Source organism: Streptomyces sp. ALB3, from assembly GCF_044385685.1.
Lineage (GTDB): Bacteria > Actinomycetota > Actinomycetes > Streptomycetales > Streptomycetaceae > Streptomyces.
Map to the genome: position 1 here is coordinate 1 of NZ_JBISCE010000035.1, position 55,206 is coordinate 55,206.

Here is a 55,206-nt window from a genome sequence, read left to right on the forward strand (position 1 = left end):
GGCGTGGTCACTACGTTAGCTGATTTCCTCGGCGACTCATAATCGAGTCGATGGGCGAATTCCGGCATGCCGAAATTGCACCCGCCAGGGGTGAATCGTAGGTAGTGGTTGGCCCTCTCACGATGCTTCGGCCCGGTCCGGTGGACCGCGCCAAGAACAACTGCATCCGTTCAAGCGGCTCGGACTACATTAGGGAAACGCCAGGGGCGAGTCAAGTTACGTGGTGGCGAGGCGCCTGGGCCCTCTACGGGCCGACCGGGGCCCGCCCGGCCCCGAAGCACCTGGGCGCCGACGGGCACGGTCACCGCGGTCCTTCCGTGCGCGAAGCGGCTGCGTACCTGGTCGGGCACCGGCGCCGCGCGGTGCAGGACGGCAGGGGCGTCGGGCGCCTGCCACCCTCATCGGTACCTCCCCCGCGCGGTCGGCCGCGAAGAAGGCCATCGCCAGACGCGTCGGCCATTGACCGGTTCTCTGCGGTTCGAGGCCGAGAACCGACGTTTGCGCGCCATGTCCATCCCGAGGCCGATCTCCTCGGCCCGGAGCGTGACACCGCTCGTCCAGTCACCCGCCCGGCGTGGCGGGCGGCTTGGCTCTCGGGCTCAGCCGGTACGCCGAGACCGTCGGGTCGCCGGTGAGGAAGAAGCGGTGCTGCCAGTCGTGGGCCTTGCTCACTCCCACCCGAGGGCCCACCCGGATGAGCGCCGCGGGTACCGGCTCGCCCTCGGTCAGCACGACGGAGGCGCCCGTCAGGAGCTGCATGCCGTTGTGCGCCGCCGTGATCCCGAGTGCCTGGCAGAAGTTGCCCGGACCGCGCGCGAGGCGCGGGCCCTCGACCTTCTCTCCTCGCCGCTCGCGCGCCAGTTCCTGCCCTTCGATGACCCTGCCTGCCCGGATGAGGACGGCCGAGGCGGCACCGTCCGTCCCGGTGACGACGTTGGCGCACCAGTGCAGACCGTGGGACCGGTACACGTACAGGTGTCCTGCCGGTCCGAACATGACGGCGTTGCGGGGTGTCCGTCCCCGGTAGGCGTGGGAAGCCGGGTCGGCCGTACCGGAGTACGCCTCGGTCTCCGTGATCGCGATGCTCACGGTTCCCTCCGGAGTCGTGCAGGTGAGGATGCTTCCGAGCAGCTTGGGGGCGACCTCTTCGGCAGGATGGGCGAGGAAGTCGACGTTCACGCCGACCGCCTCGGCATGCCCTGGGCGGAGTGGGAGTAAGGGTGTACCGGCGGCTGCCCGGACGTCACGCTGCCGTGGGGCGTCCGCCCGCGCGGGGTGCGGGGGCCGACTACGCCGTCGTGTGTCCCGGCTTCCGTCAGCCGCGGCGTTCTCAGGTCCTCGTCGGTCACCCGTACGAGGATGCGGCCCGGCGCATCGGGTGCCGCGTCCGGGACGGGCCTGTCGGAGAAGTCCCGCGTGAGCGGCGTTCGGTTCATGCCCTCGTTCATGGCGTCCGAGGGTACTGGGCTCGGCGCGGCGGGAACCGGCTACGGTCGTGGCGCGTATGTAGGGGTCAGGACGAAGGAGGAAAATCATGGGTTTCAAGCGGCTGCTCGCGAGCATGGGTGCCGGCGGTGCCTCGGTCGAGACCGAACTCACCGAACTTAACGTCGTCCCCGGCGGGGTCGTGCAGGGCGAGGTGCGGATCCAGGGCGGATCCGTGGACCAGCAGATCGAGGGCCTCTCGGTCGGTCTCCAGGCGCGCGTCGAGGTGGAGGGCGGGGACCAGGAGACGAAGCAGGACATCGAGTTCACCAAGCAGCGCCTCGGCGGGGCCTTCGAGGTGCGGGCGGGTGCGGTCCACGTCGTGCCGTTCGGCCTGGAGATCCCCTGGGAGACGCCGATCACCATGTTCGCCGGCCAGCAGTTGCGCGGCATGGACATCGGGCTGACGACGGAGCTGGAGATCGCCCGCGCCGTGGACTCGGGTGACCTCGACCCGATCAACGTGCACCCGCTGCCCGCGCAGCAGGCGATCCTGGACGCGTTCGGCCAGCTGGGCTTCGGCTTCCGCAGCGCCGACATGGAGCGTGGTCACATCCGCGGCACCCGCCAGCGCCTGCCGTTCTACCAGGAGATCGAGTTCTTCCCGCCGCAGCAGTACCGGGGGCTGAACCAGGTCGAGCTGACGTTCGTCGCGGACGACCGCGAGATGGACGTCGTCCTGGAGATGGACAAGAAGCCGGGCCTCTTCAGTGAGAGCAGCGACTCCTACCGCGCGTTCAAGGTGGGTCTCAACGACTTCCAGGGCACGGACTGGGCGGCCTACCTCAACCAGTGGCTCGCACAGGTCGGCGGCCAGCGCAACTGGCTCTGACACCGCCTAGGGTCGGTGGGAAGACATCGCACACCGATCAGGAGAGGTGCTGACGTGACCGAGCCGAAGAGGGCGCCGCTGCCGCACGACTTCCATCCCGAGGTCCCCCCGTTCACCGTGGTGAGCGACGATCTCGCGCCGGGGGCCGTGCTGGCGGACGCACAGGTGTTCGCGGCGGGGAACACCTCGCCGCAGCTGCGGTGGGAGGGCTTCCCCGCGGGGACGAAGAGCTTCGCCGTGACGTGCTTCGATCCTGACGCGCCGACGGGCAGCGGGTTCTGGCACTGGGTGCTCTTCGACATCCCCGCGTCCGTGACGGAGCTTCCGGCCGGTGCGGGGAGCGGGGCGTTCGAGGGGCTGCCCGAAGGCGCCGTGCAGGCCCGCAACGACTACGGGTCGAAGGAGTTCGGCGGCGCCGCTCCTCCGGCCGGTGAGAACCACCGCTACGTCTTCACGGTGTACGCGGTGGACACCGAGAAGCTCGGGCCGGACAGCGACGCCTCGCCCGCGGTGGTCGGATTCAACCTGCGGTTCCACACGCTGGGCCGCGCTCAGCTGATCGGGGAGTACGCCGCCCCGGAAAGCTGAATGTTCGCCTCCCGTTTGCCCTGCCCTGGTCTTGGAGAGATCAGGGCAGGGCACTTTTTATTGCGTTGTCCATCACGGTCCGCCCGGACAGAGTTGTTCCGGGCCCGCCGACTGACGGGCGGCACACGGGAGGTGGGCAGGATGCGGGACACACTTGTACTCAACGCGAGCTTCGAGCCACTGTCGACGGTGACGCTCAACCGTGCGGTGGTCCTGATCCTCCAGGACAAGGCCGTCGTCGAGCAGTCGCATCCCGGACTCCGCATGCGGGGTGCCGCCGTGGATCTTCCGGTCCCGCGGGTGATCAGACTCTGCCGGTACGTGCGGGTGCCGTTCCGAAGACACGCCCCGTGGTCCAGAAGGGGTGTGCTCATACGGGACCAGCACCGGTGCGCGTACTGCGGCCGGCGGGCGAGCACCGTGGACCATGTCGTGCCGCGGGCCCAGGGGGGCCAGGACACCTGGCTGAACACCGTCGCCTCGTGCGCGGAGGACAACCACCGCAAGGCGGCCAGGACGCCGGAGCAGGCGGGTATGCCTCTGCTGCGTCAGCCGTTCGTGCCTTCCCCGGCGGACGCGATGCTGCTCGCGCTGGGTGCCGGCGACAGGTCTGCGCTGCCCGAGTGGTTGGCGCGCTCGGCGGCGTGACCGTTTCGTCCGTGCCACGAGAACGTGATGCGGAGCCCGCTTCCCCGTGTCCGAGGGGGCGGGCTCCTTCCGTCAGCGCAGCAGGAGCTGGACGATGGCGGCGGTCCCGACGACGACGATCAGGGCACGCAGGAGGCGGGGGCTGAGGCGGCGGCCGACCTTGGCGCCGATCTGGCCGCCGATCGCGGAACCCACCGCGATCAGGACGACGGCCGTCCAGTCGAAGTCCGCGACGAAGAGGAAGAAGAGGGCGGCGACGCTGTTGACGACGGCCGCCAGGACGTTCTTGACGGCGTTGAGGCGCTGCATCGTGTCGTCGAGCAGCATGCCCATCAGGGAGAGGTAGATGATGCCCTGGGCCGCCGTGAAGTAGCCGCCGTAGACGCTGGCGAGCGTCAGGCCGGTGAACAGCAGGGGCCCGCCGTCGGGGCGGGCGGGGGTGCCGGTGCGGTCGCGGCGGCGCTGGACCGCCTTGCTGATGCGGGGCTGCAGGATGACCAGCACCAGCGCGAGGGCCACCAGGACGGGGACGATCGTCTCGAACGCGGTGGAGGGCAGGGCGAGCAGTAGCGCGGCCCCGGTGAGGCCGCCGATCAGTGAGCCCACGCCCAGTTTCAGTATGCGGCGCCGCTGGCCGGTGAGTTCCGCGCGGTAGCCGATGGCGCCGCTGATGGAACCGGGGATCAGGCCGAGTGCGTTGGACACGGTCGCGGTGACCGGTGGCAGCCCGGTGGCGAGCAGGACGGGAAAGGTGATCAGTGTTCCCGAGCCCACGATGGTGTTGATCGTGCCGGCTCCGACGCCGGCCGCGAAGACCGCGAGAATCTCCCAGATGGACAAAGCCATCTCCTTCGGTGGTCAGTGACGCCTCCCCGCCATGAAGGTCGAGGGGCCTCACTGATCATGCACGAGGGTGCTTCCCGGTCATTCGACCGGGGGCTGCTCCCGGCGTTCCGTGCCGGTGTTGAAGCCGGGGGCACCGCTGCCGAGGTTGCCGAAGGCACCGCTGAGGCCCTTGAGCGCGTCGCCGATCTCGCTGGGTACGATCCAGAGCTTGTTGGCGTCGCCCTCCGCGATCTTGGGAAGCATCTGCAGGTACTGGTACGACAGGAGCTTCTGGTCCGGGTCCCCGGCGTGGATGGACTCGAAGACCGTGCGGATGGCCTGGGCTTCACCCTCGGCGCGCAGTGCGGACGCCTTGGCCTCGCCCTCGGCGCGCAGGATCGCGGACTGCTTCTCTCCCTCGGCGGTGAGGATCGCGGACTGCCTGATGCCTTCGGCGGTGAGGATGGCGGCGCGCTTGTCGCGGTCGGCGCGCATCTGCTTCTCCATCGAGTCCTGGATGGAGGTGGGCGGTTCGATGGCCTTGAGCTCGACGCGGTTGACGCGGATGCCCCACTTGCCAGTGGCCTCGTCGAGGACTCCGCGAAGCGCGGCGTTGATCTCCTCACGCGAGGTCAGGGTCCGCTCGAGGTCCATGCCGCCGATGATGTTGCGCAGCGTCGTGACGGTGAGCTGCTCGATCGCCTGGATGTAGCTGGCGACCTCGTAGGTGGCCGCGCGGGCGTCGGTCACCTGGTAGTAGATGACGGTGTCGATGTTGACGACGAGGTTGTCCTGGGTGATCACCGGCTGGGGCGGGAAGGGGACGACCTGTTCGCGGAGGTCGATCCTGTTGCGGATCGAGTCGATGAACGGGACGACGATGTTCAGCCCGGCGTTGAGCGTGCGGGTGTAGCGGCCGAAGCGCTCCACGATGGCGGCACTGGCCTGCGGGATGACCTGGATCGTCTTGATCAGGGCGATGAAGACGAGCACCACCAGAATGATCAGGACGATGATGATCGGTTGCATCGTGTGCCTCGTGCCCTTCGGTTGCCGACGGATCGCGGTGATCGAGGTCGACCGGTCATGACGGTCGCGTTTCTTACGATGGTTGCGGTCTCATGATGATCGACTTCGAGTTTGGCAGACTGCGGCCTGCCGTGTGACCGGTTCGCTCACATGACGACGGCCGTTGCACCGTCGATGTCCACTACGTCCACCTGTCGGCCGGGTTCGAAGACCTGCTCGCCGTCGAGCGAGCGCGCGGACCAGACCTCGCCGGCGAGCTTGATGCGTCCGCCGCCGCCGTCCACCCGTTCCAGGACGACGGCCTGACGGCCTTTCAGGGCGTCGATCCCGGTGGCGTGCGTGATCTGGCCCCTGCGGTGCCTGGCCGCGATCGGGCGGACGGCGGCGATCAGCGCCACGGACACCACGACGAACACCAGGACCTGGGCGACGATGCCGCCGCCGAGGGCCGCGACGACGGCGGCTGCCACCGCTCCGACGGCGAACATCCCGAATTCGGGCATCGCGGTCAGGACGAGGGGGATGCCCAGTCCCACCGCGCCGATCAGCCACCACACCCACGCGTCGATGTCCACATGGTCATCGTAGGACCGTGAGTGCCTTCCCCGACAGGGCGCGGAGGAGGTTGGCTGGGGCGCGGCTACTGGCCGAGGGGCAGCCCGTGGGCGGTGTAGCGGTCGCCGTGGTGCTCGACCACGAGCGGGAGGCCGAAGCAGAGGGAGAGGTTCCGGGAGCTGAGCTCGGTCTCCATGGGACCGGCGGCCAGGACCTTCCCCTGACGGATCATCAGGACGTGGGTGAAGCCCGGCGCGATCTCCTCGACGTGGTGGGTCACCATGACCATGGAGGGGGCGTACGGGTCACGGGCCAGCCGGCCGAGGCGGCGGACCAGGTCCTCGCGTCCGCCGAGGTCGAGGCCTGCGGCCGGCTCGTCCAGGAGGAGCAGCTCGGGGTCGGTCATCATGGCGCGGGCGATGAGGGTGCGCTTGCGCTCGCCCTCGGAGAGCGTGCCGAACTTGCGGTCGAGGTACTCGGTCATGCCGAGGCGGTCGAGGAAGGCCCGGGCCCGGTCCTCGTCGACGGCCTCGTAGTTCTCGTGCCAGGTGGCCGTCATGCCGTACGCGGCGGTGAGCACCGTCTGCAGCACGGTCTGGCGCTTGGGGAGCTTGTCGGCCATCGCCACGCCGGCGATGCCGATGCGGGGGCGGAGCTCGAAGACGTCGGTGCCGACCCCGCCGAGCCGCTCACCGAGCACCTTGGCGGTGCCGGTGCTCGGGAAGAGGTAGCTGGAGGCGATGTTGAGGAGGGTGGTCTTGCCCGCGCCGTTCGGCCCGAGGATGACCCAGCGCTCCCCCTCCTTGACCGACCAGGAGACGTCGTCCACCAGAGCGCGTCCGTCGCGGACCACGGATACGTCCACCAGCTCCAGTACATCGCTCATGGCGCGTTGTCTCCCCATACAGTGTCGAGATCGTCGCGTGCCTGTGGGCACAGCTCCCAGGGAAAACCTACGCCACCCGGGGAGTGCTCAGGCCCTGGGGCCGTTCCCTAGGCTGTTGCCATGCTTTCGGAACCACGCTCAGGGCGGCTTGCCGCATGGGGAAACGCACTGTTGGCCGGACTTGTGTCACCGGACGACGCGGCGATCGCGATCGTCGGCGAGGACGCGGTGCACCGCGTCGAGGGTCTGCCGGGCGAGGCGGGGCCCGTGGGGCTCACGCTGGCACTCGGACGGCTGAGGGGGCTCGGCGCGGACGGCTTCCGGGTCGCGCTGCCGGTGCCCGGGCATCCGCTCGGGCTCAGCGGCCCCCCGGACTTCAACGCCCGGGCGCTCGAGGCGGAGGAGGCGGTGGTCACGTCCGGGGCGCCCTACGGGCTCGTACCGGAGGTGACCGAGGCGGGGCCCGCCGGGGACCTGCACGTCGAAGTGGTCTGGCGCTGTCTGCCGGTCAGGGAGGCGCCGCCTGCCGACGTGCCGTCGCTGAGCGAGGCGGAGCGGGAGCTCGCGGAGGCCTTGCGGGACGCGACCGCGGTGCTGTCCCGGCTGGATGTCGCCGGGTCCGGTCCGGTCGCGGAGGCCGCGGTGGACGCCTACCGGGCGCGGGCGGAGCGGGGCCGGGAGGTGCTGGCTCCGGGCTATCCGCCGCGGGCGGTCCGGGTGCTGGAACTGGCTCAGCGGGTCGGACTGCTCATCTCGGTGGCCCATGAGAACGGGCACGGCGGCGCGGTGAGCGCCTCCGAGATCGCCGCCCGGAGCGAGGCGCTGCGCCCGGTGGAGCGGGTGGCCAGGCGGGCCCAGGTCGCGGCGTACAACGCGTACGTGGAGGAGCGGGGGCGGTGACCGGGCGCGCCGCCGCGGGGCCGGCGGGCGCGCACGGCGGCGGGCGGCCGGGAGCACCGTCGCGCCCCGGCCCCGGCGAGCCCCCGGCCGGCGGTGTGCGGGCGTCTCCCGGCCGTGCGGGCCGGGGCGTCGGAGGCCGGGGCGCGCAGGGACACCGCGTCGACCGTGCCGACGGCCACGTGCACCGGTACCCCCGGACGAGGCCGCTCACGGTCCGGCGCGGGCCGGCCTGCCCGGCGCCCGGCGGCGGACCGCCCCGTCAGCCCGCCGCGCCGTTCCGGACGGCCCACAGCGCGGCCTGGGTCCTGTCCGCGAGGTCGAGCTTCATCAGGATGTTCGAGACGTGCGTCTTCACGGTCTTCTCCGACAGGACCAGCGCCCGGGCGATCTCCCGGTTGGAGCGGCCGTCGGCGATCAGTCCGAGAACCTCCCGCTCGCGCTCGGTCAGGGTGCTCCCCCGCCCCGGGCCGTTCCCCGTCTCCTGGGCCAGCAGTGCGTCGGCGACCTCGGGCTGGAGCAGGACGTGCCCGGCGTGGACCGAGCGGATGGCGCCGGCCAGGGCGTCCGGGTCCACGTCCTTGTAGACGTAGCCGGACGCCCCCGCCCGGAGGGCGGGGACGACGGTGCGCTGCTCGGTGAAGCTGGTGACGATCAGCACCTTGGCGGGGTTGCCGAGCTCCCGTAGCCGGCGCAGCGCCTCGATACCGTCCGTGCCCGGCATCTTGATGTCCATCAGGACCACGTCGGGCCGCAGCTCCTCCGCCCGGGCGACGCCCTCGGCCCCGTCCGACGCCTCCCCCACGACCTCTATGTCCTCCTGTACCTCGAGGAAGGTGCGCAGTCCCCGCCGGACCACCTGGTGGTCGTCGACCAGCAGCACCTTGATGATCTTCTCAGGCACAGGGGACCTCCATCTGGACCGTGGTGCCCTCGCCGGGCTCCGAGTCAACGGTGAGACTGCCCCCGACACCGCCTGCCCGGTGCCGCATCGAGACGAGGCCGAGATGCCGTCCGGCGCGCCGGACGGCATCCACGTCGAAGCCACGGCCGTCGTCGGTGATGCGCAGCACCGTGCCAGAGGCGTGGCGGCGGAGGGTCACGGCGACCCGGCCGGCCCCAGAGTGGCGCAGGGCGTTGTGCAGGGCTTCCTGGGCGACCCGCAGCATGGCCTCCTCCTGCGCGGAGGGCAGGGCGCGCACTCCGTCGCTCTCGAAGGTGACCCGCGAGCTGTGGGCCCGGTCGAGGACCTGGATCTGGGTGCGGAGCGTGGCGACCAGGCCGTCCTCGTCCAGGGCGGCGGGGCGCAGCTCGACGACGGCCGCGCGCAGCTCGTCCACGGCCTCCCCGGCCAGGGCGGCCACCTGCTGGAGTTCGCCCTTGGCGCGCGCCGGGTCGCGGTCGACGAGGGCTGCGGCGGCCTGGGCGGTGAGCCGGAGCGAGAAGAGTTTCTGGCTGACGGCGTCGTGGAGTTCGTGGGCGAGCCGTGAGCGTTCCCCGGCGATCGTGAGCTCACGGCTGCGTTCGTGGAGCCGGGCGTTGGTGAGGGCGATCGCCGCGTGCTGGGCGAGGATCCCGAGGAGTTCCTCGTCCTCCTCCGTGAAGTTGCAGCCGCCCGTCGGCGTGGGACAGCGCTTGTTGGCGAGGAAGAGGGCGCCGATGGTCTCGTCGCCGTCCTGGATGGGAAGGCCCAGGAAGTCCGACATGTCGGGGTGTGCGTCGGGCCATCCCTCGAACCGGGGGTCCTCGCGGACGTCGTCGAGCCGCTGGGGCTTCGGCTCGTGGAGCATCGCCGCGAGGATGCCGTGCTGGCGGGGCAGGGGGCCGATGGCCCTCCACTGCTCCTCGCTGACCCCGTCGACGACGAACTGCGCGAAACCGCCGTGGTCGTCCGGGACGCCGAGGGCGGCGTACTCGGCGTCGAGCAGTTCCCGGGCCGAGGCGACGATCGTCTTGAGGACGTCCCGCACCTCCAGGTGCCGGCTCATGGCGAGCAGTGCGGCGCTGACCGCGGCGAGGCCCGAGGGCGGGCGATGACTCATGGGCTCACCGTACCGGCGGGGGTCCCGCCGGCACCGGGCCGGTCCGGGTCCCGGCCCCGGACCACCGGCGCCCGGGCCGGGGCCTGGACGGGGTCCCGGACGTCCGCCCCAGCCGCCCGATGCCCGATAAGCCCCTTACGCTCCGCATTACTGAAGCAACTTTTCGTGAGCACGGAGGGGCTCCCATGTGAGCCCAGGCATAGGACCCACGTCACTTACGAAGACGGATAGTTGGAGTAAAACGGGCAATCCGCCAGGGTTCAAAACGGACAAGGGGGTATGAACAAGACCCCACTCCACTACCCGGCTTCGTACGTCACACCTTTGCCACGCCATTTTGCTGGCGCTAAGAATTGCATCTGTCCCCGACGGAGATGCCCCCGGCTCTTCCGTCCGCGTCCTCGCCGAGGACCCCCTGCAATTCGAAGAGGTACGACTGTATGTCCGTGTCCCGCATCTCCAGCCGTAACCGTCGCCTGAACAAGGCGCAGAAGCTCTCCGTCGCGGGGGTCTCCACCCTGGCCGCCGCCGCTCTCGCCTTCTCGCTCGTTCCGGACGACGCCTCGGCCACGACCGAGCCGCAGGCTGCTTCGGCCGCCGCGCCGGTGGCCTACACCGGCTCGCAGGCCAAGAGCATCCAGGCCGGCGCGATCGAGAAGAACTCGACGGCCGAGCAGCTGGTGAAGGCCGCCGACGCGGCCAAGGCCAAGGACGCCGCCGAGAAGAAGAAGGCCGCCGCCAAGGCGGAGGCGAAGGCCAAGGCCGTCGCCGAGGCCAGGAGCGAGGCCGCCGCCAAGGCGAAGGCCGACGCCAAGAAGCGTGCCGCCAAGAAGGCCAGCCGTGCGGCCGACCGCAAGCCGGTCTACGCCAACAACCTGGACGGCTGGATCCGTGAGGCTCTCGCCATCATGGACAAGAAGAACATCCCCGGTACGTACGAGGGCCTGCACCGCAACATCATCCGCGAGTCCAGCGGTAACCCGCGCGCCATCAACAACTGGGACATCAACGCGATCAACGGCGTCCCGTCGAAGGGCCTGCTGCAGGTCATCAAGCCGACCTTCGACTTCTACCACGTCAAGGGCACCAAGCACGACCAGTACGACCCGGTCGCCAACATCACCGCGGCCGCCAACTACGCCGCGGACAAGTACGGCTCCATCGACAACGTCGACAGCGCGTACTGAGCCTCGCACCGAGCAAGGCCTGGCAGAGCTGACCTGCCGGTCCGCAGCGTCGCGTGACCGGCCGGCACATGCCGAAGGGCGGCACCCCACGGGGTGCCGCCCTCGGGCGTTTCCGGGCCGGTGCGGCCCCGCGGCGCTACTTGCGCATCACCTCGGGCTCGTGGCGGCGCAGCATCCGCGAGACCGCGACGAAGAGGACGACGCTCATGAGGAGCATCACCGTGATGTTGATTCCCCACTGGCCGGCCGAGTGCTCCCAGAGCGGGTCCAGGTCGGCCGGCTTCTTCGGGTCCCACGGCGGCATCAGGTGGGCGAGGTCCAGCGTCGTGCCCGCCGCGGCGACCGCCCAACGCGACGGCATCAGCCAGGCGAACTGCTCGAGGCCCGGGGACCCGTAGACCTGGAAGAGCACGCCGGTGAAGACGACCTGGACGATGGCGAACATGACGAGCAGCGGCATGGTCTTCTCGGCGGTCTTGACCAGCGCGGAGATCATCAGGCCGAACATCATCGAGGTGAAGCCGAGCACGATGATCGACAGGCAGATCTCCACGGCGGGGGGCATGAACAGGCCCTCCTCCGGCAGCTCGCGGGTGGAGAAGCCGATCCCGCAGATGATCACGCCCTGGAAGGCGGTGATCACACCGAGGACGATCACCTTGGACAGCAGGTAGGCGGACCGTGAGAGGCCGGTCGCCCTTTCCCGCTCGTAGATCACCCGCTCCTTGATCAGCTCTCGTACGGAGTTGGCCGCGGCGGCGAAGCACATGCCGACCGCGAGGATCAGCATGATGGTCCCGGCCTTGCCGTTGAACCGGGAGGGCGGATCCGGCTCCGCCAGGCCGAACTCCGCCGGGATGACGACGCTGACGACGCCGAGCACGGCCGGCAGCAGCACCATCAGGAGGAGGAAGCCCTTGTCGGACGCGATCACCGAGACGTACCGGCGCATCAGCGTCCACAGCTGGGCCGCCCAGCCCGACGGCTTCGGCGGGCGCATCTGCTGCGGCGAGGGCATGTGGACGGGCTGCGCGGCCACCGCGTCGATGTCCGCGGCGTACATCTGGTAGTGCTGCGAGCCGCGCCAGCGTCCCGCCCAGTCGTAGTCGCGGTAGTTCTCGAACGCGGAGAAGACGTCGGCCCAGCTGGTGTAGCCGAAGAAGTTCAGGGCCTCCTCGGGAGGGCCGAAGTAGGCCACCGACCCGCCGGGCGCCATCACCAGGAGCTTGTCGCAGATGGCCAGCTCGGCCACGCTGTGCGTGACCACCAGGACCGTACGGCCGTCGTCGGCGAGGCCGCGCAGCAGCTGCATGACGTCGCGGTCCATGCCCGGGTCGAGTCCCGAGGTCGGCTCGTCCAGGAAGATCAGCGACGGCTTGGTCAGCAGCTCCAGGGCGACCGACACGCGCTTGCGCTGGCCTCCGGAGAGCGAGGTGATCTTCTTGTCCTTGTGGATGTCGAGCTTGAGCTCGGCGAGGACCTCGTGGATCCGGGCGGTGCGCTCGGCCTCGGTGGTGTCCGCGGGGAAGCGGAGCTTGGCCGCGTACCGCAGGGCCCTGGTCACCGTGAGTTCCTTGTGCAGGATGTCGTCCTGCGGGACCAGGCCGATGCGCTGACGCAGCTCGGCGAACTGCTTGTAGAGGTTGCGGTTGTCGTAGAGGACGTCGCCCTGGTTGGCGGGCCGGTAGCCGGTGAGCGCCTTGAGCAGGGTGGACTTGCCGGAGCCCGACGGGCCGATGACGGCGATCAGCGACTTCTCGGGGACGCCGAACGAGACGTCCTTCAGGATGTCCTTGCCGCCGTCGACCGTCACCGTGAGGTGGCGGGCCGAGAAGGAGACCTCGCCGGTGTCGACGAACTCCTCCAGCCGGTCCCCGACCAGCCGGAAGGTCGAGTGACCGACGCCGACGATGTCGTTCGGGCCGATGAGCGCGGCGCCGGACTTGCTGAGCGGCTGGCCGTTGACGTACGTGCCGTTGTGCGAGCCCAGGTCGCGGATCTCGAAGCGCCCGTCGGGCGTCGCCCGGAACTCTGCGTGCAGGCGTGAGACCTGCAGGTCGGAGACGACCAGCTCGTTCTCCAGCGCGCGGCCGATCCGCATCACGCGGCCGAGGTCCAGCTGGTGGAAGGTGGTCGGGCTGCGGTCGCCGTAGACCGGCGGCGCACCCGCCGCGCCACCGTGCCCGCCCGCTCCCTGCGGGTCGGCGTGCCCCTGCTGGTGCGGGACCGGCGGCTGCTGCGGCTGCGGTGCCTGCTGCCAGGCCGCCTGCTGCGGCGCGGGACCGCCGGGCCAGCCCGCCGCGCCCTGCTGCTGCGGCTGCTGAGCCGGGGCCTGCCGCACGTGGTGTGCGGGCGCCTGCTGCGCTCCGGCCGCCGGCCCGCCCTGGGCCCCGGCGCCCGCCGCGGCCGTGAGGCTCACCCGCGGCCCGTCGGTGGCGTTGCCCAGGTGGAAGGACGTGCCGGGGGCGATCTCCATCTGCTGGATGCGCCGGCCCTGCACGTAGGTGCCGTTCGTGCTGCCGTGGTCCTCGACGGACCAGCCGCGGCCGTTCCAGCTGATCGTGGCATGCCGCCACGACACTCTGGCGTCGTCGATCATCAGGTCACCCTGCGGATCGCGTCCGAGGGTGTACGACCTGGACGGATCGAGCGCCCAGGTCCTGCCATTCAATTCCAGTACGAGTTCCGGCACTCCGCGCCCCACTAGTCGTCCCCCGAGTTGCCCCCGTCGCAGGGAGCCTAGGGATGCTGAACATCGTGGGGAACTATTCCAGGAGCGGTCCCGTAACGGAAAGCCGGGCGGCGTGAAGAGGGCGCGGAGGCCCGGCACCCCCTCCGCCGAGTCGGGAGGAATGGTCCCGAGCCATCCCATCCGGGGCGCCTGTCCGCCGGCCCCACGGCCCCGGGGGGCCGTCCGCCGCCTGTCCGCCACTCGGGACGGCTTCGGAGCCCGCCCCGGGGCCCTATACGGTGGGACCACCATGAGCGCACCTCAGCCACCTCGGTCACCCCGGTCTCCTGAGCCCTCCGAAGCCCCTGAGGGCACGGACGCACCCACGCTTCTCGTCAAGATCTTCGGAAAGGACCGGCCGGGTATCACCGCCGGGCTCTTCGACACCCTGGCCGCCTATGCCGTCGACGTCGTGGACATCGAGCAGGTCGTCACCCGTGGCCGCATCGTCCTGTGCGCGCTGGTGACCTCACCGGTCCCGGACGGCACGACCGAGGGCGACCTCCGGGCCACCGTGCACAGCTGGGCGGAGTCGCTGAAGCTGCAGGCCGAGATCATCTCGGGTACGGGTGACAACCGTCCCCGCGGCTACGGCCGTTCCCATGTGACCGTGCTGGGGCACCCCCTGACCGCGGAGTCCACGGCTGCCATAGCGGCCAGGATCACCTCCACCGGCGGCAACATCGACAGGATCTTCCGCCTGGCGAAGTACCCCGTCACCGCCGTCGAGTTCGCGGTGTCCGGCACCGGGACCGAGGAACTGCGCACCGCACTGGCGACGGAGGCCGCCGGGATCGGCGTCGACATCGCCGTCGTGTCGGCCGGGCTGAGCCGGCGGGCGCAGCGGCTGGTCGTCATGGACGTGGACTCGACACTCATCCAGGACGAGGTCATCGAGCTCTTCGCGGCCCACGCCGGCTGCGAGTCCGAGGTCGCCGCGGTGACCGAGCAGGCGATGCGGGGCGAGCTCGACTTCGAGCAGTCCCTGCACGCCCGGGTGGCGCTGCTCGCCGGGCTGGACGTGTCGGTGGTGGAGAAGGTGCGGGCGGAGGTGCGGCTGACCCCCGGGGCCCGCACCCTGATCCGGACGCTCAAGCGGCTCGGCTACCAAGTGGGCGTGGTCTCGGGCGGCTTCACCCAGGTCACGGACGACCTCAAGGAGCGTCTGGGGCTCGACTTCGCCTCCGCCAACACGCTGGAGGTCGTCGACGGCAAGCTCACCGGCCGGGTCGTGGGCGACATCGTGGACCGGGCGGGCAAGGCACGGCTGCTGCGCAGCTTCGCGGAGCAGGCCGGGGTGCCGCTGGCACAGACGGTGGCGATCGGCGACGGCGCGAACGATCTGGACATGCTCAACACGGCCGGCCTGGGTGTCGCCTTCAACGCCAAGCCGGTCGTCCGCCAGGCCGCGCACACGGCCGTGAACGTCCCGTTCCTGGACACCGTGCTGTATCTGCTCGGGATCACCCGCGAGGAGGTCGAGGCCGCCGACGGCCTCGTGGACTGAGCGCGCGGGGCCGGTACGCGTGGAAGGGGCGCCGCACACCTGGTGTGCGGCGCCCCTTCACGCACCGTGCTCAGTCGTTGGGCGTCCAGTACTCGGCGAGCTTGCCCGCACCGTGCTCCAGGCCCTTCCAGGGGCCGGAGAACTCGACGACGGCGTAGGCGGCGGTCGGGAAGCCGTCCTTGGTCATCCGGGCGAGCGCGTTGCCGTCGGCCCTTCCGGAGAGTGCGTCGGCGACGCCGTGCATGCCGGGATTGTGGCCGATGACCAGCAGGTTCCGCACGTCGTCCGACGTCTCGCCGAACAGGGCGATCAGCTCCCCGATGGAGGCTTCGTACAGCCTCTCCTCGTACACGGTCCTGGGCCGCTGTCCGAACTCGTGGACCGCGAGCTTCCAGGTCTCGCGGGTCCTGGTGGCCGTCGAGCACAGAGCCAGGTCGAAGTCGATTCCTGAGTCGGCCAGCTTGCGGCCGGCGACGGGGGCGTCCTTCCTGCCCCGTTCCGCCAGCGGCCGCTCATGGTCGGACTGCTGCGACCATTCCGCCTTTGCGTGCCTGAGAAGGACGATCCTGCGAGGTGTATCGGCGCTCATACACCTCAGCTTCGCACGAATCACGCCTCCGGGCGCAGGGTGTTGACGTGCACGCCCACCGGGGTGAACGACGGGCGGAGGGGGCGCGCGCGCCTAGCGTACGGAGACCAGGCCCAGGACGTGCTGGAGCAGCCGCCCGATCGCGGGGTCGCCGGCCGCCGCCTGGGCCCGGCCGGGTTCCACGACCAGCAGGAGGAGCGCGGCGAACGCGAGGGCCGGCAGCGCGACGGCCCACCACGGCAGCCTGACCTCGACGGAGTCGCTGGCCTGGCGGTGGGTCCGGGTGTGTGTACGGGCCGACATGTCCGCCTCCGTGGGTCCTCGGCTGTGTTACGCCGAACCTACGGGCCGGCCTGCGGCGGTCCCATCCGGTGACCCACCCACTGGACCCTGAACCTGTCCCCCTAGGGGATGGTGGGGCGGGCCCCACCATCGGCCGGTCAGGGGGAGGCGATGGTGGCGATCACGCCGATGACCACGGAGATGAGAAGCATCGTCCCGAAGACGAGGAGAAGCTTCTTCTGGCCGTTCTGGGGATTCGGATCGAGCACTGGCATGCGCACAGTCTCGCATCTCAGCACTCGTCCTCGATCGTCCGGTCCCGCCCGGCGAGCACCCCGGCCACCATCTGGGGCACCAGGAGTCCCGCCATCAGGGAGATCGGCAGCCCCCAGCCGCCGCTGTGCTGGTACAGCACGCCCACCAGCAGCGGTCCGGGGGCCGCGATCAGGTAGCCCGTGGACTGCGCGAACGCGGAGAGCCGGACCACGCCGGCGCCGGTGCGCGCACGCATCCCGATCATGGTGAGGGCCAGCGGGAAGGCGCAGTTGGCCATGCCGAGCAGCAGGGCCCACAGCCAGGCGCCGCCGGCGGGGGCCAGGTAGAGACCGGCGTAGCCGACGAGGCCGCAGCCTCCCAGGACGAGGGCGATCGCCCCCTGGTTCTTCAGGCGGGCGGCGACCCGCGGGATGACGAAGGCGAGCGGGACGCCCATGGCCATGGTGACGGCGAGCAGGACTCCGGCGGTGCCGGCCGAGACCCCGGCGTCGCGGAAGATCTGGGGCATCCACTGCATGGTGATGTAGGCGGCCGTGGCCTGGAGGCCGAAGAAGCAGGCGAGTGCCCAGGAGGTACGGCTGCGGGTGATCCGCAGGGCGGGAGCCTGGTGCCGGGTCTCCCCCGCGGGCTCTCCGGAGGCGGGGCCGCGGTCCCGTACGAGGGGGATCCAGGGCAGGACCGCGACGGCGGCCAGGCCCGCCCAGACCACCAGCCCGGTCCTCCAGCTGCCGCCCACCGCGTCCGTCAGGGGCACGGTGAGGGCGGCGGCGAGCGCGGTGCCGAGGGCCAGGGCCATCGAGTAGAGGCCGGTCACGGTGCCGACCCGGTCGGGGAACCAGCGCTTGACGACGACCGGCATCAGGACGTTGCTGACGGCGATGCCCATCAGGGCGAGGGCGCTGGCGGCGAGGAAGCCGGCTGTGCCGCCGACGTAGGGGCGCAGCAGGAGGCCGGCGGCGATGGCCACCATGCCCGCGCAGACGACGGCGCCGGTACCGAACCGGCGGGCCAGCCGGGGCGCCATGAAGCCGAACAGAGCGAAACAGAGGGGCGGCACCGAGGTGAGGACACCGGCGACGCTGCCGCTCATGTGCAGCCCGTCCCGGACCTCTTCGAGGAGGGGGCCGAGGCTGGTGATGGCGGGCCGGAGGTTCAGCGCGGCGAGGACCAGGCCGATGGTGACGATCCGCAGCACCCACGGGGAGGGCCCGGGCGCGGCGGTACCGGGCAGCGGGGTGCCGGGGGCGGCGGGAGGGCTCAGGGTCGGGGTCTCGTCGTGACGCATGGGGCCCATCATAGAATCATGGGATGATTGACTGTCCACTCCGTTGCTCGCCCTGAGACAATCCGGACGACGATCGGACGGGCCCGCACCTCCCCTTCGGGGCACCCCTCCCGGAACACGAGCAAGGAGCACCATGGCGCTGACGTCCACGCGGCGTTCGGCTCTCGCCGACCAGGTGATTGCCCAGCTGAGGAACCAGATCACCACGGGTGAGTGGCCCGTGGGCGCGCGGATCCCCACGGAGCCGGAGCTGGTCGAGCAGCTCGGGGTCGCGCGCAACACGGTGCGCGAGGCGGTGCGCGCCCTGGCGCACAACGGACTGCTGGACATCCGCCAGGGCTCCGGCACCTACGTGGTGGCGACCAGCGAGCTGGCGGGGGTCATGCACCGCCGGTTCGCCGACGCCGACCCCCGGCATGTCGCCGAGCTGCGCTCCACCCTGGAGTCGTCGGCGGCCCGGCTGGCGGCGCTCCGGCGCACGGACCGGGATCTGCGGCAGCTGGACACACTGATGGCGCGGCGCGAGGCGGTGTGGGCGTCCGGTGACGCGGAGGCGTTCGTGGCCGCCGACACGACCCTGCACCTCGCCGTGGTGGCCGCGTCGCACAACGACGTCCTGACCGAGCTCTACGCCGACCTGAACGACCTGCTCCGCGACTACCTGCGGGGCGACGTGGGCCCGGAACTGAGGCCGGAGGAGCTCATGGACCACACGCGGCTCGTGGAGGCGATCCGGGCGGGCGACGCGGAGACCGCGGCCGCGGAGGCCGCCGCCCACGCGCTGAACTGCCTGCGGGAGAGGGTCTAGGCCGGTCCGGGCCGAGGCCGGCCGGGCGCGTGATTCAGGAGGACACCGCGTGGCTGACCCAGGCCGAGCCGACCTCTTTCCAGCAGCGGTCCTCCAGCTTGACCGTCCGGCCGGGCTGCACCACGACCGCGCTGCCGTCGGCATCGACGTCCCACCAGCGGGCGCACTCGGTGTGGAGCCGGACGAGATCGGTCGTGGGATACGGGTTGTGGCAGTAGGCGACCACCCGGGAGCCCTCGACCGACGTACGGCATTCGGCACCCGAGGGCTCGGGTCGTGGCGCGAGGGGCACCGCCGCCCCGCTTCCCGCCCGGTTGGCGGCGCTCACGGCCACCGGGGCCAGGAGCCCGGCGACGACGGCCGCCGCTGCGAGCAGGGCCCAGGTTCGGCGACGTGTGGAGCGCACGGCGTTCTCCTCCCCGCAGCCTGACCAGAAGTCCGGTTCCCCCACATTCTGCGGTGGGGCGGCCATCTTTTCGACTCGAGCGCCGAAGCGCCGGGAGCGGCGGGGAGCGGGCGGGCACGCGACGGCCGCGTACCCCCGTGAGGGGCACGCGGCCGTCGGTGAGCTGGGGGGCGGTTCAGGCGCCCATCATGTGCACGCCACCGTCGACGTGGATGATCTCGCCCGTCGTCTTCGGGAAGAAGTCCGACAGCAGGGCCACGACCCCGCGCCCGGCGGGCTCCGGGTCGGCCATGTCCCAGGCCAGCGGGGAGCGGGTGTTCCAGACCTCCGCGAGGTCACCGAAGCCCGGGATGGACTTGGCGGCCATCGAGCCGATGGGCCCGGCCGAGATCAGGTTGCAGCGGATGCTGTCGCCGCCGAGGTCGCGGGCGAGGTAGCGGGAGGTGGCCTCCAGCGCGGCCTTGGCCGGGCCCATCCAGTCGTACTGGGGCCAGGCGAACTGCGCGTCGAAGGTGAGGCCGACGATCGAGCCGCCGTCCGTCATCAGCGGCTTGCACGCCATGGCGAGCGACTTCAGCGAGAACGCCGAGACGTGCATCGCGGTGGCGACAGATTCGAACGGAGTGTTCAGGAAGTTGCCGCCGAGGGCGTCCTGCGGCGCGAAGCCGATGGAGTGCACGACGCCGTCGAGCGAGCCGAGCTCTTCCTTGACCAGGCCCGCGAGCCTCTCCAGGTGCTCGTCGTTGGTGACATCGAGCTCCAGGACCTTGACGGGCTTCGGGAGCTTCTTGGCGATGCGCTCGGTCAGCGTCGGCCGGGGGAAGGCCGTGAGGATGACCTCGGCGCCCTGCTCCTGGGCCACCTTGGCGGTGTGGAAGGCGATGGACGACTCCATCAGCACCCCCGTGATGAGGATGCGCTTGCCGTCGAGAATTCCGCTCATGGTGATCAGTGACCCATGCCCAATCCGCCGTCAACGGGAATGACGGCTCCAGTGATGTACGACGCGTCGTCGGACGCGAGGAAGCGCACCGCGGCGGCGATCTCAGCGGGCTGCGCGTAGCGGCCGAGCGGCACCTGGGACACGATGCCCTTGCGCTGCTCATCGGTGAGCGCCTGGGTCATGTCGGTGTCGACGAACCCGGGTGCGACGACGTTGAACGTGATGTTCCGCGAGCCGAGCTCACGGGCCAGCGACCGGGCGAAGCCGACGAGGCCCGCCTTGGACGCGGCGTAGTTGGCCTGTCCCGCCGAACCGAGGAGGCCGACGACGGAGGAGATGAGGACGACGCGGCCCTTCTTGGCGCGCAGCATCGCGCGGTTGGCCCGCTTGACGACGCGGAAGGTGCCGGTGAGGTTGGTGTCGAGCACGGACGTGAAGTCGTCCTCTGACATCCGCATCAGCAACTGGTCCTTGGTGATACCGGCGTTGGCGACCAGCACCTCCACGGGGCCGTGCTTCTCCTCGATCTCCTTGTAGGCCTGCTCCACCTGCTCGGTGTCGGTGATGTCGCACCGGACCGCGAGAACGCCCGCCTCGGTGAGCGCCTGGGGCGGCTCTCCCGAACGGTAGGTGACGGCGACCTTGTCGCCGTTGTCGGCGAAGGCGCGGGCGATGGCGAGGCCGATGCCCCGGTTTCCTCCGGTGACGAGAACCGAGCGGCTCAACGGATCACCCTTTCCTTGGCGGTCTGGTACATCGAAAACCTATCGGTACCACTCGGCATCCAGGGAATCGGCCTCTGACAGCGCCGCCGGGCCGCGACTGTCGGATCCCTACAGAACGGCGCGTCCGGGAAGTGCTCGGTCAGGGGCGGCGGCCGTGGCCGGTGCCCCGGCCCCGCGCACCGTGACCAGGGGCGGATCACCGACGGCCGCGCCCCTCCCCGGGGAGTCGCGGCGTCCGCCGCCGCCCCGGCGGACGTGTAGCCGCCCGGAGACGTTCCGTCGCATGGTTCACTCCGAGGTACTCAGAGAGAAGGGGAGCCCTTCGTGGCCCACGAGGTAGATCAGTCGTTCCTGGCGCTGCCGCTGCGTGCCCTCGCCGACGCGGCGCTCGCCCGCGCCCGCGCGCTCGGCGCCGTACACGCGGACTTCCGGTTCGAACGGGTGCGCGGCGCCTCCTGGCGGCTGCGGGACGCCCGGCCGTCCGGGACGTCCGACACCACGGACACCGGGTACGCGGTCCGGGTGGTGCACGGCGGCGCCTGGGGATTCGCGTCCGGGGTGGACCTGTCGATGGACGCGGCGGCGAAGGTGGCCTCGCAGGCCGTCGCCATGGCGAAGCTGTCGGCGAAGGTGATCGCGGCGGCCGGTTCGGACGAGCGTGTGGAACTGGCCGACGAGCCGGTGCACGGGGAGCGGACCTGGGTGTCGGCGTACGAGCTGGACCCCTTCGGCGTACCGGACACCGAGAAGACCGGGCTGCTCGCCGACTGGAGCGCGCGGCTGCTGGCGGCCGACGGCGTCGCGCACGTGGACGCCTCCCTGATGACCGTCCACGAGAACAAGTTCTACGCGGACACCGCGGGGACCGTCACCACCCAGCAGCGCGTGCGGGTGCATCCGCAGCTGACCGCGGTGGCCGTGGACGGGACGACCGGTGAGTTCGACTCGATGCGGACGATCGCCCCGCCCGTGGGCCGGGGCTGGGAGTACCTCACGGGCACCGGCTGGGACTGGGACGCGGAGCTGGAGCGCATCCCCGGCCTGCTGGCCGAGAAGATGCGGGCGCCGAGCGTCGAGGCGGGGACGTACGACCTGGTCGTCGACCCGTCCAACCTGTGGCTGACCATCCACGAGTCGATCGGCCACGCGACCGAGCTGGACCGGGCGCTGGGCTACGAGGCCGCGTACGCGGGCACGTCGTTCGCCACCTTCGACCAGCTGGGGAAGCTCGCGTACGGCTCCCCCGTGATGAACGTGACCGGCGACCGCACCGCGGAGCACGGGCTCGCGACGATCGGGTACGACGACGAGGGCGTCGAGGCGCAGTCCTGGGACCTTGTCAGGGACGGGACGCTGGTGGGCTACCAGACGGACCGGCGGATCGCGAAGCTGACGGGCCTGGGCCGGTCCAACGGGTGCGCGTACGCCGACTCGCCGGAGCACGTACCCGTGCAGCGCATGGCGAACGTGTCGCTGCGGCCGGATCCGGGCGGGCTCTCCACGGAGGATCTGATCGGCGGGGTGGAGCGCGGGATCTACGTGGTCGGCGACCGGTCGTGGTCGATCGACATGCAGCGCCACAACTTCCAGTTCACCGGGCAGCGGTTCTTCCGGATCGAGAACGGCAGACTGGCAGGTCAGCTGCGTGACGTCGCCTACCAGGCGACGACCACGGACTTCTGGGGCTCGATGGAGAAGGTCGGCGGCCCCCAGACCTATGTGCTGGGGGGCGCGTTCAACTGCGGGAAGGCTCAGCCGGCCCAGGTCGCAGCCGTCTCGCACGGATGCCCCTCCGCCCTCTTCCGGGGCGTGAACATCCTCAACACGACGCAGGAGGCCGGTCGATGAGCCGCGTCAGCAAGCCCTACGAGATCGTCGAGCGCGCGCTGGAGCTGTCCACCGCCGACGGCTGCGTGGTCATCGCGGACGAGAGTTCCTCCGCCAATCTGCGCTGGGCCGGGAACGCGCTCACCACGAACGGGGTGACGCGGGGACGGACCCTGACCGTGATCGCCACCGTGGACGGCTCCGAGGGAACGGCGTCCGGTGTGGTCTCCCGCTCGGCCGTCACCGCCGACGACCTGGAACCGCTCGTCCGGGCCGCCGAGGCAGCCGCGCGCGGCGCCGGACCGGCCGAGGACGCGCAGCCCCTCGTCTCGGGGGTCCCGGTGTCCGACGGCTTCACGGAACCGCCGGCCGAGACCGGCTCCGACGTCTTCGCCGGCTTCGCCCCGGCGCTCGGCGACGCCTTCGCGCGGGCCCGTTCGGGCGGCCGCGAGCTGTACGGCTTCGCCCACCACCAGCTGAACTCGACGTACCTGGGGACGTCGACGGGGCTGCGGCTGCGCCACGACCAGCCGAACGGGACGCTGGAGCTGAACGCCAAGTCCCCCGACCGGACCCGTTCCGCGTGGGCGGGCAGGGCCACCCGGGACTTCCGGGACGTCGATCCGGCGGCTCTGGACGCGGAGCTGGCGCAGCGCCTCGGCTGGGCCGACCGCAGGATCGAGCTGCCGGCCGGCCGCTACGAGACACTGCTGCCGCCGACGGCGGTGGCCGACCTGCTGATCTACCAGTACTGGTCGGCGGGCGCCCGGGACGCCGCGGAGGGCCGGACCGTCTTCTCACGCCCGGGCGGCGGTACGCGGATCGGCGAGACCCTCTCGGCTCTGCCCCTGAGCCTGCGCAGCGACCCGCACGCTCCGGGGCTGGAGTCCGCCCCCTTCGTGATCGCGCACGCGTCGGGGGACGGTTCCTCCGTGTTCGACAACGGACTGCCGCTGGCCCCGACCGACTGGATCAAGGACGGCAGGCTGGAGCGGCTGACCACGACCCGGCACTCCGCGGGGCTGACCGGCCTGCCGGTGGCACCCTCGATGGACAACCTCGTCCTGGACGGCGGCGGCGAGCAGTCCCTGGAGGAGATGGTGGCCGCGACGACCGGCCGGGCCCTGCTGCTGACCTGCCTCTGGTACATCAGGGAGGTGGACCCGGCCACCCTGCTGCTGACCGGTCTGACACGGGACGGGGTCTACCTGGTGGAGGACGGCGAGGTCCTCGGCGAGGTGAACAACTTCCGGTTCAACGAGTCGCCGGTCGGGCTGCTGTCCAGGGCGTCGGAGGCGGGCCGTACGGAGAAGACGCTGCCGCGCGAGTGGGGCGACTACTTCACGCGGGCGGCGATGCCCGCGCTGCGCATCCCCGATTTCCACATGAGCTCGGTCAGCCGGGGTGTGTGACGCCCCTAGACTGACCGGACGACCGATCGGACCCAGTCGGACCCGCAGAGGAGAGAAAAGACCGTGACGGACATCGTCGACGAGCTGAAGTGGCGTGGGCTGTTCGCCCAGTCCACCGACGAGGACGCATTGCGCAAGGCTCTCGCGGACGGCCCGGTCACCTTCTATTGCGGCTTCGACCCGACCGCGGCGAGTCTGCACGTCGGCCACCTGGTGCAGGTGCTCACCATGCGCCGGCTCCAGCTGGCCGGGCTGAAGCCCCTCGCCCTGGTCGGCGGGGCGACCGGCCAGATCGGTGACCCGCGGCCGACGGCGGAGCGCACGCTGAACGACCCGGAGACCGTCGCCGCGTGGGTCCAGCGGCTGCGCGGGCAGATCGAGCCCTTCCTCACCTTCGAGGGCCCGAACGCCGCGACGATGGTCAACAACCTGGACTGGACCGCGGGCCTGTCGGCGATCGAGTTCCTCCGGGACATCGGCAAGCACTTCCGGGTCAACAAGATGCTCACCAAGGACTCGGTGGCCCGCCGGCTGGAGTCGCAGGAGGGCATCAGCTACACGGAGTTCAGCTACCAGCTCCTGCAGGGCATGGACTTCCTGGAGCTGTACCGGCGCCACGGCTGCACCCTGCAGCAGGGCGGCAGCGACCAGTGGGGCAACCTCACGGCGGGGATCGACCTGATCCACCGCCTGGAGCCGGGTGCCTCCGTGCACGCGCTGGCGACGCCGCTCATGGTGAAGGCCGACGGCACCAAGTTCGGCAAGTCCGAGAGCGGGGCCGTATGGCTCGACCCGGAGATGACGACGCCGTACGCGTTCTACCAGTTCTGGCTGAACGTGGACGACCGGGACATCTCGACGTACATGCGCATCCTCAGCTTCAAGAGCCGCGAGGAGCTGGAGGAGCTGGAGAAGCTCACCGAGGAGCGCCCGCAGGCTCGCTCGGCACAGCGTTCGCTGGCCGAGGAACTGACGACGCTGGTGCACGGCGGCGCGCAGTGCGCGGCGGTCATCGCGGCGTCGAAGGCGCTGTTCGGCCAGGGTGAGCTCGGCGAGCTGGACGAGGCGACGCTGAGCGCCGCCCTGTCCGAGGTGCCGCACGCCCGGGTCGCCGAGCTGGGGCCGGTGGTGGATCTCCTGGTCGAGGTCGGGCTGTCCGCCAGCAAGTCGGCCGCCCGCCGTACGGTCAAGGAGGGCGGGGCCTACGTGAACAACGTGAAGGTCACGGACGGCGAGAGCGCACCGGCGCGCGAGGAGCTGCTGCACGGACGCTGGCTGGTCCTGCGCCGGGGCAAGAAGAACCTGGCGGCCGTCGAGGTCGCCGCCGGCTGACGCCGGCGCACACAGCACCGGGTCAGGTTCTCTGCTGCCTGCCCCGTTTGCCCCGGATCGACTGCCAGAGCATGTCCCCGACGCCGACGACGGCCACGGCACCGATCAGCTGCAGCACATGGCGGATCCAGTCGATCCCCTTGGTGTCGTTGACACCGATCCAGGTCGCGACGGCGTTGCCGAGGATGCTGCCGAGGATGCCGAACACCACCGTCAGCCAGAGGGGGATGTCCTGCTTCCCCGGCAGGATCGCCCGGGCGATCACACCGAGCACCAGCCCTACGATGATTGCCCACAACCAGCTCATATCGCCTCCTCGTGCGGCGCGGTGTGCGCACGTCCGCCCAGTCTCGGCCCGCCGGACGTACGACGCATGCCGGACGGGGCCGTACGTGGGACGGCGGCCGGCACCCGCGCGGACGGGATGCGCCCCGGTCTCGAATGCGGCGGACACCGGGCGTACCGTAGGAGCGGCACCGTCCGGGGCAGGTCCGGCACAGAGATCTGGTGGTGGAATCACGATGCGGAAGCAGAGCGGCACGGAGGTCTTCCGTATCACGGGTGCCCGGCAGGGTCTCGCCGACGACGTGCGGGGCAGGCAGCGCCGCTACATCATCTCGATGTCCGTGCGCACCGTCTCCGTGGTGCTGGCCGCGACCCTGTGGAACGTCGAGAGGCATGTGGCGGTGGTGGCGCTCGCGCTGGGCGTTCTGCTCCCGTATGTGGCGGTGGTCATCGCCAACGCCGGCCGCGAGAACGCCCCCTCGCTCCCCACGACGTTCGTGCCCGCACCGATGCGGCCCGCTCTGGGAGCGGCCTCCGGTGCCGCTCCCGCGGAGCCGGGCGCGGACCCCGGGACGGCCGGCCGGACGGGCGATCCGCGCACCGCGGACTGAGCGGCGGCGGCCCGCGACGGCCGGTTGGCCGCGCTCAGATCAATCATGACGTTCCGGTGCACCGGACCCCGGGCCCCATGGCATACTTCGGGAGCGCTCCGCATCCCCCGTCGGAGCGACGGACCGACGCCGGGCAGCTCCCCCCGTGGCTGCCCGGCGTCGCCGTTCTCCGGCGGGGATGTGTCGCGGAGTCCTCGCCCCGGAGCGCTTAGGGTGGAGGCCGTGAACTTCCCCGATACCTCCGCCCTGGGCGCCACCGGCGCACCGGTGTGTTCCGCCAAGGGCTGCCGCGCAGACGCCGTGTGGGTGCTCGCCTGGAACAACCCGAAGCTGCACACCCCGGAGCGCCGCAAGACCTGGCTGGCCTGCGACGAGCACCGGGAGCACCTGTCGTCGTTCCTCGGGGTGCGCGGTTTCCTCAAGGACGTCGTGACGCTGGCCGAGTGGGAGTCCTCAGCCGCCGATCGCTGACATCGGGCGGTCGGGCTGCAGGAAGGCGGGGTCGTCGAGTCCGGAACCCGCCTTCTTGCCCCACATCGCGAGCTTCCAGATCCCGGCGATCTCCTCGTCCGGGGCGTCCGAACGCAGGGCGGCGCGCAGGTCCGTCTCCTCGCGGGCGAAGAGGCAGGTGCGGACCTGCCCGTCGGCGGTGAGCCGGGTCCGGTCGCAGGCCCGGCAGAAGGGCCTGGTCACGGAGGCGATGACGCCGACGCGGTGCGGGCCGCCGTCCACGGTCCAGCGTTCGGCGGGTGCCGATCCGCGCTCCTCGTCCCCTTCGGCGGTCAGGTCGAAGCGTGTGCGCAGGGAGGCGAGGATGTCGCCCGCGGTGATCATTCCGTCGCGCTTCCAGCCGTGCTGGGCGTCGAGGGGCATCTGCTCGATGAAGCGGAGCTCGTAGGCGTTCTCCACGGCCCAGGCGAGCAGCTCCGGGGCCTCGTCGTCGTTGAGTCCTGGCATGAGGACGGAGTTGACCTTGACGGGGGTGAGTCCTGCCTCACGGGCGGCCTGGAGTCCTTCCAGGACGTCCTTGTGCCGGTCGCGGCGGGTGAGGGTCTTGAAGACGTCGGGGCGCAGGGTGTCCAGGGACACGTTGACCCGGTCCAGGCCTGCCGCCTTCAGTGCGGCGGCGGTGCGCTTGAGTCCGATGCCGTTGGTGGTGAGCGACATCCTGGGGCGGGGCTCCAGGGCGGCGCAGCGCTCGACGATGGAGACGAGTCCGGGGCGCAGCAGTGGCTCGCCACCGGTGAAACGGACCTCGGTGACGCCGAGACCGGTGACGGCGATGCGGATGAGCCGGACGATCTCGTCGTCGCTGAGCAGCTCGGTCTTGGAAAGCCACTGCAGGCCTTCTTCGGGCATGCAGTAGGTGCAGCGGAGATTGCACTTGTCGGTCAGTGAAACGCGCAGGTCGGTGGCGACCCGGCCGTAGGTGTCGACGAGCACTGTGGGCCCCCTCCCCCGGAGATGTCCGCGGTTGCGGTTCTGACTCCTTCTGACTCCTCCGAGACTACGCGAGAGCTGTGACATCGCGGGGGCCCGGTTGACACGAGGTGCGGCGGGGCCCCGTCGTAGGTCTCTACGACGGGGCCCCGCCGGGGTCCGGCACAGGGAGGGCGGGTCAGTGCGCGCCGGTACCGGTGAGGGACTTGACCTCGAGTTCGGCGTACTTGCCCTTGTCCGGCTCCTCCTTGGAGAGGACCGAGCCGACCCAGCCGAGCAGGAAGCCCAGCGGGATGGAGATGAGGCCGGGGTTCTCCAGGGGGAACCAGGCGAAGTCCACGTCCGGGAACATCGAGCTGGCCTTCCCGGAGACGACCGGGGAGAACAGGACCAGGACGACGGACGAGGCGAGACCGCCGTAGATGGACCAGAGGGCGCCCTGGGTGGTGAAGCGCTTCCAGAAGAGGCTGTAGAGGATGGTCGGCAGGTTGGCCGAGGCGGCGACGGCGAAGGCGAGGGCCACCAGGCCCGCGACGTTCAGGTCGCGGGCCATGGCGCCGAGGCCGATGGAGACGACGCCGATCGCGACGGTGGCCCAGCGGGCCGCGCTCATCTCCTCCTTCTCGGTCGCCTTCCCCTTGCGGATGACGTTGGCGTAGATGTCGTGGGCGAAGGAGGACGAGGAGGCGAGGGTGAGGCCCGCGACGACGGCGAGGATCGTCGCGAAGGCGACGGCGGAGATGACGGCGAGCATGATCGCGCCGCCGGTGGTTCCGACCCCGCCTAGGTACTCGGCGAGCTGGGGTGCCGCCGCGTTGCCGGCCGGGTTCTTCGCCTTGATCTCCTCGGGCCCGATGAGTGCCGCGGCGCCGAAGCCGAGGGCGATCGTCATCAGGTAGAAGGCTCCGATGATGCCGATGGCCCAGTTCACGGACTTGCGGGCGGCCTTGGCGGTCGGGACGGTGTAGAAGCGGATCAGGATGTGCGGCAGACCGGCGGTGCCGAGCACCAGCGCGATACCGAGCGAGATGAAGTCCAGCTTCGACACGTCGGTGGCGCCGTACTTGAGGCCGGGTTCGAGGAACGACGCGCCGTGACCGCTCTTCTCCGCGGCGGTGCCCAGCAGGTCGGAGACGTTGAAGTCGAACTTCCAGAGCACCATGAGGGTCATCAGCAGCGCGCCGGCGATGAGCAGCACGGCCTTGACCATCTGGACCCAGGTGGTGCCCTTCATGCCGCCGATGGTGACGTAGAGGATCATCAGTACGCCGACCAGCGCCACGATGAGGACCTTGCCGGCGTCGCTGGTGATCCCGAGCAGCAGCGCGACGAGGACTCCCGCGCCCGCCATCTGGGCCAGCAGGTAGAAGATCGACACGACGATGGTGGAGACACCCGCGGCGGTGCGCACCGGCCGCTGCCGCATCCGGTAGGCGAGGACGTCGCCCATGGTGTAGCGGCCCGAGTTGCGGAGCGGTTCGGCGACGAGCAGGAGCGCGACGAGCCAGGCGACGAGGAAGCCGATGGAGTAGAGGAAGCCGTCGTAGCCGAAGAGCGCGATGGCTCCGGCGATGCCGAGGAAGGACGCCGCCGACATGTAGTCGCCGGAGACGGCCAGGCCGTTCTGGAAGGCGGTGAACTGCCGCCCGCCGGCGTAGAAGTCCGACGCGCTCTTGGTCTGGCGGCCCGCCCAGACGGTGATGCCCAGGGTGGCGGCGACGAAGACCGCGAAGAGGGTGATGATCAGCGGCCGGTGTTCGGTCGTCGAGTTCGACGCGGCGAGCTGGATCACGGGGTGCGAGGTGTACGCGGCGCTCATGCGTCGGCCTCCAGACGGGACTTGATGGCCGCCGCCCGCGGGTCGAGCTTGTTCGTGGCGTGGCGCGAGTAGAACCAGGCGATCAGGAACGTGGTGGCGAACTGGGCGAGGCCGAAGACGAAGGCGACGTTGAAGTTCGCGAAGACGATCTTGCTCATGAAGCCTTCGGCGTAGCTGGACAGCAGCACGTACAGCAGATACCAGGCAATGAACCCGACGGTCAGCGGAAAGGCGAAGGAGCGGTGGGCGCGGCGCAGCTCGGCGAACTCCGCGCTGTTCTGTGCCTCGAGGAACACCTCGGTCGTGGGCTGGACGGGACTGCCGTCCGCAGGGGTCTGGGGCGGCGGTGCTTCGGTGGCCACGGATTCTCCTCGCGACGCGGGTGCGGTGGTGGGAGCGGTCGGTTTCACGGGGAGTCCTCTGCGTTCGCGGGTGTGGGGGCTGGTGTGCGCGACTCCCTGTGCAACGGCACGGAGAGCGCGGCGTAGCGGTTCACCGCAGGTTCGGTCTTCTCCGGCCGGCTCCCGTGGACGCGACTCCCACAGGTCACACCTCGAACTCACTTGCCCGTATTCATTGATGTGCCGGGAAGATCAGCGATAACTTCACTGGTCATGTACCGGACCGGACACGCCTGTGTCCGGCTCCACCGGCACGGATGATGTGGAGAACCCATGGCTCATCTGGCATCCAGACGGACTCGCGTACTCACGCTGCCCGTCGGACTCGCGCTCACGGCCTCGATCGGCTTCCTCCCGATGGGGACCGCGGCCGCGGCACCCGCGGACCAGCCGGCGACGGCGGTCCGCGCGGACGGCCCCAAGTTGTCGTACGTCGTCAACACGCGCCCTGGTCACGGCACCGTCAAGCAGGTGCGGAAGGCGATATCCGCGGCCGGCGGCACCGTCGTGACGTCCTACGACAAGATCGGCGTCATCGTCGTCCACTCGCAGAACCCGGACTTCGGCGCGACGATCCGCAAGGCCAGGGGCGTCCAGTCGGCGGGCGCCACGCGCACCAGCCCGATCGTCCCGCAGGCGACGAAGGACATCGGCGTCGAGCAGCCCCTCACCGCCGGCCAGGCGCGGGCCGCGTCGCAGGAGGCGGTGGCGGGCCAGGACCCGCTGGAGCCCCTGCAGTGGGACCTGCCCGCCATCAAGGCGGACAAGGCGCACAAGAAGTCGCTCGGCAGCAGCAAGGTCACGGTCGCGGTCATCGACACGGGCGTGGACGACACGCACCCCGACCTGGCCCCCAACTTCGACCGCGCGGCCTCGGTCAACTGCGTGTCGGGCGCCCCGGACACCACGGAGGGCGCCTGGCGGCCCGCGGCCGGTGAGAGCGACCACGGCACGCACGTCGCGGGCACCATAGCCGCGGCGAAGAACGGCACCGGTGTCACCGGTGTCGCGCCCGGCGTGAAGGTCTCCGGCATCAAGGTGTCCACGCCGGCCGGGTTCTTCTACACCGAGGCAGTGGTCTGCGGCTTCGTCTGGGCCGCCGAGCACGGGGTCGACGTCACCAACAACAGCTACTACACCGACCCGTGGCTCTTCAACTGCAAGAACGACCCGGACCAGGGCGCCCTGGTCGAGTCGGTCACCCGGGCCACCCGTTACGCGGAGGGCAAGGGCGTCGTCAACGTCGCCGCGGCCGGGAACTCCGACCACGACCTGGCCCTCGACGCCATCGAGGACACGACGAGCCCCAACGACACGACGCCGGTCACGCGCACGGTCGACCCGAGCGCCTGCCCCGACATCCCGACCATGGTGCCGGGTGTCGTGACGGTCTCCGCGACCGGTGCGAAGAACCTCAAGTCCTCCTACTCGAACTACGGCCTCGGGGTCGTCGACGTGGCGGCCCCGGGCGGTGACTCGACGCGCTACCAGGCGCCGGAGGCACCGGCCGACAACGGGCTGATCCTGTCGACGCTGCCCGGCGGCGGATTCGGCTACAAGGCCGGAACGTCCATGGCGTCCCCCCACGTCGCGGGTGTCGCCGCCCTGATCAAGTCGACCCACCCGTACGCCTCGGCGGCGGGGGTGAAGGCCCTGCTGACGCACCAGGCCGACGCCACCGCGTGCGGCGCGCCGTACGACATCGACGGTGACGGCACCGTCGACGCGGTCTGCGAGGGCGGCAAGCAGTACAACGGCTTCTACGGAGCCGGTGTCGTGGACGCGCTGGACGCGGTCCGCAGGTAAGGCGTCAGGGAGGAGGGGCCGGGGACAGCTGTCCCCGGCCCCTCCTCCCGTGTGTGCGGCCGCCGCTACGGCCTGATGATCACCTTGAGCGCCGTGCGCTCGTCCATGGCCTTGTATCCGCCCGGCACCCCGTCCAGGCCGACCGACAGGTCGAAGACCGGCGACGGGTCGATCGTGCCGTCCAGCACGTCGGGGAGCAGGTCCGGGATGTAGGTGCGCACAGGGGCGACGCCGCCCCGCAGGGTGATGTTCCGGTCGAACATCGCGTCGAGGTCGACTCCCGTGCCGCTGCCGTGCGGCACTCCGACGTATCCGATGGAGCCCCCGTCGCGGACGACGCCGATGGCGGTACGCATCGACTGTTCGGTCCCGACCGCCTCGATGACGCCGTGGGCGCCTTCACCCCGCGTCAGCTCCCGTACGGCCGCCAGTGCCGCCTCGCCACGCTCGGCGACGACGTCCGTCGCGCCGAAGGCGCGGGCGATGTCCGTACGGGCCTGGTGCCGGCCGAGCGCGATGATGCGCTCGGCGCCGAGGCGCTTGGCCGCCATGACGCCGCACAGGCCGACCGCGCCGTCACCCACGACCGCCACGGTGCTGCCGGGCCTCACGCCTGCCCCGAGGGCGGCGTGGTGGCCGGTGCCCAGGACGTCGGAGAGCGCCAGGAGCGCGGTGAGCAGCCGGTCGTCGGACGCGGCCGCCGCCGGCAGCTTGACCAGGGTCCCGTCGGCGAAGGGGACGCGGACCGCCTCGCCCTGGCCGCCGTCGGAACCGGCCGATCCCCAGAAGCCGCCCTGAGGGCAGGAGGTGGTGAGCCCTTCGGCGCAGTAGGTGCAGGTGCCGTCGGACCAGACGAAGGGGGCGACGACGAGATCGCCGACGGCGAAGCCGTTGACCCCGGGGCCCGTCTCCTCGACGACGCCGAGGAACTCGTGGCCGATGCGCTGACCGGGCTGCCGGACCGACTCGCCGCGGTAGGCCCACAGGTCGCTGCCGCAGATGCAGGCGCGCAGCACCCGCAGCACCACGTCGGTGGGCTGCTGGACGGTGGCGTCGGGCACCTCCTCCACACGGATGTCGTGGGGGGCGTGGATCACAGTGGCGCGCATGCGGGGACGTCCTCGCCGTCTCAGATTCTGATACGCCTCTCACCGTACGCCCCGGGAGCGCCGCCGGCGGAATCCACTCGTCCGCCGAGCGCCCCCCAGGTGAGGAGGAACTGCGCGGCCAGGTAGGTGAGCATGATCCAGAAGCCGTGCGCCGGCAGCTGCGGCCAGTCCGCGATACCGGTGGCGATCAGCGCGTCGGAGAGCAGGAAGAGCGCGCCGCCGAGTGCGGCGTACCGGCCGAGCGCGCCGGCACGCCAGGCCATCGCGGTGAGGAGCAGGCTGTAGCCGGTCAGCGGGATCCGCAGTCCGGCCGGCAGACCGGGCCACAGGAGCCCGACGAAGACCACGAGGAGGGCGGCGTACGCGAGGCCGGCCGGCGGGGACACGCGCGCACGCCCGAAGAGCCACAGGTAGCAGACGTGGCCGACGGCGAAGGAGCCCATCCCGGCGAGGAAGGCGGCATCCGCGCCGGGCATCAGCAGGACGTCCCCGCCCCAGCCGCACAGCAGCGCCGCTACGAGCAGCCGGGGGCCGTTCCGGGCGAGGGCGTAGGCGGCGAGCAGGGGCATCAGCAGCGGCTTGGTGACCAGGTGGGCGGCCTCGGCGCCGGCGAGCAGCCCGGCCAGGTGGAGGGCGGAGACGGCGAGGAAGGCGGCGAGCAGCGGTCGTACGAACCGGGGCGAGCCCGCGCGGGGCTTCATCCGGTCGGCTCGGTGGCGGCGCGCGGCTGCGCGGGGAGGGTCGCGGCGGGAGGGACGGCGCTCGACGGCTGCCAGCCCGGCCCGCGGAAGACCCGGCCCGCCCGCTCGCTCCAGGTGGCCGCCGCCCGTACGTCGCGGGCGATGGCGGCGTACTCGTGGGTGGCGACGCGGAACGGGTTGTGGGTGGTGATGTTCTTGGTGAGGCCGAAGACGGGGCGCTCGGTCTCGGCGGCGAACGAGCCGAAGAGCCGGTCCCAGACGATGAGGATCCCGCCGAAGTTCCGGTCGAGGTAGCCGCCCTGGGACGCGTGGTGCACCCGGTGGTGGGAGGGCGTGTTGAGCACGTACTCGAAGGGCCGGGGCAGCTTGTCGATCCGCTCGGTGTGCACCCAGAACTGGTAGACGAGGTTCGCCGAGGAGCAGAAGGCGAGCGCGGCCGGGTGGACGCCGAGGGCGATGAGCGGGAGGTAGAAGGGCCAGGAGGTGAGCGAGGTCCAGGGCTGGCGCAGGGCCGTGGTGAGGTTGAACTTCCGGCTGGAGTGGTGGACCACGTGGCAGGCCCAGAGGATGCGGATGACGTGGTGGCCGCGGTGGGACCAGTAGTAGAAGAAGTCCTGGGCGAGCGGCATCAGCAGGACCGTCCACCACAGGACGGGGACCCGTAGCGGGGTCAGTTCGTACAGGGCGGCGTAGATCGCCACGACGGGTATCTTCCACAGCAGGTCGAAGACCAGGCTGCCCAGCCCCATCGTGACGCTGGTGGCGGCGTCCTTGGCGTCGTATCCGGCGGCCTCGTCGTCCGGATGAAGGCGGTACGACACCATCTCGAGGACGGTGAGCAGGACGAAGGCCGGGATCGACCACAGCACGACATCGGGCAGGTTCGGCTCCATGCGAGCACCGTAGAGCCGTCCCGGGCGCCGGGCATAGACGTTGTTACCGACAAGTATGTGAGACGCGGCGTCATGAGCGTTTGGCGGGTTCCGCCAACTGACCCGTCGCGGGAGGCTCTCCGCGTGCGCCGACGTGGCGCCGGCCGGCATCGGGGCCAGGGCAGCGACGACACCGCCCACCGGTTCGGGCCGCTGTTCGCGCCGGGACCGCCCTCACCGCACCGCCCGCTTCCCGCCCGGGCGCGTGGTGCGCGACGGCCAGGCCCCCCGCGCTCACACCCCCGCCGCGCCCAGCAGCGTCCCCGCCCCGTACGTCACCGCCATGGCCACCGCTCCCCCGGCCATGTTCCGCAGCACCGCCCGTCCCGCCGGCGCCTCCCCCAGCCGCGCGCTCCACCAGCCCGTGAGCGCCAAGGCCGCGAGCACCGAAACGATCGTGACGGGCAGTCGCAGCGCGGCGGGCGGAAGCACGATCGCCAGGAGCGGCAGCAGCGCGCCCGCGGTGAAGGCCAGGAAACTCGCCCCTGCCGCGTGCCACGGGTTGGTCAGCTCGTCCGGGTCGATGCCCAGCTCGACCTCGGCGTGGGCGCGCAGGGCGTCGCGCCGGGTGAGCTGGACGGCCGCCTCCCGCGCGAGCCCGCGGCTCAGCCCCTTCTCCTCCAGCAGTCCCGTCAGCTCGGCGAGCTCCGCCTCCGGCGCCTCCTCGAGTTCCCGCTTCTCCAGGGCCAGCGCGGCCTTCTCGGAATCGCGCTGGGTGGACACCGACACGTACTCGCCCGCCGCCATCGACATGGATCCGGCGAGCAGTCCGGCCAGACCCGCTGTCAGCAGGACGGAGCGGTTCCCCGTGGCTCCGGCCACGCCGACGACCAGGCCGGCCGTGGAGACCACGCCGTCGTTGGCGCCGAGCACCGCGGCCCGCAGCCAGTTGAGCCGGGTGCCGAGCCCGCCCCTGTGGGGTTCGTCCTGGTGCCGCGCCTCTGTGTCCGTCACCCCGGGAGCGTCTCACCGGGCCCGCCCCCGGCGCATCCCCGGGCCCGCGTGTCCGTCGCTCCGGCCAACTGGGCCACGGCGGCTCCGGGTTCGCGGCCCGAGGTGCCCGGATAGGTCACTGTCGGTCCCGGCCCGTATTCTCTGTGACCATGCTCGACGACCGTCAGACCGCAGTGCCGTGGCCGGCCGCGTATCCCCAGGGGTACGCGGTCGTCGACGTGGAGACCACCGGACTCGCCCGCGACGACCGGATAATCTCCGCTGCCGTGTACCGACTGGACGCGAGAGGTGACGTCGAGGACCACTGGTACACGCTGGTCAACCCCGAGCGGGATCCCGGCCCCGTGTGGATCCACGGACTGACCAGCGACGTCCTGGAGGGCGCGCCGCTCTTCCCGGAGGTCGCCGCGCAGCTGTCCGAGCGGCTCGCCGGACGGGTGCTCGTCGCCCACAACGCCGCGTTCGACTGGTCGATGATCGCCCGGGAGTACGCACGGGCGGCGGTCGTCGCTCCCGTGGAGCAGCGGCTCTGCACCATCGCGCTCGCCAAGGAGCTGCGGCTCCCCCTGCCCAACCACAAGCTGGAGTCGCTGGCCGCGCACTTCGGCGTGGTGCAGCAGCGAGCCCACCACGCCCTGGACGACGCCCGGGTGCTGGCCGAGGCCTTCCGGCCCAGCCTGCACGCGGCTGCCAGGGACGGGGTGCGGCTGCCGCTGCTGGAGTGCCTGCCCCTGACGGAGTGGACCGACTCCCCGGTCACTCCTCGGGCCGGCTACCGCCCGTCGCAGGGCCAGGGCAGCTGGCGCCCCTCGCGCAAGCGCCCCGCGTGCCCGTATCCGAACCCTGGGCGCTACGAGTCGGACAAACCCCTCATGCAGGGCATGCGGGTGGCCTTCTCCGGTGACACCTCGATCGACCGGGAGCTCCTGGAGGACCGCGCCGTGGAAGCCGGTCTGCACGTGGCGACCAGTGTGTCGCGGCTGACGAGCCTGCTCGTCACCAACGACCCGGACTCCGCCACGTCCAAGACGGTGAAGGCGAAGTCGTTCGGCACCCCGATCCTGGAGGAGAGCGCCTTCACCCATCTGCTGCGGGACGTGGCACCGGCCAGGACGGTCGCCGTGCCGAAGCCCTCACCGGCGTCGGAGTGAGCGCCGCACCGGAGCCCTCACCGTCATCGGAGTGAACCGGAGGCGACTCGCCCGCTGCCGGCTCGCCCGTCGCCGCCCGGCGTCCCACCCTGTGGCGCATGGCACGTTGTGAGGTTTGCGGGAACGACTACGGGATGTCCTTCGAGGTGCACGCGCAGGGTGCTGTGCATGTCTTCGACTGCTTCTCCTGCGCCATCCACCGCATGGCGCCCATCTGTGAGCACTGCCGGGTCCAGGTCATCGGCCAGGGCGTCGAGGTCGACGGCCACTGGTACTGCGGCGGCCACTGCGCCCGCGCCGAGGGAAGGACGGGCATCGTGGACAAAGTATGACGGGCTGACCCGTCCGCGCGGGGGACCCTCCGTGCCGCACCCCATGGCCCCGGTTGTACGGTCATGGGGTGTACCGCTTCCTGTTGACCCGGCAGTGGGTGATTCTCACCCTCCTCGTCCTCGCGATGATTCCCACGATGGTGGAGCTGGGTTTCTGGCAGCTGCACCGGCACGAACACCGGGTCGAGCAGAACGCGCTGATCACGCGCAACCTGGAGGCGGCCCCGGTCCCCGTGACCCGCCTCACCTCTCCGGGGCACACGGTGCCCCGCTCCGACTACTGGCGCGCCGTGACGGCCACCGGGACGTTCGACACCGAGGACGAGGTGGTCGTACGCCGCCGCACCTCGCAGGACGAGCGTATCGGCGTACTCGTCCTGACCCCGCTGGACCTCAAGGGCGGCGGCACCGTCCTGGTCAACCGCGGCTGGGTCCCGGCCGCGGCCGACCAGCAGGCCTACCCGGAGGTCCCCGCCCCGCCCCGCGGCGAGGTCACCGTCACGGGCCGGCTCAAGGCGGACGAGACGACGAGCGCCAGCGGCATCAAGGACCTCGAGGGCCTGCCGGACCGGCAGGTGATGCTGATCAACAGCTCCCAGCAGTCGCACCTGCTGGGCCGTCCCGTACTCGGCGGATACCTGGAGCTGACCGGCCCCGAGCCTGACGGCGGCAGCCCCGAGACGATCGCCGCCCCCGACGACGGCTCCATCGGTCCTCACATGGCGTACGCCGTCCAGTGGTGGCTCTTCGCCGCCGGGGTGCCCGTCGGCTGGGTCGTCCTCGTACGCCGTGAGAAGCGCGACCGCGAAGAGGCCGCCGAGGACGGGGAGACGACGGCGCAGCCGGAACCGGCGACCGCCTGAGTCCGTGGCGCCCGGCGTGTTCACGCCGGTTCCCCTGCTTAGCGGGGCCGAGGTTCGGGAAGACGCCACAGCGTGACCCCACGTATCGAGGACTACGCCATCATCGGCGATCTCCAGACGGCCGCCCTGGTCGGCAGGAACGGTTCAGTCGACTGGCTGTGTCTGCCCCGCTTCGACTCCGGCGCCTGTTTCGCGGCCCTGCTCGGTGACGAGGACAACGGCCACTGGCGCATCGCCCCCCAGGGCACGGACAGCACCGACACCTGCACCCGGCGCGCCTACGTGGACGACTCCCTGGTCCTGGAGACGTACTGGGAGACCAGGACCGGGACCGTGAAGGTCATCGACTTCATGCCGCAGCGCGACAAGGCACCCGACGTCATGCGGATCGTCGAGGGCGTCAGCGGCAGCGTCGACATGAGTTCCGTGCTGCGGCTGCGGTTCGACTTCGGTTCCGTGGTCCCGTGGATGCGCCGCTCGCACGGGCACCGGGTGGCCGTCGCGGGCCCCGACTCCGTCTGGCTGCGCAGCGAGCCGCCGGTCAAGACGTGGGGCCAGCAGTTCAGCACGTGCTCCTCCTTCACCGTCACCGAGGGCGAGTCCGTGGCGTTCGTCCTCACCTGGCACCCGTCGCACTCCCCCCGCCCGAAGCTGGTCGACCCTCACAAGTCGCTGAGGCACACCCTCACCGACTGGGCGAAGTGGGCGGCGCGCTGCACCTACCACGGCAGGCACCGGGAGGCGGTCCTCCGCTCGCTGATCACCCTGAAGGCCCTCACCTACGCCCCGACCGGCGGGATCGTGGCGGCCCTCACGACCTCGCTGCCCGAGGAGATCGGAGGCGTACGGAACTGGGACTACCGCTACTGCTGGTTGCGGGACTCCACGCTCACCCTGGGCGCCATGATCTCGGCCGGATACGTGGAGGAGGCGGCCGCCTGGCGGGACTGGCTGCTGCGGGCCGTGGCCGGTGACCCCGCGGACCTCCAGATCATGTACGGGCTCGCCGGCGAGCGCAGACTCCCCGAGTCGGAGTTGCCGTGGCTGAGCGGCTACGAGAACTCGGTTCCGGTCCGCACCGGTAACGCGGCGGTGCGGCAGCGGCAGCTCGACGTGTACGGCGAGGTCATCGACTCCCTCAGGGTGGCCCGCGACGCCGGGCTCGACGACAAGCCGCACGCCTGGAACCTGCAGCTCAGTCTGCTCGGCTTCCTGGAGTCCACCTGGCGCGAGCCGGACGAGGGGCTGTGGGAGGTCCGGGGGCAGCGCCGCCACTTCGTGCACTCCAAGGTGATGGCCTGGGTCGCGGCCGACCGGGCGGTGCGCACCCTGGAGGAGAACCCCGGCCTGCCGGGTGACGCCGACCGGTGGCGGGCGATGCGGGACGCCGTGCACGCGGAGGTCTGCGAGAAGGGCTACGACCCGGTGCGCAACACCTTCACCCAGTACTACGGCTCCCAGGAGCTGGACGCCTCGACGCTGCTCATCGTGCGCACCGGCTTCCTGCCACCCGACGACCCCCGGGTGACCGGGACCGTCGACGCGGTGCGGGACGAGCTCGCCCACGACGGTCTGATCCGCCGCTACAGCACCGAGGGCGCGTCGGTGGACGGCCTGCCCGGTGACGAGGGGGCGTTCCTCGCGTGCTCGTTCTGGCTGGTCGACGCCCTGCTGCGGACGGGCCGCCGGGACGAGGCCGAGGTGCTCTTCGACCGGCTGCTGGACCTGCGCAACGACGTGGGGCTGCTGGCCGAGGAGTACGACCCCGTGGCAGGGCGCCAGCTCGGCAACTACCCCCAGGCGTTCAGCCACATCGGCCTGGTGAACAGCGCGGTCGACCTCGCCGGTGAGGACTTGGCAGGATAGGGCCATGGATCTTGGACTGAAGGACCGTGTCTACATCGTCACCGGCGCGACCCGCGGGCTGGGCAACGCCACCGCGCGCGCGCTCGCCGCCGACGGCGCGAAGGTGGTCATCTCCGGCCGTGACGAGAAGGCCGCCGCCGACGCCGCCGCCGAACTGGGACCCGACGTGGTCGGGATCGCCGCCGACAACGCCGACCCGCTGGCCGCCCGGCGCCTGGTGGACGCCGCGAAGGAGCGCTTCGGCCGGCTCGACGGCATCCTCATCAGCGTCGGCGGCCCCGCGCCGGGCTACCTGGCGGACAACACGGACGACCAGTGGCAGTCGGCCTTCGAGTCGGTCTTCCTCGGTGCCGTGCGACTGGCCCGCACGACGGCGGACGCGCTCGGAGAGGGCGGTGTCATCGGCTTCGTCCTGTCCGGATCGGTGCACGAGCCGATTCCCGGCCTCACGATCTCGAACGGACTGCGTCCGGGCCTCGCCGGTTTCGCCAAGTCCCTCGCCGACGAGCTCGGCCCGCGCGGCATCCGGGTCGTCGGGGTGCTGCCGTCCCGGATCGACACGGACCGGGTACGGGAACTCGACGCGCTGTCCGGCGACGCCGAGGCCGCCCGCACGGCCAACGAGGCGCGTATCCCGCTGCGCCGCTACGGCACTCCGGAGGAGTTCGGGAAGACCTCGGCCTTCCTGCTCTCCCCGGCCGCCTCCTATCTGACGGGCATCATGGTGCCCGTCGACGGCGGGGCCCGGCACGGCTTCTGACGCCCCGGCACGCTTCCTGACGCCCCCGGCGTGACGGGCACGTCCGCGCGAGGTCGTCAGTTCACCCGCTCCGCGCGGTGCTTGACCGCCCTCAGCCGGACCTCGGCGGGCAGCTCGTCCAGCCCGGCCGAGGACCGCGCGTGGGTGAGCGCCCCTTCGGCGAGACCACGCAGCGCCAGCGCCGGGGACGCGTGCGGCTCCATCAGCATCCGGACCCGGGCCCGCGGGGCGGTGCGCCGGCCGGTCAGCGCGGCCTTGGCGTCGGACACGCCGTCCAGGGCTCCCGCCTCGTCGGCGATCACACCCTCCAGGGCCCGCCCGCGCAGCAGCGCTCCCTCTCCGTCGCCGCTGTCGACCAGCACCTCGGAGAGGCGCCCGCGGCGCAGCTGGGCGAGGAACCACCACAGCGCGAGGACCACCAGGACGGCGAGCACCGCGATGACGGTGGGCCACCACCAGCCCTCGTCCCTCCACCTGGTCCGGTCGGCCTCGCTGAGCAGCACGTCGTCCCTGCCGTCGAAGGGCCACCAGGAGGGCGCGGACAGGCCGAGCCCCGTGGCGAGGACGGCGCCGCCGACGACGACGAGAACCAGCCCGGCCAGGCCGAGCAGGACCCGGTTGACGGTTCTGATCACGGGGTCACCCCTTCTTCGCCGGCCGGCGCACGCGCACGGACAGGCCGGGCGGCCGTGCCAGGCCCAGTTCGCTGATGGCGGTACCGAGGACGGTGTCCAGGTCGGTCCGGACGTCGTCGAGTTCGCGGAAGTGCGAGAGGGCCCGCACCCTCGCCTTGCGCCGGCTCACTCTCACCCGGACGGACTGCACACCGGCCACCTCCACGGCCCGGTCCCGCAGGACGAGGGCGGCGGCGGTCCGGTCGAGTCCGGCCCGTACGCCGGTGTGATGACGGCTCATGGGGAGCAGGGCGCGCAGCCCTGGGGTGAGGGCGAGGAGGAGCAGCCAGAGGCCGAGTGCGGCCGCCAGCGCGGAGCCCGCCAGGACCCAGACGTCGTCGAGGTGACGGGTCGCCAAGCCGTCGGCGGCGGAGCGCCGCCACTGCATGGCCGGGTGGTCGGCACGCACGGCCGCGATGTCGTAGAGCAGGAGTCCCGCGCCGCCGAGAACGATCAGGGCGAGCAGGGCCGCGGGGATCCTCCGGCCGGACCAGAAGCGGCCCGCTCTGCCGCCCGGCCGCTCCGGGGCGCGGGCGGGTTCGTAGGACGAGCCCGACGCCGACCGCTCCCTCTCCAGCACGCCGCCGGGTGGGCCGGACTCGACGGTGGGCAGGCGCCGTGTGCTGTTCTCCGGGTCCTGGGGTTCGGTCATCGGATGCTCCCCTCCGGTGCGGTGCCGGCTCGGGACGGGTGCAGCCGTTCGACCTGCACCGTCACCTCGGGCACCTCCATCCCCGCCAGGGCTCTTACCCGCTCGGCCACGCGACGACGCACCGCGCCGCACTCCCGGCCGATGTCGCAGGGGTAGGCGAGGTCGAGGCTGACCCTCACCCGTGCGGTGTCCCGGTGCACGGTGACGGTGGCGCGCGGCGCGGCGGCGTCCTCGGGCCGTTCGTCGACCGCTTCCCTGGCCGCCTGTGCGGCGATCTTCGCGACGACCCGGTCGGCGATCCGGGTCTGCCCGCGCCCGGCGGCTTCGACCCGGCCCGTCATGTCCGTCACCGTCGCCGGTCGCCGCGCTCGCGACTCCGGAAGAAGTCGCCGGGTTCCAGGTCGCCGTCCAGGAAGCGGCCGACGACGAAGCCGACCGCGCCCAGCGCGGCCACCAGTAGAAAGGCCCCGAACCCGCCGAAGTACCCGGCGAAACCGAGCGCCATGCCGGCCACCAGGCCGACCACAGCCATGCTCATCGTGTGCTCCTCAACTGCCGGACGTGAGAGGTCTACTGGACGCGGGACTCCGACTCGTCCTCGTCGTCCTCCTCGTCGGGCAGTTTCACGTCGGTCACGGCGATGTTGACCTCGACGACCTCGAGGCCGGTCATCCGCTCGACCGCCGCGATGACGTTCTCGCGCACGTCGCGGGCCACCTCGCTGATCGCCACGCCGTAGTCGACGACGATCTCCAGGTCGAGGGCGGCCTGCGATTCGCCGACCTCCGCCTTGACGCCCCGGGACACGGACTTGTTGCCGCCGGGGACGCGGTCGCGGACCGCGCCGAACGTCCGGGAGAGGCCGCTGCCCATCGCGTGGACACCGGCGACGTCACGTGCCGCCATTCCGGCGATCTTCTCGACCACACCGTCGGCGATGGTGGTGCGGCCCCGGGTGCCGGGCGCTCCCCCGCCTCGTTTGCTCAACTGGCTCTGCCTGCCGTCTTCCCCGCCGTACACACTGCCGGGGCTGTCGGGCCGGTTCCGCTGCGGGCTCTCGGTCATCGCCGCTCTTCCCTTCGGGGCGGGTTGAACTTCCGTCGCCCACAGTAAGTGCGCTTGCCCGGTCCCGCGCCGTGGATACGGCAGGGTGGAGCAATGACTACGGCTGACAGCCCGCACGGGGCCGACGGATGGGCCGCTGCGGTACGCCAACGGCTCGGCTTGGGCAGACTGCTCCCTCTGGGCGGCCCGGCGGATGGTTCCTGGATCGCGGAACGGGCGGCGACGACGGTGCTGCGGGGCGCCGCAGCAGGATCGGGGGCGGTCCTGGGCACGCTCAGGATCGCCCCCGCGGACGAGGCACACGCCCCGGACCCGGTGGTACCCGGACCTCCCAGCGCCCTGCCGCCGGGCCCCTTGCGGATCGAGGCCGGCTTCTCCGCGACGGCGCGGCGGCCGCTGACGGCCACCGCGGACGCGTTGCGCGCGGCTCTGCTGGCGGCGGCGGCCCAGCGGCTGGGCCTGGTGGTCGACGAGGTGGACCTCAGGGTGACCGGCCTGCTGGACGAGGAGCCGCAGCCGGTGACGGAGCCGCCGGCCGACGTGCGGGCGGCGGAGCCGGACGGCACCGCGGCGTCGGCGGCGGCGGGTGTTCCGGGCGTCGTGTCGCTGACACGGACGCTGGGCAGCGCCGTACAGCACTCGGAGGGTCACGTCCGGGTGGAACTCGCGACGGCCGGCGGACACCGGGCGCTCGATGTGGCGCAGGCGGTGCGCGGAGCGGTGACACAGGCGGTGGAAGGCCGCCCGACCGTCGCCGTGCTGGTCACGGCCGTGGTGGACCAGGACTGACAGCGCCCCCGCCGGGCGGCGGGGGCAGTGCGTGCCGGGGTCGCGTGCGTCCGGCGGGCGAGGCCGCCGGGGCCGCGTGCGTTCAGTCGGCGAGTCCGGCGAGGTCGCGCAGGCGGCGGCCCTGGGCGGCCCGCTCCGCGGTGCGCTGCTCCTCGTACGTCCGCGAGAGCGCGCCGCTCAGCAGCGCCTTCGTCTCGACGACCGCGTCGCGCGGGGCGGCGAGCAGCGCCGCGGCGAGGTCGCTCCCTGCCGCGTCGAGCTGGTCGGCGGGGACCACCAGGTTGGCGAGACCGGTGCGCTCGGCCTCCTCGGCGTGCACGAAGCGCCCGGTGGCGCAGATCTCGAGCGCGCGGGCGTATCCCACCAGGTTGACCAGGGGGTGGGTGCCCGTGAGGTCGGGGACGAGACCGAGGCTGGTCTCACGCATGGCGAACTGCACGTCCTCGGCGACGATCCGCAGATCACAGGCGAGTGCGAGCTGGAAGCCGGCGCCGATCGCGTGTCCCTGGACAGCGGCGATCGACACGATGTCGTTGCGGCGCCACCAGGTGAAGGCCTCCTGGTACTCGGCGATGGTCGCGTCGAGCTGCTCCTCCGAGCCGCGCGCCAGGTCGAGGAAGGACGGCTCGCCGTCGAATCCCCCGGGTGCGAAAGCCTGCCGGTCGAGGCCCGCGGAGAAGGACTTGCCCTCGCCGCGCAGCACGACGACCCGCACGCTGCCGGGGAGCGCCCGTCCGGCCTCTGCCAACGCCCGCCACAGAGCGGGAGACTGAGCGTTGCGCTTGGCCGGGTTGGTGAGCGTCACCGTGGCAACCGCGTCTTCGACGGTGAGCCGTACGCCGTCCTTGTCGAGCACAGAGTCGAGCGAGGTCATGGAGCGCCTCCGGATCGGGTGCAGTCAGCACTTACTGGCAAGTAACTGAACAGTAACCACCCGGACGACCTGACGATCGGCCGGGTGGCCACCCGGTGTTCCGGTGAGCTCCGGAGCCGGCCGGGCCGGCCCCTGACCGCTGCCCGCCGTCAGGCCGAAGCGGCCTTCTTGCCGCGAGTCGCTCCGCCGCGTCCCCGCAGCGTGACTCCGGACTCGCTGAGCATCCGGTGGACGAATCCGTAGGAGCGGCCGGTTTCCTCGGCCAGCGCCCGGATGCTCGCACCGGAGTCGTACTTCTTCTTCAGGTCTGCCGCGAGCTTGTCGCGCGCGGCGCCGGTCACCCGGCTGCCCTTCTTCAGAGTCTCGGCCACCCGTGCCTCCTCAAGGAAGTGCGCTCTGGACTCTCATGATCACCCCTCCAGGGCTTCCTGGCCACCCATTCGGCAAGGTCCGTACGACGGGATTCCCCGCCCTCAAGGGGTCCAGCGCAAATGGAATCAGGTGTTCCAGCAGGTCCCGGCGCTCCGAGGAGCGAACCGTCGGAAGAACGGCCAGGTCAGGGCCTTACGGGATGGATGGCCGGAAATGAGTGCGCCCGGCAGCTATCTGCCGGGCGCCGCGCCGGGGTATGAGACGCGCTCATCCAGATGATGGATCACCGATGGGCCGAATGATCCATACGCGGGGGATCACCGGGCCCGGCTCCGGCCCGGCGGCCCGTGATCCGGGCCTCCGCGACGGCAGGAGGGGCCTCGCCCGGGTCAGGCGAGGGCGACCAGGTCCCGGTAGTCAGCGCCCCAGAGGTCCTCGACCCCGTCGGGCAGCAGGATGATCCGCTCCGGCTGGAGCGCCTCGACCGCGCCCTCGTCGTGGGTGACGAGGACGACGGCGCCCTTGTACGTGCGCAGGGCCCCGAGGATCTCCTCGCGGCTGGCCGGGTCGAGGTTGTTCGTCGGCTCGTCGAGCAGCAGCACGTTGGCCGAGGAGACGACGAGCGTCGCCAGGGCGAGCCGGGTCTTCTCACCGCCTGAGAGCACTCCGGCGGGCTTGTCCACGTCGTCGCCGGAGAAGAGGAAGGAACCGAGGGTCTTGCGCACCTCGACGAGATCGAGGTCGGGAGCCGCGGAGCGCATGTTCTCCAGGACGGTGCGCTCCGGGTCCAGGGTCTCGTGCTCCTGCGCGTAGTAGCCGAGCTTGAGGCCGTGTCCTTCGATGATCTGCCCGGTGTCGGGCTTCTCCGCCCCGCCGAGGAGTCGCAGCAGCGTGGTCTTGCCCGCGCCGTTGAGGCCGAGGATGACGACGCGCGAGCCCTTGTCGATGGCGAGGTCCACGTCGGTGAAGATCTCCAGCGACCCGTAGGACTTGGAGAGGCCCTCGGCCATCAGGGGGGTCTTGCCGCACGGGGACGGCTCGGGGAAGCGCAGCTTCGCCACCTTGTCGGAGACCCGCACGGCCTCCAGCCCCGAGAGCAGGCGTTCGGCGCGCTTGGCCATGTTCTGGGCGGCGACGGTCTTGGTGGCCTTGGCGCGCATCTTGTCGGCCTGGGAGTTCAGGGACGCGGCCTTCTTCTCGGCGTTCTGGCGCTCGCGCTTGCGGCGCTTCTCGTCGGCCTCGCGCTGCTGCTGGTAGAGCTTCCAGCCCATGTTGTAGATGTCGATCTGCGCACGGTTGGCGTCGAGGTAGAACACCTTGTTGACCACGGTCTCGACGAGCTCGACGTCGTGGGAGATCACGATGAAGCCGCCTCGGTACGTCTTGAGGTAGTCACGCAGCCAGACGATCGAGTCCGCGTCGAGGTGGTTGGTGGGCTCGTCGAGGAGCAGGGTGTCGGCGTCCGAGAACAGGATGCGCGCCAGCTCGACACGACGGCGCTGACCGCCGGAGAGGGTGTGCAGGGGCTGGCCGAGCACACGGTCGGGCAGGCTGAGGGCGGCGGCGATGGTGGCCGCCTCCGCCTCGGCGGCGTATCCGCCCTTGGTGAGGAACTCCGTCTCCAGGCGCTCGTACCGCTTCATCGCCTTCTCACGGGTGGCGCCCTTGCCGTTCGCCATCCGCTCCTCGTTCTCCCGCATCTTGCGCAGGATCTCGTCGAGTCCGCGGGCGGAGAGGATGCGGTCGCGGGCCAGGACGTCGAGGTCGCCGGTGCGCGGGTCCTGCGGGAGGTAGCCGACCTCGCCGCTGTTGGTGATGGTGCCGCCGGCCGGGGTCCCCTCACCCGCCAGGCACTTGGTGAGCGTGGTCTTGCCCGCACCGTTGCGGCCGACCAGGCCGATGCGGTCGCCCTTGGCGATACGGAACGAGGCGGACTCGATGAGGATGCGGGCGCCGGCGCGCAGCTCGATGCCGGAGGCGGTGATCACGGAAAAACTCCAGGGCGGTATGGACGGCGGAGGGACAGCGGGCTCACGACTCGACGCCGTCTAATGCACAAGGAGAATTGCCATGGGACTCAGTCTACTGGCGGTGTCCACCTGGTTCTCCTCATGCTGCGGCCCCGCGACCGCGCCCCTGTGGCGCGCCGCACAGCCGGGCACACCCCGGCGAAGAGGACGAGGACCGGCACGGGCCGGCGCACGCGCGGTGGATCAGCGGGCGCGGAGGGTGACGGCCCCGTCTCCGTCGGCGCCTCCCCGGACCCCCGCGACGTTCCCCGTCGGCCTGAGCGGCCCCGTCGGCCGGCGCGGCCGGGCCCGCAGGGCGCAGGCGGTGATCCGCGCCGTGGGCGCGCGCCGGTGACCCGGGCCGCACCCCGCCCTCCGCTGACGCCGTCGGCATCCGGTGGAAGACTGAGACACAGATCACACCCGAACGGTGCGTGTGACTGGGAGAGGTGAGCGTGATGGCGGGCACGGACGGCGTTCCCACGATCTACCCGACGATTCTGTACGACGACGCCAGGGCGGCGATCAGGGTGCTGACGCAGGCCCTCGGGTTCACCGAGGAGGCGGTGTACGAGGGGGAGAAGGGCAGCGTGCTCCATGCCGAACTGTCGTGCGGCAACGGCCGGGTCATGCTCGGTTCCCGGGGACGTGGCGGCGTCTTCGCCAAGGCGATGGCCGGCGCCGGGCCCGCCGGGGTCTACGTGGTGGTGGACGACGTGGACGGGCACCACGCCCGGGCCGTGGAGCACGGGGTGGAGATCCTGATGCCGCCCACGGACCAGGACTACGGCTCACGCGACTACATGGCGCGGGACCCGGAGGGCAACGTCTGGAGCTTCGGGACGTACGCCCCGGGGTCCGCCGACTGACCACCCCGGGGCTGCGCGGGACCGCCCGGTCACACCCCGCCGTTGTGCACCTGGAAGGCGGCGCGGCGCACGGCCTTGGCGAGGGCCGGGTCCGGGTGGGCGGCGGCCAGGGCGACCAGCACCTGCACGGTCCGCGGGTGTCCGACGGCCCGCACCTCGTCCAGGAGCGCGGGGACCGTGCCCTGGACCGCCGAGTCGAGGTGGCGGACCAGCAGACCCGTCTCACCGTGGTCGGCCACGGCCGCGGCGGTGTCGACCCAGAGCCAGGTGGCTTCCTCGCGGCTGAGGACGTCCTGGGCGTCGTCCGGGTCGGTCCCCTCGTACTCGGCGAGCCAGAGCAGCGCGTACGGGCGCAGCGGCGCCTCGGTGACGACGGAGCGGACGACGGGCTCCGCCGGGGCGCCGACCACGCGGAGCGCCTCGAAGGCGAGACCCCGCAACAGGGCGTCCTCGCCACGGGCGACGGCCAGCAGCTCGGCCACGGCGCTGCCGACGGTCCGGGCGGCGAGCCAGGCCCGGTACTCGGCGCGGGCCGGGCCGGGGGTGAGCCGCGCGCAGCCGAGCAGCATGTCGGCCGCGGGCTGCTCGATGTTGCCGGCCGGGCTCTGGGCGGCGACGCAGATCTGTTCCAGCTTGACCCAGACCGCCCAGTTGCCCAGCGGGGTGAGGGTGGCGTGGCCCTCGCCCAGCGTGAGGGCGCCGACGGAGGCGAGACCCTCCAGAGCCCAGTCGAGCAGCAGCGCGTTCAGCTCGGCCGGCCGGCCTCCGGCGGGGACCGGTTGTTCCTGCGGCCCGTACGGCACCTCGCACCGCTCCTCGTGCAGTTCCGCGACGCGCTGTCCGAGCAGGTCGAGGAGGGCGGGCACGGTGACCGGCCCCGCCGAGAGCTGGAGGAGGGAGAGCACCTGGGGCACCGCCTCGACGGCCTCGGCCACCGCGGTGGCCTCGATGCCCTCGGGTGAGGCGTGGACGAGGGACCATGCGTCGAAGAGCGCCACCCAGCCGCGGAGGACGGCGGAGTCGTCGCGGTCCCAGGCGCGCAGCCGCCAGCCGGGACGTGCGGTGTCGCCGTGCAGTTCGATGAGCCCGGCCAGCCTGGCCCGGTCCCAGCCGGCACGCACCTGGGCCGGGGACAGTCCGAGCGCGGCGGCGGCCCGCTCCCGGACCTGGGCGGCGAGCGGGGCGGAACCCGGACTCGTGCCGCCTGCGGCCCAGTGCGCGATCCGCACGGCATCGGCCAGTACGGCCCTGGCCTGCCGCGCCAGTTCCGCCGGGGGTGGTGTGCCCTCGGGTGGGCGGGGGGCCGGCCTGGTGCGCCGGGTCGTCACGGCCTTGCGGGCGGTCGCCTGGGGTCGTGGGCGGACAAGTCGCAGCCTGGAGTCGCGCGGGGTACGGGACGTCACGGGGAGCAGTCTTGCCTCTGACGGGCCGAAAGCCCAAACGGAAGCTGTCTCACCGGGGTCCGGAGGGCTTCCGGGGCGGGCACCAACCGGGCGGTTCCGCCCCATCAGCTCACATCAGGGGCGTGAGGAAGCGCCGGAGTGCCTCTTCGTAGCCGGACGGGTCGGCGTTCCACATCGCCCCGTGCGGAGCCTGCGGGACGGCGTGCAGGCTCACCAGGTCGGGGCGGCGTTCGGCGAGTTCCCGGGACGGCTGCCAGGGAGCCAGGGCGTCGTCGGGTCCGTGGAAGATGAGAGTGGGCGCGCGCAGCGCCGTCGGCACCGAGGTGCGCAGCAGCGGAGCTCCGTGCAGCCCGGTCTGGCCCTGGGCCGCCCGCACGGCGAGGGGCAGCAATGCGGAGGGGACGCCCCGGGCCGAGGCGAGAGCCCGCAGGGTGACCTTCCAGTCCATGACCGGGGAGTCGAGGACGAGGCCGCGGATGCGGTCGCGGAGGGCGGAGTTGACGGCCGCGTGCAGGGCCATCGAGGCACCGGAGGACCAGCCGTGGAGGATGACGTCCTCCGCGCCGTAGCGCAGGGCGTGGCGGATGGCCGCGTCGAGGTCGCGCCATTCGGACTCGCCGAGGTGGGTGAGCCCGTCCGGGGACCGGGGAGCGCCCGCGTCACCGCGGTAGGCGAGGTCGAGCACGGGGAGTTGCTGGGAGTGGAGGAATCCCATCACGTTCATGGGGTGGTTCCTGGTGGTGCCGAGCCCGTGCACGGTGATCACCCAGGTGTCGCGGGCACCGGGGACGAACCAGGCGGGCAGGGCGCCCAGCTCACCGGGGACCTCGACCTCCTTGTACGGGAGGCCGAGTGCCGCGAGCGGGTCGCCACGGTGGAGTTCCGGGGTGAGGCGGACCTTGACGCCCCGTTTCAGGCTGCCGAGGGTCACGCCTTCCAGCCGGCGGACGACGGTGTCGGCGGAGGCCGCGGGCCGGCCGGGCCGCTGTTCGAGCACCGGGCCGGCCACCGCGTGGACCCCGCGCCCGGCCAGCCCGTACGTGCCGGGGCGCAGCGCGGTGAAGGAGCGGGTCAGGGTGACGTGCCCGGGGGTGACGGCGTGGACGGTGAGGCGGCGGTCGGCCGGGAAGGGCCGGGGGGAGGACGCCCCGAGGGCGGCGTCGCTGGCGTAGCGGCCGGCGGCGACCGCTGCCGCGCCGGCGCCGAGGATCGAGGAGGCGGCCACTGCCGCCGCTGTTGCCGGGCGCACGGCTCCAGTGTCCTGGCCGTCCGCGCGGACGGCCAGTGGGCAACGGCCGTCCGGTGCGGAGCCGGGCTCAGCCCGGCTGGCCGTAGCCCTTCAGCGCGTCCTGGACCTCGCGCAGCTGGGCCGGGGTGAGGAGCGAGGGCCGGCGGCCGGGCACGGAGCTCGCGGTGAGCCAGAGCCGGCACATCCATTCCAGCTGGGCGGTGCGGTCGTAGGCCTCGTCGAGGGTGTTCCCGTAGGTGACCGTGCCGTGGTTCCGCAGCAGGCAGCCGGTGCGGTCGCGGAGGGCGGCCAGCATGTTGCCGGCGAGTTCCCGCGTCCCGTAGCGCGCGTAGGCGGCGGTGCGCACGGGGCCGCCGAGCATGGCGGCGGCGTAGTGGACGAGCGGCACCTCGGGGACGAGCGTGGAGACGGCCGTCGCGTGCACGGCGTGGGTGTGCACGACGGCGGCGGCGTCGGTGGCGCGGTAGACGGCCAGGTGGAGCGGGAGCTCGCTGGTCGGGACGAGGTCGCCCAGGACCTGGCGTCCTTCGAGGTCGACCCCGACCGCGTCCCCGGGGCCGAGCCGGTCGTAGGGCACTCCACTGGGCGTGACCAGGACGATCTCGCCGACCCGGGCCGACACGTTGCCCGAGGTGCCGACGACCAGCCCCTCCGCCGCCGTCCGCCGGGCCGTGGCCACGACACCGTTCCACGCCTGTTCGATCTCGTCCTCGCCCGCATCGCTCATGCGGGGATCCTAGGGTCACGTGACTGTTGTCTCTTTGGAGGGACACATCGGGCAGGAGGTGGACCGGCCCGCAGCGGGCGGAGGCGGGGAGGCGCCCAGGGCGGAGGCCGGTCCCCCCACCGGTCCTGACGCGTCCGACGCACCCGGCACGCACACAAGCGGAACGAGCGTACGCGGTTGGGGTCACCATGCCGCCCTGCCCAGTTCACCTTCCGTTCACCCTGGTTGCCTACGTTCCACGTGCCAATGACGTCGAACGATTGCCTGGGTAAATGGAACACATCACGCTGCTGCTCGCGATCGTGATCGTGACAGCTCTCGTGTTCGATTTCACGAACGGTTTCCACGACACCGCCAACGCGATGGCCACCACCATCTCGACCGGCGCTCTCAAGCCCAAGACCGCGGTGGCCATGTCCGCCGTTCTCAACCTCGTCGGCGCGTTCCTGTCGGTGGAGGTGGCCAAGACCATCTCCGGCGGGATCATCAACGAGGAGGGCCTCAGAACCGAGGTCATCTTCGCCGCGCTCGTCGGCGCGATCCTGTGGAACCTGCTGACCTGGCTGGTCGGCCTGCCCTCCAGTTCCTCCCACGCACTCTTCGGCGGCCTCATCGGCGCCGCGGTCATGTCGGCGGGGTGGTCCTCGATCGACGGCGGCACCGTCGTCACCAAGGTCCTGCTGCCCGCGATCGCCGCGCCTCTCGTCGCCGGTGTCGCCGCGCTGCTGGCCACGAAGCTGACGTACCGCCTCAACCGGAAGATCACCGACGAGGCGCAGCTGAAGTCGACCGCCAAGGGGTACCGCGCGGGCCAGATCGCCTCGGCCGGTCTCGTGTCGCTCGCCCACGGCACCAACGACGCGCAGAAGACCATGGGCATCATCACCCTGGCCCTGGTCACCGGCGGCGTCCTGGTCCCCGGCTCGAACCCGCCGGTCTGGGTCATCGCGTCCGCCGGTATCGCCATCGCGCTGGGCACCTACCTCGGCGGCTGGCGCATCATCCGCACCATGGGCAGCGGTCTCACCGACCTCCGCCCGCCGCAGGGCTTCGCCGCCCAGACGAGTGCGGCCACGGTCATCCTGGCCTCCTCGCACCTCGGCTTCTCCCTCTCCACCACGCAGTCGTGCTCGGGCGCCGTCATGGGCGCGGGTCTCGGACGCAAGGGCGGCACGGTCCGCTGGTCCACCGCCACCCGGATGTTCGTCGCGTGGGGCCTGACCCTTCCCGCCGCCGGTCTGATCGGTGCGGGCTCGGAGTTCCTGACCAAGCAGGGCCCCTGGGGCGTCGGGGTGGTCGCCGTGATCCTCGTCGCGGGATCCGCCGCCATCTGGCTGCTGTCGCGCCGCAAGCCGGTCGACCACACCAACGTGAACGCGGACACCGAGCCCGCCGGCGTCGTCACGACCGCCATCTCGGCGGTCAGCCCGCCGCCCGCCGGTACCGTCGCACCGGAACTCAAGACCACCATCCCGGCCCCGGCTCCGACGGCCGGAACCCCGGCCGACCCGGCCACGGTGTAAGGACAGATCCGTATGAACATCGACTGGGCAGCCCTCGCCTCCGTCTTCGGCGTCAGCCTCGTGGTCACCGTCGCACTGGTCGGCCTCTTCACCCTCGGCATCACGGGCCTGGCCCGGCAGGTGCCGACGGCGCAGGGGGGCGGCTCGAGCGCCCTGGTGCGCAGTGGCGCGTACCTCTGCTTCGGGCTGTGCGCGGCGGCGGTCGCGTACGGGATCTACCTGATCGTCGCCTGACCCCGCGCGGGACACGCACACCGGGCCGGACACACCTCGTGTCCGGCCCGGTGTGCGTCCGGGCACACTGAGCCTCGCAGGTCAACGGCAGGTTGACGGGCGTTCGCGGGGCATGGTGGACTGCCGGAGCCATTACGGCGACAGGAGAGGAAGCCGGTGCGAATCCGGCGCGGTCCCGCCACTGTCACCGGGGAGCAGCCTCCATACGGAAGTCACGGTCCGCCGCCGCGGACTGGAAGGCCGGAGGAACTGCGGATCCGGGGAGCCAGGAGACTCTCGTCGCCGTCACGTCGAACCAGGGCGCGGACCCTGAGTGAGGACATAACGCCATGTCTGGCTGCCCCCTGTCGGTCGTCGTACCACCTTCTTCCGCGAAGGCCCGCCGAGGCGCGACGGCCGGCTGAGCCGTGCGAGCCGACCGCATCTTCGCGTACGGCGCCGCCGCCGGTCTCATCGGCGACCTGCTGCTCGGTGATCCCCGGCGGGGCCACCCCGTCGCGGCCTTCGGGCGTGCGGCGGCGGGCGCCGAGAACCGGCTGTGGCGCGATCACCGCGGCTGGGGCGCCCTGCACACGCTCGTCTGCGCCGGTGGCGCGACGGGCGCCGCCGCGCTGGCCGCCCGTGCCGTACGCGACCGTCCCGCCGCCTCCGTGGCACTGACGGCCGCCGCCACCTGGGCCGTCGTCGGGGGCACGTCGCTGGGCCGCGAGGCCCGTGCCATCGGTGACGCCCTGGCCGCCGGGGACGTCGGGCTCGCCCGGGAGCGGCTGCCGCATCTGTGCGGCCGTGACCCGCAGGCGCTGGACGAGCGGCAGATCGCCCGCGCGGTGGTGGAGTCCGTCGCCGAGAACACCTCCGACGCCGTGGTGGGGGCCCTGGTGTGGGGGGCGCTCGGCGGTGTGCCCGGACTCGTCGGTTTCCGCGCCGTCAACACGCTCGACGCCATGGTCGGGCACAAGTCGCCCCGCTACCGGCGCTACGGCTGGGCTTCGGCCCGGCTCGACGACGTCGCCGGCTGGCCCGGGGCCCGGCTCACCGCCGTGCTCGCCGTGGCCGCCGGGGGGCGCCCGCGTGCGGCCGTCCGGGCCTGGCGGGCCGACGCGGGCAGGCATCCCAGCCCCAACGCGGGTCCGGTGGAGGCCTCGTTCGCGGGGGCGCTCGGCGTGCGTCTCGGCGGCACCCTCGCCTACGGCGGACGGGTCGAGCACCGGCCGGTGCTCAACGGGGAGGCCGGCCGGGACGTGCGGGTCACGGACATCGAACGCGCGGTGCGGCTGTCGCGCCGTGTGAGTGTGCTGGCCCTCGCCGTGTGTGCGGCGGGACGGCTGGCCATGGGACGGAGAGTCGGATGAGCGGCGGGCTGCTGGTCGCGGGAACCACGTCGGACGCGGGCAAGAGCGTCGTCACCGCGGGGATCTGCCGGTGGCTGGTGCGCCGGGGGGTGAAGGTCGCGCCGTTCAAGGCGCAGAACATGTCGCTGAACTCCTTCGTCACCCGGGAGGGCGCGGAGATCGGCCGCGCCCAGGCGATGCAGGCGCAGGCCGCCCGGGTGGAGCCGTCGGCGCTGATGAACCCGGTGCTCCTCAAGCCCGGAGGCGACCGGTCGAGCCAGGTCGTCCTGATGGGGAAGCCGGTCGGCGAGATGAGTGCGCGCGGCTACCACGGGGGGCGGCAGGAGGCTCTGCTGGGGACGGTCACGGACTGTCTGGAGCAGTTGCGGGCCACGTACGACGCCGTGATCTGCGAGGGGGCGGGGAGCCCGGCGGAGATCAACCTGCGGCGTACGGACATCGTGAACATGGGCATCGCCCGGGCGGCGCGCTTTCCCGTGCTGGTGGTCGGCGACATCGACCGGGGCGGTGTGTTCGCCTCGTTCTTCGGTACGACGGCGCTGCTCAGCCCCGAGGACCAGTCGCTGGTCGCGGGCTACCTCGTCAACAAGTTCCGGGGTGACGTGTCGCTCCTGGAGCCCGGCCTCGACATGCTGCTCGGCCTCACGGGGCGGCGGACGTACGGGGTGCTGCCCTACGCCCACGGGCTGGGCATCGACGAGGAGGACGGGCTGCGGGTGTCGATGCGGGGCGCCGTGCGGGAGTCGGTCGTGGCGCCGCCGCACGGCGAGGACGTACTGCGGGTCGCGGTGTGCGCCGTACCGCTGATGTCGAACTTCACCGACGTCGACGCGCTGGCGGCCGAGCCGGGCGTGGTGGTGCGGTTCGTGGACCGGGCGGAGGAGCTCGCCGACGCGGACCTCGTGATCGTGCCCGGGACGCGGGGCACCGTGAAGGCACTGGCCTGGCTGCGGGAGCGCGGGCTGGCCGACGAACTGGCGCGCAGGGCCGCCGAGGGGCGGCCGGTGCTGGGTATCTGCGGCGGGTTCCAGGTGCTGGGAGAACGCGTCGAGGACGACGTCGAGTCGCGGGCCGGTCTGGTCGAGGGGCTCGGCCTGCTGCCGGTACGGGTCCGCTTCGGCCGGGAGAAGGTCCTGGCGCGGCCGGTCGGGACGGCCCTCGGGGAGCCCGTGGAGGGATACGAGATCCATCACGGGGTCGCCGAGGTGCGCGGCGGCGAGCCGTTCCTGGACGGGTGCCGGGTGGGTTCCGTCTGGGGGACGCACTGGCACGGGTCGCTGGAGAGCG

At 71.7% G+C, this 55,206-nt stretch carries 58 protein-coding genes and 1 riboswitch (1 of these 59 only partly in view); of the genes, 24 read left to right on the forward strand and 34 right to left on the reverse strand.

Features of this window, described 5'->3' with window-relative positions:
- Positions 1–561: 561 nt before the first annotated feature.
- Positions 562–1,179: a DNA-3-methyladenine glycosylase gene (locus ACHFIV_RS21715; RefSeq protein WP_398971547.1), complete on the reverse strand. Its 618-nt coding sequence runs from the start codon at positions 1,177–1,179 to the stop codon at positions 562–564.
- 355 nt (positions 1,180–1,534) lie between these two features.
- On the opposite strand from ACHFIV_RS21715, the gene ACHFIV_RS21720 reads away from it, so the two are divergent.
- From ACHFIV_RS21720 to ACHFIV_RS21730, 3 genes are all read left to right on the forward strand, one after another.
- Positions 1,535–2,317 (forward strand): sporulation protein, encoded by a 783-nt coding sequence (locus ACHFIV_RS21720; RefSeq protein WP_398971549.1) that lies wholly within the window; start codon positions 1,535–1,537, stop codon positions 2,315–2,317.
- Between the two features lie 54 nt (positions 2,318–2,371).
- The gene (locus ACHFIV_RS21725; RefSeq protein ID WP_398971552.1) at positions 2,372–2,905 is read left to right on the forward strand and encodes a YbhB/YbcL family Raf kinase inhibitor-like protein; all 534 of its coding nucleotides are present in this window, start codon (positions 2,372–2,374) and stop codon (positions 2,903–2,905) included.
- A gap of 141 nt (positions 2,906–3,046) precedes the next feature.
- On the forward strand, positions 3,047–3,553 hold the full coding sequence (locus tag ACHFIV_RS21730; protein ID WP_267076487.1) for an HNH endonuclease: 507 nt from the start codon (positions 3,047–3,049) through the stop codon (positions 3,551–3,553).
- A 72-nt stretch (positions 3,554–3,625) separates the two neighbouring features.
- Here the strand turns inward: ACHFIV_RS21730 and ACHFIV_RS21735 are convergent, their stop codons facing one another.
- The 4 genes from ACHFIV_RS21735 to ACHFIV_RS21750 all read right to left on the reverse strand — a co-directional run bounded on the left by ACHFIV_RS21735 (position 3,626) and on the right by ACHFIV_RS21750 (position 6,848).
- A complete protein-coding gene (locus tag ACHFIV_RS21735; RefSeq protein WP_398971554.1) occupies positions 3,626–4,393 on the reverse strand; it encodes a sulfite exporter TauE/SafE family protein in 768 nt (255 codons plus the stop codon).
- Positions 4,394–4,477: 84 nt separating this feature from the next.
- A complete protein-coding gene (locus ACHFIV_RS21740) occupies positions 4,478–5,407 on the reverse strand; it encodes an SPFH domain-containing protein (protein ID WP_014157029.1) in 930 nt (309 codons plus the stop codon).
- 146 nt (positions 5,408–5,553) lie between these two features.
- Complete coding sequence (locus tag ACHFIV_RS21745) at positions 5,554–5,982, reverse strand: NfeD family protein (protein WP_398971558.1); 429 nt, start codon at positions 5,980–5,982, stop codon at positions 5,554–5,556.
- Between the two features lie 65 nt (positions 5,983–6,047).
- Positions 6,048–6,848 (reverse strand): ABC transporter ATP-binding protein, encoded by an 801-nt coding sequence (locus ACHFIV_RS21750; protein ID WP_398971561.1) that lies wholly within the window; start codon positions 6,846–6,848, stop codon positions 6,048–6,050.
- A gap of 120 nt (positions 6,849–6,968) precedes the next feature.
- On the opposite strand from ACHFIV_RS21750, the gene ACHFIV_RS21755 reads away from it, so the two are divergent.
- A complete protein-coding gene (locus ACHFIV_RS21755) occupies positions 6,969–7,748 on the forward strand; it encodes a hypothetical protein (protein ID WP_398971564.1) in 780 nt (259 codons plus the stop codon).
- Between the two features lie 259 nt (positions 7,749–8,007).
- On the opposite strand, the gene ACHFIV_RS21760 is transcribed toward ACHFIV_RS21755, so the two are convergent.
- Together ACHFIV_RS21760 and ACHFIV_RS21765 are read right to left on the reverse strand one after the other, a co-directional pair.
- Positions 8,008–8,649, reverse strand: a complete 642-nt coding sequence (locus ACHFIV_RS21760; RefSeq protein ID WP_398971566.1) for a response regulator — start codon at positions 8,647–8,649, stop codon at positions 8,008–8,010.
- Positions 8,642–9,787, reverse strand: a complete 1,146-nt coding sequence (locus tag ACHFIV_RS21765; RefSeq protein WP_398971569.1) for a GAF domain-containing sensor histidine kinase — start codon at positions 9,785–9,787, stop codon at positions 8,642–8,644. The genes ACHFIV_RS21760 and ACHFIV_RS21765 overlap by 8 nt, the downstream gene beginning before the upstream one ends.
- A gap of 440 nt (positions 9,788–10,227) precedes the next feature.
- On the opposite strand from ACHFIV_RS21765, the gene ACHFIV_RS21770 reads away from it, so the two are divergent.
- Positions 10,228–10,974 (forward strand): transglycosylase SLT domain-containing protein, encoded by a 747-nt coding sequence (locus tag ACHFIV_RS21770; RefSeq protein WP_398971572.1) that lies wholly within the window; start codon positions 10,228–10,230, stop codon positions 10,972–10,974.
- Positions 10,975–11,110: 136 nt separating this feature from the next.
- On the opposite strand, the gene ACHFIV_RS21775 is transcribed toward ACHFIV_RS21770, so the two are convergent.
- Positions 11,111–13,678 (reverse strand): ABC transporter ATP-binding protein/permease, encoded by a 2,568-nt coding sequence (locus tag ACHFIV_RS21775; protein ID WP_398971576.1) that lies wholly within the window; start codon positions 13,676–13,678, stop codon positions 11,111–11,113.
- A gap of 277 nt (positions 13,679–13,955) precedes the next feature.
- On the opposite strand from ACHFIV_RS21775, the gene serB reads away from it, so the two are divergent.
- Entirely contained in the window at positions 13,956–15,212 is a 1,257-nt protein-coding gene (gene serB, locus ACHFIV_RS21780) for a phosphoserine phosphatase SerB (protein ID WP_398971578.1), read from the forward strand.
- Between the two features lie 70 nt (positions 15,213–15,282).
- Here the strand turns inward: serB and ACHFIV_RS21785 are convergent, their stop codons facing one another.
- From ACHFIV_RS21785 to ACHFIV_RS21800, 4 genes are all read right to left on the reverse strand, one after another.
- The gene (locus ACHFIV_RS21785) at positions 15,283–15,801 is read right to left on the reverse strand and encodes a SixA phosphatase family protein (protein ID WP_398971581.1); all 519 of its coding nucleotides are present in this window, start codon (positions 15,799–15,801) and stop codon (positions 15,283–15,285) included.
- A 93-nt stretch (positions 15,802–15,894) separates the two neighbouring features.
- On the reverse strand, positions 15,895–16,104 hold the full coding sequence (locus tag ACHFIV_RS21790) for a hypothetical protein (protein ID WP_398971583.1): 210 nt from the start codon (positions 16,102–16,104) through the stop codon (positions 15,895–15,897).
- A 137-nt stretch (positions 16,105–16,241) separates the two neighbouring features.
- Positions 16,242–16,358: an SGM_5486 family transporter-associated protein gene (locus ACHFIV_RS21795; protein WP_086010434.1), complete on the reverse strand. Its 117-nt coding sequence runs from the start codon at positions 16,356–16,358 to the stop codon at positions 16,242–16,244.
- A gap of 17 nt (positions 16,359–16,375) precedes the next feature.
- A complete protein-coding gene (locus ACHFIV_RS21800) occupies positions 16,376–17,653 on the reverse strand; it encodes a CynX/NimT family MFS transporter (RefSeq protein ID WP_398971586.1) in 1,278 nt (425 codons plus the stop codon).
- A 124-nt stretch (positions 17,654–17,777) separates the two neighbouring features.
- Here ACHFIV_RS21800 and ACHFIV_RS21805 point away from each other — a divergent pair, with 124 nt between their 5' ends.
- Complete coding sequence (locus tag ACHFIV_RS21805; protein WP_398971588.1) at positions 17,778–18,452, forward strand: FadR/GntR family transcriptional regulator; 675 nt, start codon at positions 17,778–17,780, stop codon at positions 18,450–18,452.
- A gap of 34 nt (positions 18,453–18,486) precedes the next feature.
- On the opposite strand, the gene ACHFIV_RS21810 is transcribed toward ACHFIV_RS21805, so the two are convergent.
- The 3 genes from ACHFIV_RS21810 to fabG form a co-directional block, all read right to left on the reverse strand.
- Positions 18,487–18,858, reverse strand: coding sequence for a hypothetical protein (locus tag ACHFIV_RS21810; RefSeq protein WP_398971591.1), 372 nt, complete (start codon positions 18,856–18,858; stop codon positions 18,487–18,489).
- Between the two features lie 175 nt (positions 18,859–19,033).
- Positions 19,034–19,801: an enoyl-ACP reductase FabI gene (fabI, locus tag ACHFIV_RS21815; protein WP_398971593.1), complete on the reverse strand. Its 768-nt coding sequence runs from the start codon at positions 19,799–19,801 to the stop codon at positions 19,034–19,036.
- A gap of 5 nt (positions 19,802–19,806) precedes the next feature.
- Positions 19,807–20,526, reverse strand: a complete 720-nt coding sequence (gene fabG, locus ACHFIV_RS21820) for a 3-oxoacyl-[acyl-carrier-protein] reductase (protein WP_376375614.1) — start codon at positions 20,524–20,526, stop codon at positions 19,807–19,809.
- Positions 20,527–20,850: 324 nt separating this feature from the next.
- Here fabG and ACHFIV_RS21825 point away from each other — a divergent pair, with 324 nt between their 5' ends.
- From ACHFIV_RS21825 to tyrS, 3 genes are all read left to right on the forward strand, one after another.
- Complete coding sequence (locus ACHFIV_RS21825; protein ID WP_398971595.1) at positions 20,851–22,374, forward strand: TldD/PmbA family protein; 1,524 nt, start codon at positions 20,851–20,853, stop codon at positions 22,372–22,374.
- Positions 22,371–23,765 (forward strand): metallopeptidase TldD-related protein, encoded by a 1,395-nt coding sequence (locus ACHFIV_RS21830; RefSeq protein ID WP_398971597.1) that lies wholly within the window; start codon positions 22,371–22,373, stop codon positions 23,763–23,765. The genes ACHFIV_RS21825 and ACHFIV_RS21830 overlap by 4 nt, the downstream gene beginning before the upstream one ends.
- Positions 23,766–23,828: 63 nt before the next feature.
- Positions 23,829–25,097: a tyrosine--tRNA ligase gene (gene tyrS / locus ACHFIV_RS21835; protein ID WP_398971600.1), complete on the forward strand. Its 1,269-nt coding sequence runs from the start codon at positions 23,829–23,831 to the stop codon at positions 25,095–25,097.
- Between the two features lie 22 nt (positions 25,098–25,119).
- Here tyrS and ACHFIV_RS21840 read toward each other — a convergent pair whose 3' ends face one another.
- Positions 25,120–25,404, reverse strand: coding sequence for a GlsB/YeaQ/YmgE family stress response membrane protein (locus ACHFIV_RS21840; RefSeq protein ID WP_398971602.1), 285 nt, complete (start codon positions 25,402–25,404; stop codon positions 25,120–25,122).
- A 214-nt stretch (positions 25,405–25,618) separates the two neighbouring features.
- Between ACHFIV_RS21840 and ACHFIV_RS21845 the strand changes: the two genes are divergently transcribed.
- Both ACHFIV_RS21845 and ACHFIV_RS21850 read left to right on the forward strand, forming a co-directional pair.
- Entirely contained in the window at positions 25,619–25,993 is a 375-nt protein-coding gene (locus ACHFIV_RS21845; protein ID WP_398971604.1) for a DUF3099 domain-containing protein, read from the forward strand.
- A gap of 222 nt (positions 25,994–26,215) precedes the next feature.
- Positions 26,216–26,464 (forward strand): hypothetical protein, encoded by a 249-nt coding sequence (locus ACHFIV_RS21850; RefSeq protein ID WP_398971607.1) that lies wholly within the window; start codon positions 26,216–26,218, stop codon positions 26,462–26,464.
- Here ACHFIV_RS21850 and moaA read toward each other — a convergent pair.
- The 3 genes from moaA to ACHFIV_RS21865 all read right to left on the reverse strand — a co-directional run bounded on the left by moaA (position 26,447) and on the right by ACHFIV_RS21865 (position 29,614).
- Positions 26,447–27,436, reverse strand: a complete 990-nt coding sequence (gene moaA, locus ACHFIV_RS21855; protein ID WP_398971609.1) for a GTP 3',8-cyclase MoaA — start codon at positions 27,434–27,436, stop codon at positions 26,447–26,449. The two genes, ACHFIV_RS21850 and moaA, sit on opposite strands and share 18 nt — an antisense overlap.
- Positions 27,437–27,611: 175 nt before the next feature.
- Positions 27,612–29,252 (reverse strand): cation acetate symporter, encoded by a 1,641-nt coding sequence (locus ACHFIV_RS21860; protein WP_398971611.1) that lies wholly within the window; start codon positions 29,250–29,252, stop codon positions 27,612–27,614.
- Positions 29,249–29,614, reverse strand: a complete 366-nt coding sequence (locus ACHFIV_RS21865; protein ID WP_398971614.1) for a DUF485 domain-containing protein — start codon at positions 29,612–29,614, stop codon at positions 29,249–29,251. Before ACHFIV_RS21865 ends, ACHFIV_RS21860 begins: the two co-directional genes overlap by 4 nt.
- 312 nt (positions 29,615–29,926) lie before the next feature.
- Between ACHFIV_RS21865 and ACHFIV_RS21870 the strand changes: the two genes are divergently transcribed.
- Entirely contained in the window at positions 29,927–31,459 is a 1,533-nt protein-coding gene (locus ACHFIV_RS21870) for a S8 family peptidase (protein WP_398971616.1), read from the forward strand.
- Between the two features lie 65 nt (positions 31,460–31,524).
- On the opposite strand, the gene ACHFIV_RS21875 is transcribed toward ACHFIV_RS21870, so the two are convergent.
- The 4 genes from ACHFIV_RS21875 to ACHFIV_RS21890 all read right to left on the reverse strand — a co-directional run bounded on the left by ACHFIV_RS21875 (position 31,525) and on the right by ACHFIV_RS21890 (position 35,155).
- A complete protein-coding gene (locus ACHFIV_RS21875; RefSeq protein ID WP_398971619.1) occupies positions 31,525–32,568 on the reverse strand; it encodes a zinc-dependent alcohol dehydrogenase family protein in 1,044 nt (347 codons plus the stop codon).
- Between the two features lie 20 nt (positions 32,569–32,588).
- Positions 32,589–33,269: a lysoplasmalogenase gene (locus tag ACHFIV_RS21880; RefSeq protein ID WP_398971622.1), complete on the reverse strand. Its 681-nt coding sequence runs from the start codon at positions 33,267–33,269 to the stop codon at positions 32,589–32,591.
- Positions 33,266–34,162: a sterol desaturase family protein gene (locus ACHFIV_RS21885; protein ID WP_398971625.1), complete on the reverse strand. Its 897-nt coding sequence runs from the start codon at positions 34,160–34,162 to the stop codon at positions 33,266–33,268. Before ACHFIV_RS21885 ends, ACHFIV_RS21880 begins: the two co-directional genes overlap by 4 nt.
- A gap of 273 nt (positions 34,163–34,435) precedes the next feature.
- Positions 34,436–35,155 carry a VIT family protein gene (locus ACHFIV_RS21890; RefSeq protein WP_398971628.1) on the reverse strand — a complete coding sequence of 240 codons (720 nt, stop codon included), beginning with the start codon at positions 35,153–35,155 and terminating at the stop codon, positions 34,436–34,438.
- Between the two features lie 143 nt (positions 35,156–35,298).
- Between ACHFIV_RS21890 and ACHFIV_RS21895 the strand changes: the two genes are divergently transcribed.
- The 5 genes from ACHFIV_RS21895 to ACHFIV_RS21915 all read left to right on the forward strand — a co-directional run bounded on the left by ACHFIV_RS21895 (position 35,299) and on the right by ACHFIV_RS21915 (position 40,127).
- The gene (locus ACHFIV_RS21895) at positions 35,299–36,306 is read left to right on the forward strand and encodes a DEDDh family exonuclease (protein WP_398971631.1); all 1,008 of its coding nucleotides are present in this window, start codon (positions 35,299–35,301) and stop codon (positions 36,304–36,306) included.
- Between the two features lie 98 nt (positions 36,307–36,404).
- Positions 36,405–36,638 carry a hypothetical protein gene (locus ACHFIV_RS21900; protein ID WP_078492597.1) on the forward strand — a complete coding sequence of 78 codons (234 nt, stop codon included), beginning with the start codon at positions 36,405–36,407 and terminating at the stop codon, positions 36,636–36,638.
- Between the two features lie 68 nt (positions 36,639–36,706).
- On the forward strand, positions 36,707–37,501 hold the full coding sequence (locus ACHFIV_RS21905) for an SURF1 family cytochrome oxidase biogenesis protein (protein WP_398971634.1): 795 nt from the start codon (positions 36,707–36,709) through the stop codon (positions 37,499–37,501).
- 72 nt (positions 37,502–37,573) lie between these two features.
- Positions 37,574–39,367, forward strand: coding sequence for a glycoside hydrolase family 15 protein (locus ACHFIV_RS21910; RefSeq protein ID WP_398971637.1), 1,794 nt, complete (start codon positions 37,574–37,576; stop codon positions 39,365–39,367).
- 4 nt (positions 39,368–39,371) lie between these two features.
- Positions 39,372–40,127 carry an SDR family oxidoreductase gene (locus ACHFIV_RS21915; protein WP_398971640.1) on the forward strand — a complete coding sequence of 252 codons (756 nt, stop codon included), beginning with the start codon at positions 39,372–39,374 and terminating at the stop codon, positions 40,125–40,127.
- Positions 40,128–40,183: 56 nt separating this feature from the next.
- Here the strand turns inward: ACHFIV_RS21915 and amaP are convergent, their stop codons facing one another.
- From amaP to ACHFIV_RS21940, 5 genes are read right to left on the reverse strand one after another with little or no spacing between them, the layout of a single operon-like run.
- Entirely contained in the window at positions 40,184–40,762 is a 579-nt protein-coding gene (gene amaP / locus ACHFIV_RS21920) for an alkaline shock response membrane anchor protein AmaP (RefSeq protein ID WP_398971643.1), read from the reverse strand.
- Positions 40,763–40,766: 4 nt separating this feature from the next.
- The gene (locus tag ACHFIV_RS21925) at positions 40,767–41,453 is read right to left on the reverse strand and encodes a DUF6286 domain-containing protein (protein ID WP_398971646.1); all 687 of its coding nucleotides are present in this window, start codon (positions 41,451–41,453) and stop codon (positions 40,767–40,769) included.
- Positions 41,450–41,803 (reverse strand): hypothetical protein, encoded by a 354-nt coding sequence (locus ACHFIV_RS21930; RefSeq protein WP_398971649.1) that lies wholly within the window; start codon positions 41,801–41,803, stop codon positions 41,450–41,452. Before ACHFIV_RS21930 ends, ACHFIV_RS21925 begins: the two co-directional genes overlap by 4 nt.
- Entirely contained in the window at positions 41,800–41,991 is a 192-nt protein-coding gene (locus ACHFIV_RS21935; protein ID WP_277329639.1) for a hypothetical protein, read from the reverse strand. Before ACHFIV_RS21935 ends, ACHFIV_RS21930 begins: the two co-directional genes overlap by 4 nt.
- A gap of 32 nt (positions 41,992–42,023) precedes the next feature.
- Positions 42,024–42,518, reverse strand: coding sequence for an Asp23/Gls24 family envelope stress response protein (locus ACHFIV_RS21940; protein ID WP_398971652.1), 495 nt, complete (start codon positions 42,516–42,518; stop codon positions 42,024–42,026).
- Between the two features lie 93 nt (positions 42,519–42,611).
- Between ACHFIV_RS21940 and ACHFIV_RS21945 the strand changes: the two genes are divergently transcribed.
- Positions 42,612–43,307 (forward strand): hypothetical protein, encoded by a 696-nt coding sequence (locus tag ACHFIV_RS21945; protein ID WP_398971655.1) that lies wholly within the window; start codon positions 42,612–42,614, stop codon positions 43,305–43,307.
- A gap of 82 nt (positions 43,308–43,389) precedes the next feature.
- Here the strand turns inward: ACHFIV_RS21945 and ACHFIV_RS21950 are convergent, their stop codons facing one another.
- From ACHFIV_RS21950 to ACHFIV_RS21960, 3 genes are all read right to left on the reverse strand, one after another.
- Positions 43,390–44,181, reverse strand: a complete 792-nt coding sequence (locus ACHFIV_RS21950) for an enoyl-CoA hydratase/isomerase family protein (protein ID WP_398971658.1) — start codon at positions 44,179–44,181, stop codon at positions 43,390–43,392.
- 149 nt (positions 44,182–44,330) lie between these two features.
- Complete coding sequence (locus ACHFIV_RS21955; RefSeq protein WP_006123601.1) at positions 44,331–44,552, reverse strand: helix-turn-helix domain-containing protein; 222 nt, start codon at positions 44,550–44,552, stop codon at positions 44,331–44,333.
- A 390-nt stretch (positions 44,553–44,942) separates the two neighbouring features.
- Positions 44,943–46,541, reverse strand: a complete 1,599-nt coding sequence (locus ACHFIV_RS21960) for an ABC-F family ATP-binding cassette domain-containing protein (protein ID WP_104790058.1) — start codon at positions 46,539–46,541, stop codon at positions 44,943–44,945.
- A 479-nt stretch (positions 46,542–47,020) separates the two neighbouring features.
- On the opposite strand from ACHFIV_RS21960, the gene ACHFIV_RS21965 reads away from it, so the two are divergent.
- Positions 47,021–47,431, forward strand: coding sequence for a VOC family protein (locus ACHFIV_RS21965; protein ID WP_398971660.1), 411 nt, complete (start codon positions 47,021–47,023; stop codon positions 47,429–47,431).
- Between the two features lie 29 nt (positions 47,432–47,460).
- Here ACHFIV_RS21965 and ACHFIV_RS21970 read toward each other — a convergent pair whose 3' ends face one another.
- From ACHFIV_RS21970 to ACHFIV_RS21980, 3 genes are all read right to left on the reverse strand, one after another.
- A complete protein-coding gene (locus ACHFIV_RS21970) occupies positions 47,461–48,759 on the reverse strand; it encodes a hypothetical protein (protein ID WP_398971701.1) in 1,299 nt (432 codons plus the stop codon).
- 184 nt (positions 48,760–48,943) lie between these two features.
- Positions 48,944–50,083, reverse strand: coding sequence for an alpha/beta hydrolase (locus tag ACHFIV_RS21975; RefSeq protein WP_398971663.1), 1,140 nt, complete (start codon positions 50,081–50,083; stop codon positions 48,944–48,946).
- A 67-nt stretch (positions 50,084–50,150) separates the two neighbouring features.
- Positions 50,151–50,810 carry a class II aldolase/adducin family protein gene (locus ACHFIV_RS21980; protein WP_398971667.1) on the reverse strand — a complete coding sequence of 220 codons (660 nt, stop codon included), beginning with the start codon at positions 50,808–50,810 and terminating at the stop codon, positions 50,151–50,153.
- A gap of 272 nt (positions 50,811–51,082) precedes the next feature.
- Here ACHFIV_RS21980 and ACHFIV_RS21985 point away from each other — a divergent pair, with 272 nt between their 5' ends.
- The 4 genes from ACHFIV_RS21985 to ACHFIV_RS22000 form a co-directional block, all read left to right on the forward strand.
- A complete protein-coding gene (locus ACHFIV_RS21985; protein WP_398971670.1) occupies positions 51,083–52,333 on the forward strand; it encodes an anion permease in 1,251 nt (416 codons plus the stop codon).
- 12 nt (positions 52,334–52,345) lie between these two features.
- Positions 52,346–52,567 carry a hypothetical protein gene (locus ACHFIV_RS21990; protein WP_398971673.1) on the forward strand — a complete coding sequence of 74 codons (222 nt, stop codon included), beginning with the start codon at positions 52,346–52,348 and terminating at the stop codon, positions 52,565–52,567.
- Between the two features lie 146 nt (positions 52,568–52,713).
- Positions 52,714–52,843, forward strand: a riboswitch (cobalamin riboswitch).
- Between the two features lie 131 nt (positions 52,844–52,974).
- Complete coding sequence (locus tag ACHFIV_RS21995) at positions 52,975–53,919, forward strand: cobalamin biosynthesis protein (protein WP_398971676.1); 945 nt, start codon at positions 52,975–52,977, stop codon at positions 53,917–53,919.
- Positions 53,916–55,206 carry the 5' portion of a cobyric acid synthase gene (locus ACHFIV_RS22000; RefSeq protein WP_398971679.1) on the forward strand. It continues 341 nt past the right edge of the window, so 1,291 of the gene's 1,632 nt are visible here — the first part of the coding sequence; it begins with the start codon at positions 53,916–53,918; the stop codon falls past the right edge of the window. The genes ACHFIV_RS21995 and ACHFIV_RS22000 overlap by 4 nt, the downstream gene beginning before the upstream one ends.

Coding starts and splice junctions, on each gene's coding strand:
- ACHFIV_RS21720 (WP_398971549.1), top strand. CDS start 1,535: ATGGGTTTCAAGCGGCTGCTCGCGAGCATGGGTGCCGGCGGTGCCTCG.
- ACHFIV_RS21730 (WP_267076487.1), top strand. CDS start 3,047: ATGCGGGACACACTTGTACTCAACGCGAGCTTCGAGCCACTGTCGACG.
- ACHFIV_RS21740 (WP_014157029.1), bottom strand. CDS start 5,407: ATGCAACCGATCATCATCGTCCTGATCATTCTGGTGGTGCTCGTCTTC.
- ACHFIV_RS21750 (WP_398971561.1), bottom strand. CDS start 6,848: ATGAGCGATGTACTGGAGCTGGTGGACGTATCCGTGGTCCGCGACGGA.
- ACHFIV_RS21755 (WP_398971564.1), top strand. CDS start 6,969: ATGCTTTCGGAACCACGCTCAGGGCGGCTTGCCGCATGGGGAAACGCA.
- ACHFIV_RS21765 (WP_398971569.1), bottom strand. CDS start 9,787: ATGAGTCATCGCCCGCCCTCGGGCCTCGCCGCGGTCAGCGCCGCACTG.
- ACHFIV_RS21770 (WP_398971572.1), top strand. CDS start 10,228: ATGTCCGTGTCCCGCATCTCCAGCCGTAACCGTCGCCTGAACAAGGCG.
- serB (WP_398971578.1), top strand. CDS start 13,956: ATGAGCGCACCTCAGCCACCTCGGTCACCCCGGTCTCCTGAGCCCTCC.
- ACHFIV_RS21785 (WP_398971581.1), bottom strand. CDS start 15,801: ATGAGCGCCGATACACCTCGCAGGATCGTCCTTCTCAGGCACGCAAAG.
- ACHFIV_RS21790 (WP_398971583.1), bottom strand. CDS start 16,104: ATGTCGGCCCGTACACACACCCGGACCCACCGCCAGGCCAGCGACTCC.
- ACHFIV_RS21795 (WP_086010434.1), bottom strand. CDS start 16,358: ATGCCAGTGCTCGATCCGAATCCCCAGAACGGCCAGAAGAAGCTTCTC.
- ACHFIV_RS21800 (WP_398971586.1), bottom strand. CDS start 17,653: ATGGGCCCCATGCGTCACGACGAGACCCCGACCCTGAGCCCTCCCGCC.
- ACHFIV_RS21805 (WP_398971588.1), top strand. CDS start 17,778: ATGGCGCTGACGTCCACGCGGCGTTCGGCTCTCGCCGACCAGGTGATT.
- fabI (WP_398971593.1), bottom strand. CDS start 19,801: ATGAGCGGAATTCTCGACGGCAAGCGCATCCTCATCACGGGGGTGCTG.
- ACHFIV_RS21830 (WP_398971597.1), top strand. CDS start 22,371: ATGAGCCGCGTCAGCAAGCCCTACGAGATCGTCGAGCGCGCGCTGGAG.
- ACHFIV_RS21840 (WP_398971602.1), bottom strand. CDS start 25,404: ATGAGCTGGTTGTGGGCAATCATCGTAGGGCTGGTGCTCGGTGTGATC.
- ACHFIV_RS21845 (WP_398971604.1), top strand. CDS start 25,619: ATGCGGAAGCAGAGCGGCACGGAGGTCTTCCGTATCACGGGTGCCCGG.
- ACHFIV_RS21860 (WP_398971611.1), bottom strand. CDS start 29,252: ATGAGCGCCGCGTACACCTCGCACCCCGTGATCCAGCTCGCCGCGTCG.
- ACHFIV_RS21870 (WP_398971616.1), top strand. CDS start 29,927: ATGGCTCATCTGGCATCCAGACGGACTCGCGTACTCACGCTGCCCGTC.
- ACHFIV_RS21875 (WP_398971619.1), bottom strand. CDS start 32,568: ATGCGCGCCACTGTGATCCACGCCCCCCACGACATCCGTGTGGAGGAG.
- ACHFIV_RS21880 (WP_398971622.1), bottom strand. CDS start 33,269: ATGAAGCCCCGCGCGGGCTCGCCCCGGTTCGTACGACCGCTGCTCGCC.
- ACHFIV_RS21885 (WP_398971625.1), bottom strand. CDS start 34,162: ATGGAGCCGAACCTGCCCGATGTCGTGCTGTGGTCGATCCCGGCCTTC.
- ACHFIV_RS21900 (WP_078492597.1), top strand. CDS start 36,405: ATGGCACGTTGTGAGGTTTGCGGGAACGACTACGGGATGTCCTTCGAG.
- ACHFIV_RS21915 (WP_398971640.1), top strand. CDS start 39,372: ATGGATCTTGGACTGAAGGACCGTGTCTACATCGTCACCGGCGCGACC.
- ACHFIV_RS21925 (WP_398971646.1), bottom strand. CDS start 41,453: ATGACCGAACCCCAGGACCCGGAGAACAGCACACGGCGCCTGCCCACC.
- ACHFIV_RS21935 (WP_277329639.1), bottom strand. CDS start 41,991: ATGAGCATGGCTGTGGTCGGCCTGGTGGCCGGCATGGCGCTCGGTTTC.
- ACHFIV_RS21940 (WP_398971652.1), bottom strand. CDS start 42,518: ATGACCGAGAGCCCGCAGCGGAACCGGCCCGACAGCCCCGGCAGTGTG.
- ACHFIV_RS21945 (WP_398971655.1), top strand. CDS start 42,612: ATGACTACGGCTGACAGCCCGCACGGGGCCGACGGATGGGCCGCTGCG.
- ACHFIV_RS21950 (WP_398971658.1), bottom strand. CDS start 44,181: ATGACCTCGCTCGACTCTGTGCTCGACAAGGACGGCGTACGGCTCACC.
- ACHFIV_RS21965 (WP_398971660.1), top strand. CDS start 47,021: ATGGCGGGCACGGACGGCGTTCCCACGATCTACCCGACGATTCTGTAC.
- ACHFIV_RS21980 (WP_398971667.1), bottom strand. CDS start 50,810: ATGAGCGATGCGGGCGAGGACGAGATCGAACAGGCGTGGAACGGTGTC.
- ACHFIV_RS21985 (WP_398971670.1), top strand. CDS start 51,083: ATGGAACACATCACGCTGCTGCTCGCGATCGTGATCGTGACAGCTCTC.
- ACHFIV_RS21990 (WP_398971673.1), top strand. CDS start 52,346: ATGAACATCGACTGGGCAGCCCTCGCCTCCGTCTTCGGCGTCAGCCTC.